Consider the following 57,019-nt stretch of genomic DNA (forward strand, 5'->3'; position numbering starts at 1 on the left):
GCGCCACCTGCCCTTCCCAGTCCACCTGGCGCACGCTGAGGGAATCTGTGGCACGAGCCGTTGCCGCGTCAATGACCGCTGTAACCCCTTCAAAGGCAGGGGGCAACGTCTCCGGTTCGCACAAATCTCCCAGCACCAGCTCTGCGCCCCATTCCCTGAGAAACGAAGCCCTACGGAAGCTTCGCACCAGACAGCGCACCGGATAGCCTTCATCCAGTGCGCGACGAACCACTTGTCTGCCCAGGGTGCCCGTCGCACCGACCACGAGTAACGTCATTATAGATTTCGTCCGAAATCGTTAACTTTTTATAAGATACACCTTTCATTCTCTAATATTTCGGCCTGCTAGAGAATCCGTTTTTTTGCGAGACGCGCTGAATAGCAAGCAAATTGCTAGGCTAGAGAGAGATTCACCTGTGCTGTGCAGGCTGTAAAGCGGCTTGCAGTTTGTCAAATCTTTATCAAAGCCCAGACCTCAGACCTATGCCCAAAGCAGTGTCCCAGAGGAATTCCTCTCCGCTTCGAGCGGCTGTCAGCGCGTCTATTCCTGAGAATAGCCCCAGTTGTGCGACGGAACATCCTGTTGATCTGGAGCATGTGCGGCAGGCGCAGCGGGGGCTGCTGAGTGTCGAAAAGGCGCAGCGGATGGCAGAATTTTTTGCGCTGCTGGGAGATGCCAATCGTCTGCGGATCGTGTCGGCGCTGGCTCAGCAGGAGCTCTGCGTCTGCGATCTGGCAGCAGTGGTGAAGATGAGCGAGTCGGCGGTGTCTCATCAGTTGCGATCGCTCCGATCGCTCCGACTGGTCAGCTATCGCAAGCAGGGGCGCAACGTGTTCTATTACCTGAAAGATAGCCACGTCCTCAATCTATACCGTGAAGTGGCAGAGCATCTGGACGAGCCAGAGGATAGCTGAGGCGTTGGATTTCGGATTTGCGATTTTAGATTTGCGATTTGGGGTTTGGGAATGCGCTTGGGGAGGGCTGCCTGGTTTTTCGTGCGCTTTGTCGTGTGACCGATCGACGGGGACGCAGCACAGTCTTACAGAAAACCAGGCCAGCTAACCTCAAAAATTACTCTTCGCCGCCTTGGAGCTTCAGCAGCGCAAAGCCCAGCGCTAGCCCCACCAAGATTAGAGTAAATGACAAGAAAGTTGCGTTCAGCATTTCACCGCTCATGTGTTCGATATCTCCTTAGTTTGTTTGCTTGAATTGATTGAGTGGGATGACGTGGGTTTGCGAGCTTGGGAACTGGCGATCGCCCTCAATGCCGCCTTGAGAATGCCGCCATTAGGAAAGCGCTGCCGAGAAAGCGCTGCGGCATAAACCTAGCGTTGACCGGGGTCGAGGTTGCCAGAGCTTGCACCATGCACTTGCACCATGCATTTTAAGGCAGTTTGCAGCCCGTTTGGTGGATTGGCTAAAGGTTCCGCTGATTTGATGAATTGTGCTTGGGGGCTTGGGGCAGGCATTGTCCGGTGTTTTGCGAGGCTCAACAGGTATTTAGCGAGGAGGAAGCAATGGTGCAGCCAAGAGTGGCGATCGCTCTGGGAGATCCGGCGGGGATTGGGGCGGAGGTGGTGCTGAAGGCGCTGGCGGCGCTGGCGGATGACTCCCCAGAAGACCCACCAGAACCGCCCAGCAAAATCACGCTGGTCGGCAACCGCGCTTTGCTGGAACAGACGTGCGATCGCCTCGTGCAGGCAGGGTTCTCCTATCTCCCTGACTTCTCTACGCTCGACCTGCTGGAGGTGCCGCTCGACTCGGCGCTGGTGTCCCAAATTACGCCAGGAGCGGAAAGCGCTGCTAGCGGCGAGGCCAGTTTTCGGTTTTTGCAGACGGCGATCGCCCACACGCTAGCAGGCAAGTTTGACGGCATTGTCACTGCGCCCATCGCCAAGTCTGCCTGGAAAGCGGCGGGTCATGTCTATCCGGGGCAAACGGAATTGCTGGCAGAACAGGCTGGAACGACGCGGTTTGGCATGATGTTTGTCGGGCGATCGCCCCATACAGGCTGGACGCTGCGGGCGCTGCTAGCAACGACGCATATTCCCCTGCGGCAGGTGCCCGATGCCCTCTCGCCCGATCTGATGACGCGCAAACTGGGGCTATTGCTGGACAGCCTGCGGGACGATTTTAGAATTTTGCAGCCGCGAGTGGCGATCGCCGGACTCAACCCCCACAGCGGCGAACGGGGCCAGCTTGGGCACGAAGAATTGGAGTGGCTGACCCCCTGGATTCACCAAATGCGGCAGCAGCATCCCTACCTGACGCTAGACGGCCCCATTCCGCCAGATACGCTCTGGGTGCGGCCGGGCCAGGCTTGGTTTGGCACGTCGCGCCCGGTGCAGACCCACGATGCCTACCTAGCGCTGTATCACGATCAGGGGCTAATTCCCGTAAAGCTGATGGCGTTCGATTGCGCCGTCAATACCACAATCGGGCTGCCGTTTGTGCGGACTTCGCCCGATCACGGTACAGCCTTCGACATCGCGGGTCGGGGCATTGCCGATGCCAGCAGCATGAAAGCGGCAATTCGGCTAGCGATCAGCCTATCCGCACAACGGCTGATCCTTCAAAATCAGTCTTGATTTTAGTAAGTTCGTATCACCAAAATGTTATGGTTTCGTGACTTTTTAACATTTTTTAATCTCACTACCGGGGAACTGGCGTGAGAATAGATATGGTTCAGTATACTGAAATACAAAAGGTAACACTGATTGTAAATAAACGCTAACTTTTGATACAGAGTGTTTCGTTGAGTGTTCCTACGTAGGTCAGTCATGCTTGAAGCACTCACGACGTTTCGATAGTTCTAGCGCAGAGGTCGAAATCATGCTCCAAACCGTTCAATACTCTATGGATCTCCTTCAAGACGAAGCCCGTCAACTGGTTCAAAAAGGGATTGTCAGCCGTCAGCAGCCCATCTACGTCCTCTGCAAGTACATTCCTGCCCGCGAGTGGGCCTGCGTTGAGTGCGAACTTGAAAAATGTGACTTTTTGTTGCGCGATCGCATCGGCGATCTGCTTGGTCATGAAGAGTGGGACAATGACTAGGCAAGCTTAGCTCCAGAACCGTCTGGAGTGACTCTAGCGACACAACCGTACAACTACGGAATCCAAAAAAGTCAACCGGGGATCTCTACGCATAATGGCGGAGTGCCCCGGTTTTTTTGTTCAGTACGAAACGGAATCACGTTCGGTCAGCGCAGACTAGGCAGGCGTGGCGACACGCCGCTTGAGGGACTCGGTGCGCCGTTTGGCAGTGCCGTTTTTCGGGTCAATGGCCAGCGCTTGCTCGTAGGCTTCGATTGCCTGGGTAACCAACTGCTTTTTCTCGTAGGCAAAGCCTAGATTATTCAAGGCAGTAACGTACTTGGGCTGCTTTTCCAGCGCTTCTTTGTATTGGCGAATGGCCAGGTCATATTGCTCCTGAGCGGCATAGGCATAGCCCAGTGCGTTGTAGACCAGAGCCGCGTTCTCGGCTTCTTTCAGGTCTTTGGACTTGAGCGCTTTTTGGAACTGGGCGATCGCCTGCGAATAGAGCTTCTTGTCCAGATAAATGCTGCCTAGTTCATAGTATTCCTGCGCCGTGCCGGGGCCCTTGGTGAGCTTGTTTTGCAGGCGCGTCAGGGCGGTTTCGACCTTGCGGGTTCTAAGCACTTGGCGAAACAGGAAGATACCCGCGATCGCCAGCAGCGCCACCAGCACACTGAGATAGACAACGGGCAGCAAGCTATCGTCCATAACCTTTAACTTCTAACTTCAGCTAAAAGAAAACTAGAAAACTATAAGAAACCCAAGAGAAATCAGACTCAACTCGATCGAGCGCGGCCATTATCCGGCGGCCAGTATCCGATTGAAACGCGGATCCAAAACCTCTTTACGAAACCTCTTTACGAAACCTCTTAGAGACACTCAGACCGCTTTCTTCAGCCTACACCATCGCGCCGATGCATCGAGGGGCGATCGCCGCTAATCCCTGAGATTTGGACAAGTAAGGGCTTTTGGGGTTCAGCGCTGCCGAGCGACTGTCCATCGATGCTGCGTCAAGCCAAACATCAACAGACCACTGCTCGAAAATCGTATGCTATGAGAGGTGATTTTAGGCTGTGTGCTTGCAGCGGTAGGCGGGTTTATGCTTCCCTTTTTGCGCTCCGATTTGGCTCAGTTGGTGTCCTACACGCCCCATCCCGGTGGTGCAGATGCGGCGGCTCACGGCTCTCCGACGCAGCCTGCCCAGGTCGATCGGCTGGATACCAACGAAAGCCCCTACGATTTGCCAGAGGACCTGAAGCAAAAACTGGCCTGGGCCTATCAGCATGAACTGGAGGCAAACCGCTATCCCGATGGAGGACATGCGGCGCTGAAAGGGGCGATCGCCCAATATGCCAACCAGTCCGCTTACCAGTCCGCTCAATCCTCTGCTCAATCCTCCGTAAGCTGGGTTACATCGGCGCATATTTCCGTCAGCAACGGGTCTGACGAACTCATCCGGTCGCTGCTGATTGCCACCTGCCTGCGGGCGGAAGGTTCGGTGCTGGTGGCCGACCCCACATTTTCCATGTATGGCATCACGGCCAATACGCTGGGCGTTCCGGTGGTGCGAGTCGGTCGCAACGCGCAAACCTTTGAAACGGACCTCGCCGCTGCCAGCCATGCGATCGCCACGCCTGCCGCCGGACAGCCCGCCATCCGCATCGTGTTCACAGTCCATCCCAACTCGCCCACGGGCAATGCACTCACAGACGCAGAGCTAGACTGGCTGCGGAGCCTGCCGCCCCACATCCTGGTGGTGATTGACGAAGCCTATTTTGAATTCAGTCAGCAAACCGTGCTGGCAGAACTGCCCCAGCATCCCAACTGGGTGATTCTGCGAACCTTTTCCAAGGCGTTTCGGCTAGCGTCGCATCGGGTTGGCTATGCGATCGCCCATCCCGAACTGGCCGCCACGCTGGAAAAAATTCGCCTGCCCTACAACCTGCCCAGCCTGTCGCAACGTGCCGCCGAGCTAGCCCTGGCGCATCAGGATGCGCTGCTGGCTGCTATCCCCATGCTGCTGTCCGAGCGCGATCGCCTCTTCCAAGCCCTTGCCGAGCTGCCGGGAATCACCGTCTGGCCCAGCGCCGCCAATTTTCTGTTCCTGCGGCTCCAGAACGATCCAGCCGAGGAACAGCTAGAAACCCTATTTCAAAGCCTGAAATCCGCCGGAACCCTCGTCCGCAAAACCTGCGGCGGGCTGCGAATTACCATCGGAACGCCAGCGGAAAACCAGCGCACCCTTAATCGCCTCCGCGACCGACTTTAGCCCGCCTCCAACCCTGCGGCATCTAGACAGAACCCTGCAAACGATTCATAATAAAAGCGAGTTTACAAATCTTAAGAAATAGTTAAGAATTCTCCTTTCGATAAATCCGGTTAGGTCGCTACGACCATTCACGACGATTCACCTTCTGAACGCCCCATAGCAAGCTTTAGAAGGCTTCCCATCGCTTGAGGACGATCGATGCCCGGATTGACCCTACCCCTTGCCCCCGCGCCACCAAGCGCAGCCTTGCTGTCTCAGGCCGCCACCCAGTTTGGAGCGCCGCTTTACCTATATGACCTGGCGCTGATTGAGGCCCGATTTGCGGCTCTCAACCACAGCCTCCCCCAGAACTTTCGCCTGCACTACGCCCTCAAGGCGAACAGCAACCTTACCCTTTCGCACCTGCTGGCGCGACGGGGCGCAGCCGCAGAGGTTAGCTCTCTGGGTGAATTCATTGCCGCGCTGAAGTCGGGCTATCCTGCTGAGGAAACGGTTTTCACGGGCCCTGGAAAAACCAATCATGAACTGGCTGAGGCTCTCAATTACCGCATCGGACTGATTGTCGTAGAGTCGGTCAATGAAGCACGACGGCTGAATCAGATAGCGGCGGAGCAGGGGAAACAGCAGCCCATCCTGCTGCGAATTAACCCCCAGTTTCGCACGCTGAATAGCTGTGATTCTGGCTGCGCGATTGACGCGAAGACGAATAGCGTTGTACACGCTGCCGAGAATCCCAACGCAGCCTCCGAAACCATCGAAACAATCTCTGAGTCAAATGGCGGTCATAATGGCGACACGCTAAGACCCATTGCCATGAATGGGCAGGGTGCGAGCAAGTTTGGCGTAGATGAGGCGCAGGCAGCAGCCGAACTGTTGCAGGTTCAGTCGCTTAGCCATGTGCGGCTTCAGGGAATTCATGTGTTCACCGAAAGCAACGTGCTGGATTATCGGCAACTGATTGATGCGTGGCAAAACACTGTGGCAATCGCCCATCGACTGCGGGCCCAGGGGTTTTGCATCGAGGTCATCGACTTTGGCGGCGGTATTGGCGTTCCCTACAACTCCGTAGATGCCGCGTTTGATGTGCCTGCGTTTGGGGCGGCCCTGCAAGCCCTCTTTAGCCACGAGCCGTTTCATTTCATTTTGGAAATGGGGCGCTATCTCGTTTGTGAGGCAGGCATGTATTTGACAGAGGTGCTGGATATCAAAGAATCTCAGGGCAAGCGGTTTGCGATTCTCAACGGCGGCGTTCACCATCTCTACCGCACCCCCGCCATGCAAAATGCCAGCAAGTTTCTGCGGGTATTGGGTAAAGAGTCATCCGACACGATGCCCACTACGATTGCGGGCCAGTTGCCAACGCCTATCGATGTGGTGGTGCGCGATGCGCTGCTGCCCGTGGATTTGGAAATTGGCGATCGCTTGGTCATCCGCAACTGCGGCGCTTACGGCTTCAATCACTCGCTGACAAACTTTGCGCTGCACCCCGCCCCCGCAGAGGTTGCCATCTGGGGCGATCGCCTAGAGCTAATCCGCGCCCGCAGCCACTACGAGGACTTCTTCCAGCATCAGCGATTAATCCAGTTTGACTAACCCAGTTTTAAGTCTTTGGGGGTTGAAACCGCCGAGTTAATTCTTAGCTCGACTCTGCCGAACGCTTCGCAGGTCTGATTCTGCACTTGGCTGTGCAAAATGCTGTGTAATGAATTGATTCAAAAGGTGTCATGACTAATCTAAGCTACGTGACAATTGGCATTCGTCGAGAGAACGAAGCACGCAAGTTTGAAGCCAGAGTGCCGCTGGTTCCATCCGATGTGCAGCGATTGAAGAAACAGTTGGGCGATCGCGTTCGGTTTATCGTGCAGCCAGCACAACTGCGGACGTTCTCTGATGCTGAATTTGCAGCAGCAGGAGCCGTGATTCAGGAAGACCTATCCGAGGCAGAGATCATCTGTTGCGTCAAAGAGCTTTACCCAGAGCAACTGCTGGATGGCAAAACGTACCTGGTGTTTGCCCATGTAATCAAGGGGCAGCCCGAAAATATGCCCCTGCTGCGACAACTGCTCGATCGCCGCATGACGCTGATCGACTACGAATGCATCACCGATGAAGAAGGCCGGCGGACAGTATTTTTTGGGCGATCGGCCGGGCAGACAGGCATGTTTGAAACGCTGAGGGCCTTTGGGCAGCGCTGCGTAGCGTTGGGCAAGTCCTGTGTGTTTGCAGAACTGAAGCCTGTGTATGAGTATGCAAATTTGGCCGAGGCAACGGCGCATTTGCGGACACTGGGCGATCGCCTCCAGCAAGATCCGGCGCTGCTGGGCGTGACGGACTATCCGCTGGTGGTGGCGATCGCCGGATTGGGCAACGTTGGCCAGGGCGCGATGGAAATATTGCAACTGCTGTCGCCGCAAATCGTTTCTGCAGAGGCGTTGCCCGCGCTGTTTGCCTCTGGTCGCACAGGGCTGTTTCAGTGTCCCCTGCGAAAGCCCGACACGCTCCGCAATGGGGACGGTCTTTTCCACAGTGCCGAGTATGCAACCTTCCCTCAGCGCTACAGCAGCCGCATCCCCGACTTATTACCTTACTTATCCATCTTGCTAAATTGTGTCTTCTGGGCCCCGCAATATCCGCGCATTCTGCCCCACGATGCATTTCAAGCTGCATGGCGACGTGGCAATCATCGTCTGCAAGTTGTTGGAGATCTGAGCTGCGATCCACCTGCGGGCAGCGTCGCCTGTACGGTGCAATCGGGCGATTTGTACAACCCGGTGTTTGGCTATGACCCGATCTCGCGGGCAGTGCTAGAGCCATTTCCTGAACAGGGGATCACCGTGATGGCAGTGGACAATCTATCGGCTGGCTTGCCCCACGATGCCTCCGTTGCCTTTAGCGAAATGCTACGCGACTGGATTCCACCGCTGGTTGCGGCCAAGCTGCGCGGAGACAACTGGGTAGCGACACTTCCCCCGGCCCTGCTGCAGGCCACCGTGACGCATCAAGGCCGCTTGATGAAGGGTTTCCAGCGGTTACAGTCTGATCTAGAACGATATGGTTCTATGGTGCAGCCCGTGTAGCGTCTGGAAATCTTAACCCGCGATCGCCCGTGAAGACTTCTTGACTTCTAGCGTGCGATCGCTGCTCATTTCTGATTGCGCTTGCCTATCCTGATCACCTCCTCTAGCTTGATAAATATGCTGATTTGTCAGGCTTTTTTTGCGTGAAAAATTGATTCTTCTCGATGTACCATCCTGGTGTTCTAAAACTTTCCTAGAAAACACCTGCGGAATGTTTTCTAGACATCATCGGAAGTGCTTTGGCTAACTCTAAAATTAAGGTTAATTTTCATTAAGCATTCTCTATTACATTCATCGTTGATACGACTCAGCTTTTCAATACTGGATTCCCTTTGAATCTTCTCGTCCGACGGAGTACGTATCGTGACCCTATCTGTTTCTACTGCAAGCTTTCTGAAAAAGCTGGCGATTTATGGAGCGATCGCCGCTGTCACTATCCCATGCATCCTCCTGTTCCCATTTCCATTCAGGCTGCCGTTCCAATTTGTGATGGGCGTGATGTTTGCCCACGGGGTCGAGCTTTCTCACGAAATGATTCACCAGAAGCACTTTGGGCGACGCTGGGGCGGGGCGATCGGCTTCCTGCTTGGGCTACCGATGGGTGTGGAGTTTACCCGCTACAGCCTCACCCACAGCTACCACCACCGGGCCGTAGGTACGCCCGAAGACGAAGAATCCTTTTCCTATGACTTTGGCAAGCTGAGCGCACCGCTGAGCTTTTTGCTGCACTTGTCTATGCTGAGTCACTACTGCACAGTGGCTCGCAGTTTGCTGAGTTCCCTATTGGGTCATGAAGCTGCGATTCGGATTAGTATGGGTTCGGCAGGCACAACAGCACCCCGCTGGGCGATCGCCAACGTGATGCGCGGCTACAAAGTCATGGCACTGCTGCTGTTTGGCATGGGGCTGATAACAGCCGTTCTGCAAACGCCTGTGTTCGTTCATCTCTGGCTCGTGCCGCTGCTGTTTGCGGGCCCCGTTCATGCACTGATCGAGCTGCCGGAACACTGGGGCTGTCAGCGAGATACCACAGACATAATGGTCAACACGCGCACGATCTTACCGAGCCGCTTTGCCGACTGGCTGACCAATGGCAACTGCTGGCACGTCGAACACCACTACAAGCCTGCCCTGCCAATGGCCGACCTCCCCAGACTACATGAGGCGATCGCCCCCCAGATCAAGTATCTGAACTTGGGCTACGGCGAGTTTTATCGCGAGTTTTTCACCGAACTATGGAGATCGCCAGTTGCCCCCACTGACTGAAGCCTATCGCAATCTTGGTCGCCGGACATTTCGCCAAGCAGTGAGGGACTGGGTTGAACGACAGATGGAACAAGAGTCAGCACAGGATTAGACCGGGTAATCCAATTTTTTAGAGCCTTTTGCGTTATTTTTTGTGCATGGCAGCGGTGCAGGCTTAGGATATCTTTGGAAACGCAAGAGCGTATGCAAAGACGAATTGCTATTACAGGCGTTGGGCAGGGGCTAGGGCGATCGCTCGCGCATCGGTTCATCACGCTGGGGCATACGGTCTGTGGCTGTGATCTGAATGGAGGGGCGATTGCCCAGTTGCAGCAGCAATACGCCGCCCTGCATCAGTTTCAGAGCGACCCGTTTCAAAGCCGCCCGTTTCAGAGCCACCTGTTTCAGAGCGTGGACGTAACCCGACCGGATCAGGTAAATGCCTGGGCGGAATCGATCCTAGAGCAGGGCGCACCAGATTTGCTGATCAATAATGCGGGCTATACGCCGCCGATGTCTGCCTTTTGGGACTTGCCTGCTGTCGAGTTTGACCGGACGCTGGCGGTCAACGTGCAGGGAGTCGCCAATGTGCTGCGGGCGTTTCTTCCGGCAATGGTGGCGCAGCAGCAGGGCATTATCGTGAATTTGAGCGCCCGCTGGGGACGACAGGGAGCCGCCAACGCTGCTGCCTACTGCGCCAGCAAGTGGGCCATCGAGGGGCTAACCCAGGCGATCGCCCTGGAACTGCCTGCTGGCATGGCGGCGGTCACCTTTTCGCCCGGAGCCGTCCACACCCACGCGCTAGAAGTGGTTTATGGTGCAGAAAAGGCTGCGACCTATCCCAGTCCCGATGAATGGGCAGAGCAGGCGGCTGAAACCCTGCTGGCGATCGCCCCAGAGCAAAACGGTCAAGCCCTGCCCTAGGCGCAAAATTCTGTCGCCAACTCAAAGATTTTCAAAGATTTAAAGATTCAGGACTTACGCACTTGTGATAAGTTTTCTGGGTTTTGGACAATTTCTCGCGAGCGCAGCCCGCGAGAAATCGTCTAGCTGCATAAGTCCTAAGATTTTCTGGAAAACACCGTGATTTCCGAAGTGTGGCAATCCGAACTGATCGGGTTGCGAAGTGTTGCGAAATGGGAATCCTGTCGTTGGAATCTACCCATGTACCAATTCTTGGATTGTCACAGCTATGACTGCTCCTTCACCCCAGGGTCAATCGCTACAAGTCCCGGTTACTCGTTTGATGGAACTGCTGCGCCAAGAGCCAGCGCTGCGATCCCACTTCGATACGACTCAGGTCGAAGCGTCGCTGGCAAAGGCGATCGCCCCTACGTTTGAAATCGTCTTTGCAGGAGCCTTCAGCGCCGGAAAATCCATGCTGATCAACGCCCTGCTGGAGCGCGAATTGCTCTATAGCGCCGAAGGCCACGCTACCGGCACGGAATGCCGGATTGCCTACGCCGAAGCGGGCCAGGAGCGCGTCGTGCTGACCTTTATGAGCGAGGCAGAAATCCGCGAACAGGCGGCGGCGCTGTGCCAGCGGCTAGGGGTGACGGCTCCGGCAGACATTCGCCAGCCCGACGTGGTCAGCCTGCTGCAAGGGCTGTGCCGCGACGTGATTGCCACCGAGGGCGGCGAGAGCAAGTCGGAACGGGCTAAGCAGGCCAGTGCGCTGAATTACCTGCTGGAAGGGTTTGTCGCCAATGGCGATCGCATCCACCCGACGCAAAACCAGACCTATTCGATGGAGCAGTTCCAGTTTGCCACGCTCCAGGAAGCCGCCGCCTACGCCCGCCGGGGAGCTAACAGCGCCGTCCTCAAGCGGATTGAATACTACTGCCATCATCCGCTGCTGCAAGACGGAAACGTGCTGGTAGACACGCCGGGAATCGATGCGCCCGTAAAGCGCGATGCGGAACTGACCTACCGCAAGATCGAAAATCCCGATACGTCCGCCGTGGTGTGCGTGCTGAAGCCTGCTGCTGCGGGCGACATGACCAGCGAAGAAACGGAACTGCTGGAGACGACTCGCAGTAATCCTGGCGTGCGCGATCGCGTCTTTTATGTGTTCAACCGGATTGACGAAACCTGGTACAACACGCAGCTTCGCCAGCGGCTCGATCGCCTCGTGCAGGAGCAGTTTCAGGACACCAACCGGATCTATCGCACCAGCGCCCTTTTGGGGTTCTATGGCAGCCAGATTCGCCACACCAGCGTGGGCGATCGCTACGGGTTAGATTCTCTCTTTGCCGACAGCATTCGCATCAGTGGGGAAATTGAAGACACGCCGCAATTCGTGAATGAATTCAATCGCTACTGCGCCAACTCTGGCAAACTGCCTGCCGATCGCTTTCGCATTGACGTGCGGAGCTATGAATCGCCCAATGAAAACTACGTGCGAATCTTGAACGAACAGGGGCGATCGCTGATTGAGCAGTTGATTCACGATAGCGGCATTGAAACCTTTCGCAACGCTATTACTCGCTATCTGACCGAAGAGAAGCGTCCCCAACTCCTCGCTACACTGGCAGACGACTTGCAGCCCCTCTGCATCGCCCTCCGCAAAGCCTATCTGGACGCATGGCAGCATATCGGCAGCCAGCCCCGCGACCTAGAGGGCATCAAGGCGATGGAATTGCGCCAGCTCAGCCACGACCTAAAGCGCGTTGGCGAAGCCTTTCAGCAGGATATCGAAGCTTCGGTGAATGAAGCCGTTGCCAGCAGCCTCAACACTGCCTTTGAAGACGATTTCAAACGCCTCAAAGCCCGCATGGTCAGTCGCTTGGATGAACTGCTGCAAACCTTTTCCGTCAGCGAGGTGCATCGTCAGGCACAAGCCAGCCATAAGCGCAATTCCGTCGTGCCCCTGTCGGGCATTCTGGCAGAGGCATTCTACTACCTGGCAAACGGGCTAGAAGAAGTGCTGGTAGAATCGTCGCAAGACCTGATGGGGCGCTTCTTTCAGCGGCTGATCGACCGGGTGCGCCAGCAGGACTATTACCGCGATTTGTATCGACTGCTGGGCAACGACGGCGGCATCGAGCAAGCCCTGCGCCGACTGCGCGACCGGGCGACTCTGGCGCTAGAAAACGAGGCCAAGACAGAGTGCGATCGCTACGTGCGGGAACGTCCAGAGTTCTATACCGAGGGCACTTGCTCCATCTGGCAACTGCGGCAAACGCTGCAACAAGCCTGTCGCGGCTACGACTACCAAACGATGATCGAGGCGGAACCCGCAATTCGCCAACTGCTCAAGCTCGACTTTGAGCAAAAGGTGAAGGACACCATCACCCGCACCTTCCGCCAGACGATTAACCAAACGCTGAATACGCACCTGCTGCCTAGCGCCCAGCAGCAGGCAGACCACATCCTCCAGCAATACGACGCGGCCCGCGCCTATCTGGCCCGCGTGCTGGAAAAGGAAGCCGAGGAAAAAATTCGCCAGCTCGATCGCCAAAAGGCAGACCTAGAGCAGCACATCGCCGCCTACAACGAGGCGATCGCCACGTTCAATCAGCATCTAGAAACCATGCAGCTTGATCGCAAGGCGTTGCCCAGTATCAGCGAGACAGATCTGGTCATTTTGCCCGCCGAGGAACCCGCCGAGACGCTGGAAACACCGGAAATCGCGACAGTAGAAGAAGGGGCGATCGCCTAATTTCAGCACCTTGGGAAACCCGGTCGTTCTCAACGGGCGATCGGGTTCCCTGCCTGCTTGTGGGATAGGGCGATCGCCCTTTCGGGAAAACTAGGTACGGCTAGATGGGGTGTATCCCAATTTTATAACCCTCACCCTAAATCCCTCTCCCAAAGCGGGAGAGGGACTTCCAATCCGGCTCCCCTTCTCCCGTTTTGGGAGAAGGGGCTGGGGGATAAGGGCAAACTTGCAGAACTGGGATGCGCCCGCCAGACGTGGGTTTACAGGAAAGTTAATCAGGCTAAAAATATGAGTGACTACCCCTATCAAATCTCTTCAGAACTCGCGGAAAGCACAGACGGAGTTATTCAGGTTTTCGTAAATCAATCCTCCGGAGATAACTACAATCGATCTACGGTCAGAGTTAGAACGGGTATTGAAACTATTGGACGTTTGAATTCGATTGAAAGTGTCGGTTGAATTTGTGCCAGATGAAGCAAACACTCCGCAGAATGAGCCGATTGGAGAACATTTGGATACGACGCTTGAGGAAATCCGGCAGATGATGCAGCATCAGGAGCAGTAAGAATTTCGCATGGACAAAACGCCACGGATACGGATTCCGTCGGAGGTGCGGCGGTATGTGATGGAGCGCGATCGCCATCAATGCAACCACTGCGGCGCGGGGCCACACCAAGCAGAACTGACGGTTGATCACATCATTCCGCTGACGCAAGGTGGGGCAAACGACCTGAGCAACTTGCAAGTGCTGTGTCGGCGCTGCAACTCATCTAAGCGGTATGGATTTGATACGAAGCGCGATCGCCGGATGGTTTGATCCAGAGCAATGCCTATAGGCAGCAGGTAATCGAGGATAGCCTCACACAGGTATCTCACACAGATATCTCACACAGGTATCTCATACGGATATCTCACGCAGGTATCTCATACGGATATCTCACGCAGGTATCTCATACGGATATCTCACACAGGTATCTCACACGGATATCTCACACAGATATTTAGAGAGACAGGAAATTTCTGTTAATAAAGCGTCAGAGCGGTTTTCGTTTGCGCTTTGGGATGGGTTGTAGTGATGACACAGAGCGATCGCCCTTGTCAGTTGTCCTGTGCCAGCCTCCCCATGTCTTCTCCTTCCACAACACAGCACACCGCATCCCCAGGTTCCCCAGTCTCAGGTCAGGAAGGGCGATAGGCCGTCACTTCGATTTCTATTCGCATATTCAAATCGGCTAATCCCGCCACGATCATCGTCGAAGCGGGGCGGATCTCTCCGAAGTATTTTCGCAGCACGGGCCAGCAGGGTTCAAAGTCTTCTCGGTTGGGCACGATATAGCGAACACGCACCACATCCGCCAGGGAAAACCCGGCTTCGTCTAGGGCGGCGCTGATATTTTTCAGGGTTTGCTCTGCCTGCTCTACTACGTCGTCCGCAATCGTCATGGTGCGATAGTCGTAGCCCGTGGTGCCCGACACAAACGCCCAATCGCCCTCCACCACAACGCGAGAATAGGCGACTTCACGTTCAAAAAAGGAACCGGAGGAAATCAGGCGGCGACTCATGATGAAGAGAAATCAGGTTTTAAGTAGGCGGACATTAATAAATATAAAACCCAAAGACCCTGCGCCGCCCGCTGCGCGGGCGGCGCAGGGTTCAGGATCTGTTTTTTAATCTGGTCTATCTACTTAGGTTGCAGAAATCTGGACAGAGCCATGCCCTCATCATGAACGAGGCGCTTATATTCAAGTCTTGCAAACGGCGCTCCAAATGAAATCACAAGAAGCCTTGCAGCCTCCTAGACTCGCCATCTAAAATCGCCAATCTAAAATTGCCAATCTAAAATCCAAAATCAACCTCAGCCCAACTGCCGGGCCTGTAAGTAGGAGCGCAACAGCAGCAGGCTGGAAATCGACTTGGAATCCACCGCTTCCCCGTCTAGGATTGCTTGCTCTAGATCCTGCGGGGTCAACAAGAGGGTTTCCAGATCCTCATCTTCATCCAATCCTGGCGGCGTGTCTAGCTTCTCCAACTCCGTCGCCAAGTAGGTATAGATAATCTCGTCGGAATAGCCCGGAGCCAGGAAAAACTGCCCCAGTTTGTGCCATTGGCTAGCTTTGTAGCCTGTCTCTTCCTGGATTTCGCGCTGGGCAGTGGTCAGTGGGTCTTCGTCTTTCTCAATCGTGCCTGCGGGAAACTCCAGCAGTCGCCGCGATGCCGCAAAGCGATATTGCCGCACCAGCACCAGCTTGCCTTCTGCCGTCATGGGCACGGCCACTGCCCCGCCCGGATGCCGCACACACTCCCAATCGCCCTCGGCTCCGTTTGGCAGGCGCAGGCGGCTCACCTCAAAGTTGAACTTGCGTCCCTGAAAGAGGAGCTTTTGCTTGAGGCGCTGGGGAGGTTCGTGGGCCATGGTCTGGAAAGGGTAGGTAACGAGATTTTGGGGTGAGGGGGTGAGGGGAGACGGTTGCTGGACGATGCCATCATGCTCGCATCAGCAGCGCCACTGCGTAGGCCGCGATCCCTTCTTCTCGTCCGACGGGGCCCAGCTTTTCGTTGGTGGTGGCTTTGATGCCAATTTGATCCGGGGCGAGTTGGAGGGTGGTGGCGAGGCGATCGCGCATCGTTTTAATATGCGGCTTCAGTTTGGGGCGTTCTGCCACGATGACAGAATCGATATTTCCGATCTGCCAACCTTGTGACTGAATTAGCGCGTGGACTTGTTCCAGCAGTTTCAGGCTGTCGGCTCCGGCCCACTGCGGGTCGGTGGGTGGAAAATAGTGCCCAATATCGCCCAAGCTGAGCGCTCCCAGCATCGCGTCCATGATGGCGTGGGTCAGCACGTCGGCATCGCTGTGGCCCAGCAGCCCCAGTTCATGGTCTATCTTAACGCCGCCCAAGATGAGGGGGCGATCGCCCACCAGTCGATGAATGTCGTAGCCGTTCCCAATCCGAATCGCCATAGAGTTTCAGAATTTCGTGGAAAGTGTGTTGCAGAGAGTGTGTTGCAGAGAGTGTGTTGTAGAAAGTGTGTTGTGAAAAAGATGCTCTCTCACGCTAAGCCCTGCGCGAAAGCGGGCGATCGCCCAGCGCTCGGTTGCAGGCTAATTACCGCCCCTTTGCCGCAGTCGATCTGCCTGTTGCAGTGCAGCGTTGCTGTTTTCCCGGTAAAGCACGACGCGGTTTTGGGCAGTGGTGTAGCGGCTGTCGGTGGCGGGCACTTGGGCCATGAGATCGGAGGCTCGCTGCCATCGACTGGCCAGGTCTAGCCAGTCGGCCGAGGTTTGCGCCGTTTGCCCATCGCGCACGGCCGCCTCTGCCAGCCGCACCGCTTGGACAAAGGGATCGGGCGTGGGGGCAGGCGCGGGAGACGGGGACGACTCCACTGGCGAGGCCGGCGCGACGACCTGCTCCATTGGTTTGGGAAGAGAAATGCCTAGCCAGTCGGCCAGGGCCCAGCCCACCAGCAGCGCCAGCACCCCCAGGCTCAGCCCGCCAATCAGAATGCCCCGCCAAAACTGTTTCTTAGCGCGTGCCTCGGTGGGGGATTGGGCCGCAGGTTTGGCTATGTCGAGCATTCGGTTATAGCGCCAGTCTTCGACCATGCGCTGGAGCGGGTTGGGCTGGGGCAGGGTAATTTCTTGCGACCAGAGGAGTTGTTTTTTGGGGTCGCGCTGGATATCCTCAAGCCAGAGAAGCTGCTGCTCTCGCACAATACGGCTGTTGATATTGACACGACGAATGCCATTGGGACTGAGCCGCTCCAAGATGTAGCGGACATCTTCAACGAGCGACTGCTGTTCCAACTGTTCCAGCGTCTCCGCCTCGCACAAAAGCTGAAGCACGCCGTGATCCAGCACCGCCCGAGTCCGCACGCCAGCATCCGCCAGCCGTTCGTTTAGCACCTGAATAATTGCCGACACGCTTCCTTGGCGTGCCTGGCGCTCGATATCGTCGATGGGATCTACCATAATCGCTTGGCAGCAGTCTGATGGCGTTTCCAGTGATTTTAGTGATTTTTAAGGCTAGCGTAAGATTAGCGCATCCTGAGAAATTTATCGCAAAGGATAAACAGCCCCCAATTTTGACCTGTTTTAGGCAGCCTGCTGGGTTTGCTGGGCAGCTAGAACTCTTGCAAATGGCTGGTGTCGTTAAATCGACGAATATGCCAGAGGTCGCTGTTCCAGCGGTTGGGATTGTTGGAGGGGAGTGTCCAGCGCGATCGCTCTAGCCAAAACTCAAACACAGCCGTATTTTTTGTAGAGCAATGCCAGGTGCGATCGCTCCCCAGCATCGCCGCAATGAGATGCTGCAAAATCCAGCTATGGGTGACGATCCATAGCGTTTCGCCGTTGCGATGCGTTGCCAAAACCCGCTGGATAAACCGCTCAGCGCGATCGCGCCCATCTTGTAGGGTTTCGGCTCCTGGTGCGGGAATCCAGTCGGGCGAAGCTTCCAGATCAGCACAGAGTTCGGGATATTGCTCCCGCGCCTCGTCCCAGGTCAGCCCTTTGAAAATGCCGTTTTGAAATTCCAGCAGTTCCTCGGCGTATTCAATCGTCGGTTCAATCGTAGGAATAGAAATTGGATGCAGAACTGGTTCGCTCGTTCTCTGAGCCAGCAAGATTTCTGCCGTTTGCGCTGCCCGCTTGAGGGGGCTGCTGTAGACCTTCGAGGGCGGCTGTCCCTTTGCCCACAGGCGTTCTGCCAGTTGCCGTGCCTGCTGTCGGCCGCGTGCTGTTAGCTCATAGTCGGCATGGCCCTGCATCCGCCGCTCCACATTGCCCACTGACTCGGCATGGCGAATGAAGAGGAGCTTAAGTCGATCTCGGCTGAAATCCTCGCCCTGCTCCATAGCGAACGGTTTTGAATTCGACGATGTTGCTGTATGGATTGTAGAGCGTATAGGTGGCCCGACCCGGAATACGGCCGACATTGCCCACGCCAATTATTTGCCGGGGACGGACGGTTGCTGTTTGGCGCTCTACAGGTCGATCTAGGGTGGCTATAGTAGAGACAATTCCACCCTCCTGCAAGGTGTATTGAAACGTTAGCCCCGATCGCCCGCAAAACAGAGAGTTGGCATCCATCCGCAGGAGACGATCGAGCATTTGCACAGGTGGAGTGTCGGGCGTGAGTTCTTCGCTGACGCTGACGCTGCTGCCGTGAATCAGCAAGCAATCTAGCTCAAAAAAGCCAAAATCGAGCGATCGCACCCATGCGACGACCGAGCGCGGTATGGATTCCCATAGCGCTTTGGCTGTGCTTGTGCCGTGGCGCTCCAGCAATTCGGTGGGTTCTGGCGTGCGTCCTAGCCCGTGCAAGCATAGCAATTGCTCTTCCCACCAGCCCTGGCAAACTTGCGGCTGGGGATTGGGATGTTGGGGCGATCGCAGCCATTCTACCAGCGCGATGCTCTCCGGCGTTGGGGCAATCACATCGCCTAATACGTAGAGGGCTTCGATGGGCTGTCGCTGTCGCCGCAGGTCAGCGAGTACGGCTTCATAGGCGGATAAGTTTCCCTCAATGCCGCTTAAAATTGCCCAGAGCATGAATGTTCACCAAATTTTTGATTTTGGGTTTTGGATTTTAGGTTTGGGCGATGGGTATGGGGCGATCGCCCGTTGCGTTTGCCCGCCTTAAGGATTCTGAAGGGATTCTGATACAATGCCGAACTGACCCAGTCCCTAGCGTTCGCAAACGTGGGTGGGATCATCGGCCCGCTCTGCAAATTCCAGACCGTGGGCCAAGCGCCAGGCAAAAATGGGTGACAGTCCCTTAGCGACAATATCGGCGCAGGTCTTGTGATAGTCGTATTCCACCTCGCGCAGTGTCACTTGCTCAGTATCGGTGTCATAGAGAACGTACGTGGCGTTGGGGCGACCGTGGCGCGGTTCGCCAACGGAGCCAGCGTTGACAATTCGCTTCAGCGGCGCATCAAATTTAGTGGTTCTAGAGGACTCCTTGGCAGACTCTTGGGCAGACTCCCTAGCAGACTCTTGTCCTGGAGAGTAGACGCGAACTTGTAGCTGGCCTGACTCAAGTTGCCGGATGTAAGGCACATGGGTGTGCCCGCAAAACAGCACATTGGCACCAGTGGATAGCACTCGCTCCAACGCCACAAAGGCATTTATATTCGGCAGCAGATATTCGTGCTAGCTATGGGGACTGCCATGCACAAAGCAAAGATCGCCATGCCGCAAACTCAAGGGAAGCTGAGCCAGATACTCGCGCACCTCTGGATGGATGGTCTGCTGCGTCCACTCGTGGGCGAGGCGACCGCGCTTTTCGGCCAGCACGGAGGGATAGCTACACTCACAAGCATTCAGCCCTTCCACAATGTCTTCGTCCCAGCAGCCTTGGCAAGTGGGAATATCCAGCGAGCGAATCATTTCTACGACGGCGTTGGGGTGGGGCCCATAGCCGACCAGATCGCCCAAGCAGTAAATTTTGTCGGCGTTCTGGTGGTCAATATCAGACAGCACGGCATTTAGGGCTTCGTAATTGCCGTGGATACAGGAGAGGACTGCCAGTTTCATAGGGGTGCTTGTGTTCTTGAAAGAAGAAGGGCGGAAAGGGTCTTGAATTGGAGGTTGCTTCGGCTGGAAGTCGAGAGTTGGGAGATGGAATGGTAAGGGGGGGTGGGTTGCTAGCCTAGGCTGGCTTTGAGCTGCTGCTGATAGTAGGCGATCGCCTCGTCATCTAGGCAACAATCTTTTAGAGTTTGGGCGATCGCTCTCTGATCTAGCCCTATGCCCAGCACCTCGACACCACTTAGGCGAGTGGGTCGGCCCTCTAGCCAGCGCGGCAGGTCAAGTTCGGTGTAGTCGGTGGTAGGTGGCGCTGCGGACAAGTCAGTTGCAGACAAATCAGAGGACAGCGATGGCGAAGGTGATGAGGTTGCAGTAGGCGCAGCCGTGGCGTTCACAAAGGCGTTCACAAAATTGAAATAAAACGCTCGCCCGTCGGCTACGTCAAAAAGGCCCTTCGCCCGCAGAACTTTGCCATACGCGCCGTGGGTTAGCTCAAACCAAACGGTGTCTAGACTAGCGGGGTCAAACACTTGCCCTGTAAGGGGCGATCGCCACAAATCCAACACCTGCGCCTCGCTAGATACCATCGCTAGCAGAGAAACCCCCATGCCCCCAACCACCACCTCCTCTGCCCAATCATGCCACTCGGTTTGTGTCGCAGCAGGCGGCAACACTGCCACTCGCCGACAAGCCGCCACTCTAGGTAACGACAGCGTAGAGGGATCAATCTGAAACCCTAGCTCCACAAACAGCGGACAGGATCGCTCGTCAATCTCCCAGTCCAATAAATCCGCCTCTTCCCATAGAAACAGGTTTGGCAGTTCTGCTGCCAGGTAGGTTCCATCCAGCGGCACAGCGCCCGCCCCCAAGTTGAGATAACCAGCAGGCTGACCTGCCGCTGCGATTTGCTGTCTAATCCAGGTCGTTTTGCCAATGCCAGGGGGGCCGGCCACAAGCGTGAGGAGGGGCGATCGCATCTCGAAGTTCTACTCGAAGTTCTATCTATATCTCAGCAGTCTTTATCTCAGCAGTCTTTGAGTTTGGGAGTTTGATTGAGAATCTGACTGCGAATCGAGACAAAATCTCGGTATTCCGGTGAATCTAGAAAATCGAGGCGAAATGCTGCCAGATTGTGGCAATTTTGAAACGCTAGCTTGACCTTGAAATGACGCTCCACTGCTCCTCGAATTGCATCACCCCCTACCAGGCGAAGCAGTTGCCCCCGTGCTTGCTCGCTCGGCGGCACAACGGCGTAGTGATCCCAGGCTTTCCCGCCCCGATGAATTTGGTGGGCCAGCTTTTCTACGATCTGCCAGGCATAGGGCAACGACTCGCGGATCGTTTGCACAAACGCAGCTTCATCGATGTCGCCAGTCTGGGCTTGCTGAATGAGGTCGGGTGAAACGGTCAAAGACATGGGCTTTGCTCCCTCGATAGCGAGATAAATCGCGAAACACAGGCAATTGGTTTCAGCATACCGAAAAAATGATAATGATTATCATTCTAATTGGATTCATTTAAGAATTGCGCTGGGCGGGCTGAGGTCAGGTTATCAGCGCTTTGTGTGGATTTCGTGACGTTTTTGAGTTTCTGCTATGGATTCGGTTGTGCGATCGCTCCCACAGGCTATTGACTTAGCGGTGATTGGGGCTGGGCCCCACGCGCTGACGCTAGTGACGCATCTGCTGCAAAAGAACAAGCGAATGCGAGGGCGAGTTTGGGTGTTTGACCCCAGCGGCACCTGGATGCACCAATGGAATCATCAGTTTTTGGCTTTGGACATCCCTCACCTGCGATCGCCCGCGGTGCATCATCCTGATCCCGACCCCTACGCGCTGCGCCGCTTTGCTGAGTCTCGCTGGGATGAGTTGTTTCCACCCTATGATTTGCCCGGAACACTGCTATTTCAGGAGTTTTGTCAAAATGTGGTGCAGCGGTGGAATTTGTCTGATTGGGTCTACCCCGCACAGGTGGTGCAGGTGCAGCCGGAGGGCGATGCTCGCAGGGATCGCTTCGCGAGTCGCCGTCGAAGCCGTTTCTTGCTAACCCTTTCGACTGGAGAAACACTCCACGCCCGACGGGTCGTGCTAGCGACGGGCAGCGGTCGTCCCCACTGGCCCGATTGGGTGCAACAGATTCCGCCAGGCTATCCGGGCGATCGCCTGTTGCACTCTAGCCAAATCGATTTACGAACCCTGCCACTCCGGGGCGAGCGGGTGCTGATTATTGGCAGTGGGCTGACCAGCGGCCACCTGGCCATCGGTGCTATTCAACGGGGTGCAAAGGTCATCCTGCTGGCGCGGCGAAAGGTTTACGAAAAGCTGTTCGATGCCGATCCGGGCTGGCTGGGGCCAAAGTATCTCAAAGACTTTTGGGCAGAGCCAGATTGGTTCGCTCGCTGGCAGATGATCCAGCAAGCCCGCAATGGCGGCTCGATGACACCGGCCATTCTGACCCAACTGCGGCGGCTGATGCGGGACGGACATCTGGAACTGTTTGAGCAGTGTGAAGTCGCGGCCGCCCGCTGGGTTCTAGAGGAACCGCCTGATGCATCAGAGCAGGCGGCACAACATCGCTCAGGCTATTGGCGCATTTGCTGCAAGAACCCAGCCCTGCACGACTGCATCCACACGCAGCGAATTGACCGCCTTTGGCTGGCTACTGGCAGCCAGCTCGATGGGTCGCAGCATCCCCTACTGCAAGACATCGCAGCCCAGTACCCGGTGGAATGGGTCAAGGGGCTGCCTGTGCTGGAGGAAACTCTGACGTGGCCGGGTATTGGGCTACACGTCATGGGTGGACTGGCAGCGCTGCACGTCGGCCCTACAGCCCGCAACCTCTCTGGGGCCCGGTCGGCGAGCGATCGCATCGTTAGAGCGCTGTTGACCTGAGGGCGATCGCCCCACCGCCGATCTGTTTCATCAATCCCCAGCTAGCCAATCGGCCGCATCGGCTGGGTTGGGTAAATCCGTTCGGGTGTGGGCTGCGGTCGAGGCGTTTGAACCCCGCCCGTATTCACCACGAGCCACAGCAGCACTCCCAGCAAAATCGCCAGAATGAAGCCGCCGTCAGGGCCGCCTGCTGGGTCTTGGCGTTCGATGCGATAGCGATCGCCCGTGTTGGGGTCAAAGGCTTCCCGGTCGGAAAGCTTGACTAGGCGGCGATAGTCGCTGCGGAAATCGTCGTTGTGGTCGTCTGGCAAAATCAGCATGATTTTCAGTTTCCCCCGAAAAATTTGGCAGAAAATTGCAGAAAATTTTGGCAATCGAGTGATTGAGCGATTCAGCAATCGGTCTAGCGATCTCTAGTGATTTCTAGCGATCGGTCTAGCGATCGGTTAGTTGCCTGCCAGTCTGCTGCTCCCGAAGCCGATTGGTGGAAACTATAAACAGTTTAGCCTAAAAAAATACAGGGTGAAAATATTAGGCTTATAATCTTACACAAGATTTAATACACAATTTGAATTGCCTAAAACTGTGTTAGGCTGAGCCTCTAGAACCATCAGATTGGGAGGACTGAATGCACACCCCAGAACCCCGCTCTCGCATTGCGGAACTTCGCAAAGCGGCTGGCCTCACTCAGCTTCAGCTTTCGCAGCGAGTCGGCGTAACAGAAACCACCATTGCCAACTGGGAACGCGGTCGCGGCGGTCTAGATTGGATTGTCAAGCTGATCCGGCTGTGCGATGCGCTGAACTGCAATCTCAAAGACCTGATCGAAGACCCGGCGACGACTGCTGCGCCGCTGCTGTCGCTGGAGGAGGCGCAAGCCCTGATGCGACCACCTGCGCCGACCCATCCGCCCGCCGCAGAAACCGAGGCGATCGCCCCCCCACCCCCTGCCCCAGTCGCAGAACCCAATGCGCTATCCCTCAGCGAGGCACAGCGACTCATGGGCAGTCCGGCTCCTGAGCCTGCTCCAGAGGCGACGCAGCAACAGCCCCGCTCCATCGGCTAGCGGCCGTGCCCCAGCCAGATTCTCAGCCCGTCCAAAAAGTTCATTTAGTTCAGCTAGTTCAGCAAATAATTCAACAGCTCTGTCAACTGCCCCCGAATACAAGCAAATAATGCTATCATCAACCCATTCGAGTCAAAGATATCGTTTTTCGATATCAACTCCGCCATCAATCCCGCCATCAATCCCGCCATCAATTGAGCTTTGTCGGGGGAGTCCACACGGCTAAACGGGCGATCGCACTGCCCGCGTCCTGGTTCTGACGGTTTAGCGCAACGGCCGCCTTGTGGATGATGACCGACCCTCGCGCCCGGTTTGCTCTGTCTTCAGGAGGAGTTTTGGGGCTGGGGCCAACGCCAAATCATAAAGCTGAGTCATCAGGCTGAGTCTTTTAGATAAGCCCCCTCACCAAACCCCTTGAGGAGTCTGCACCGCTACTCACGTCACGCTCAGGAGAGAGTTTCATGGTTTCTAATCGCTCCCCCCAATCGCTCTGTACCCGGTGCTACATGCTAGACGCAGATTTGTTGGTGGATCTGATTTTGAGCCGTCCGAGCATCAGCGCCGACTATGCCAGCTTTCTGTGGCAATGCTTGCAGCAGCGGCAGATCCACGGCTGCATCACCGAACTGGGCTATCAGCGGCTCTGCATCATTATGAACCAGCGCGACGCTCGCCACGCGCTGACTCTTGCGGAGGTGCTGATGCGGATGCTGACGGTGTGCCGGAGCGATGCCAATATCTGGCTGCGGGCTAATAGCCAGCCCTTTGAATACGACTCGGCAGAGGAAATCGCCTGTGCCTTGCACTATCGCATGGACGGGCTGATCACCCATCGCCCAGAACAGTTTGAGGGCGCGGGCATTCCCGTGCTGTCGCCGCGCGATGTGCTGGAATCTCACCTGCGGCGATCGCTCCAGCCCCCGTCTCACCATTCTTTCCCTCTCCCTGCCCGCTCGATCACGCATCTGGCGAACTGGCGCAATGGACAGTTCGATACGTCCTGGCTGCCGCTGGCAGACATTTGGGATCAGGGACATCTGGGCACGATTTGCCGCGACGCATCGCCCTATGCCGCCCCTTCATCCGCTGGCGGCACGCGGCCCGTCGCCCGTGGCAAATTCGTCGAGGTGCGCCATTTTGACCGACGGCTGGAGCGGGTAGCGCTGATTGTGCAGATCTGCCCGATGCAGCAGCCCGACGTGTTTGATTTGTCGGTCATCTGCGCGGCCCGTGATGGCGGCGACCTGCCCGCAGGCTTGCAACTGTGGGTGGTCGATCAACAGGGCCAGGAGTCGATGGTGGCCCAGCCCAGCCGCAGCGGTCGAGCCACGCTCCAGTTTGAGGGCCAGGCGGGTGAGGCGTTTGATGTGGTGATTAGTCTGGGGGGCGATCGCCACGTCGAAACCTTCCTGATTTGAGCCTTTCCGAACTCCCCTTAGCCCCCAATCCCCAACCCCTACGCCTACCCCGGAGGCATAGCCATGACGAAACTCGTTCTGCTGAGACTAGACGGCGATCTGGCATCGGGCGTGCAGGTGGGTCTAGAAGTGGGCGAAGACGGCAAGCAGCCTGAGCTAGAGTCGTCCGGTCGACTGCCGCCCCAGCCCCACCTGCTGGAATACTTCAACTACTGGCGGTATTGCTATCGCCAGTTGCCCGTGCCGACGCGCCTGCGCCCCAAACAGGTGTCTTATACCAGTTCGGTCTGGTCGTGCATCCAAGCCTGCCACACGGCGGCCAACTATCTCCAGCGGGCAATGTCGAACTGGCTGGCCGCAAGGGAATTTCGCCCCATCAAAGAGGATTTGCTCTGCGAACTCAAGCGCAACGACACTGTGCGTGTGCTGGTTCACACCCGCGACCCGCTGCTGGCGCAGTTGCCGTGGCACTTGTGGGACTTTTTTGAGCGCTACCCCAATACTGAACTGGCCTTTAGCTCGCCTGCTGCTCAGCGCACTCGTCCGGTGCTGGCTGTGCCGCCCAGCGGTCGGGTGCGAATTTTGGCAATTTTGGGCAACAGCGCCGGAATCGATATCGCCACCGATCGCGCTTTGCTGGAGCGCCTGCCCCAGGCGGAGGTGAGGTTTCTGGTAGAACCGTCGCGCCAAGAGATCAGCGATCGCCTGTTTGAGCAAACCTGGGACATTCTCTTTTTTGCTGGACATAGCGAAAGCGTTGAGGGTGCAGGCGCGGAGGGGGGCGATCGCGGGCGGATTTTTATCAATCAGACCGACAGTTTGGCGATCGCCGACTTTCGGGCCAGCCTCGACAAAGCCGTGCATCGCGGCCTAAAGCTGGCAATTTTGAACTCCTGCAACGGGCTGGGCCTGGCGCAAGATCTGCGACAGCTTCATATTCCCCAGCTCATCGTCATGCGCGAACCCGTGCCAGATCGCATCGCCCAAGAATTTCTGAAATACTTCCTCAGCGCCTTCTCTCGCGGCACTCCGCTGTATCTGTCAGTGCGGGAGGCCCGCCAGCGTCTAGCAGAACTGGAGCGCGATTTTCCCTGCGCCAGTTGGCTGCCCGTGATTTTTCAAAACCGGGCCGAGATGCCGCCGAGTTGGGCAGAGTTGCTAGGCGAGCCAGGGATAGTGCTGCAAGCCTCCTGGTCGGGGCAGCGGTTTGGGAACCCTGCCAAATCCGCGCTGCCCAGCCCGTCCCCCCAGCATAATCTGGCGCAAGAGGGGCGATATAGAGAACAGAAAGAACAGGAGCATCCCTTCCGAGAACCCGTACAAGCGGCTCCTGGGGGGCGATCGCCCCTCGCCGTGGCCCCGCCCAAAACCCATCTCCTCCCCCTAGCCGAGGCTTTCTCCCATCCTCGACAGATTTCCCCAGAGGAAACTTTATGGGATGCTTCTATTCCGGGTTCCACTCCTGGGAATTCTGAATGGAGAACTCCGAGTTCTACCCATCTGGATGCTCTACCGCCATCAACCACCGCCATGCAAAACCTGAGCCAACCCGCAGCCCAGCCCGACCAACCCACGCCGCCTGCTGTTCCATTCCCTGCGCCCACGCCCCAGCCAGCGGCAGTTCCTACACCTGCTGCTGTGCCGACTGCGACCGCGCCGACTGTACCACCTATGCCGACTGCGCCGACCGCGCCGACCGCGCCAGAGCGCACCAGTCCCGAATATAGCGCCCCCACCACTGACCCCAATTCCGCCGAAGCCAAGCTTGCTCCTGGTATTGAGGCAACGCCTGCCCCGCTTACCTGGCTGCCAGAAGAGGTTTTGCCTATCACTGACGCACTGGGCGTGGGCCCCGTCAGCGACCAGGGCGTTGTAAAAGAAGCCATTTATCCCGGCTATACGGGCTGGGTCATGCACGAAGGGATTCGCTGGAAAGCGTGCCTAGATTTGCCCTGGCGACAGCTACACCTGCCTGTGGATACGCCCGTGCGCGTGATGGGGCGGCTGGACGGCACAAATATTCTGGTGGTTCAGCCCATTAGAGTAGCGGAATGAGCGGCATGAAACGCAAAGGGATGATGCGATCCAGAGATCAGGCACGTCAAGATCCTATCCTCTTCTTCCGTCATCCCATCCCATTGATTCCGACAGCACGCTTGAGGCTTGCTACAACCAAGAGCTACCAACGAAATTGCGAGAAGCCCCGCAGGTTCTTGACTGCCATTCAATCGCCAATCCAAAATCCAAAATCGCCAATCCAAAATCGATATCACTCCCAATGCCTCGCACCCTCAAACGCGGCCCCGGCTGGCAAATCGGCTGGGACGAAGACGCGCCCGAATTTGTTGGACTCGTTGGCGGCGACGACTGGGCGCTGGAGCTAACCGCAGCGGAACTGGAGGATTTTTGTCGGCTGGCGGGGCAACTGGCGGAAACCATGAGCCAGATGACGGCAGAATTGATGGAAGAGGAGCGGATTGCCTGTGAACTGGAGAGCGATCGCCTCTGGCTGGAGGTCGAAGGGTTTCCCCAGTCCTACAGTCTGCGGATGATCCTGCTGACGGGCCGCCGTGCCGAGATGGGATGGAACGCAGCAGCCGTACCAGGACTAATTCAGGCGGCGCAGTCGCTCAGGGTTTTCTAGTCCCCTTTCTGTCCCCTTGCTTAGACTCCCTACTGCTGTTTGAGCGAGGCCGCAGGCTGCCCAGTCAGATATCCCTGCTGCTTCAGGAAATTCAGCACCTTGGCGGCGCTCTCTTCTAGGGTTTCTTGATCGGTGCGGCATTCCACTTCCGGATTCAGCGGCGCTTCGTAGGGGTCGTCGATGCCTGTGAACTGCTTGATTTCGCCCGCCCGTGCTTTTTTGTAGAGGCCCTTCACGTCGCGCTCTTCGCACACGCTGAGCGGCGCGTTGACATACACTTCCACGAAATCTCCGATGCGATCGCGCATTTCGTTGCGCACATCCCGATAGGGCGAAATCGCCGACACCAGCACAATCACGCCATTGCGGCTGAGCAGGTGCGCCACAAACCCAATGCGGCGGATGTTTTCGTCCCGGTCTTCCTTGCTAAAGCCTAGCCCCTTGGTGAGATGCTGGCGCACGATGTCGCCGTCCAGCACCTCTACCGCCAAGCCGCGATCGCGCAGTTCCTTTTCCACCGCCATGCGAATCGTCGTCTTGCCTGCGCCGCTCAGCCCGGTAAACCAAACTGTGACCCCTCGCTGCTGCATTGCTTTTTGCTCCTCACGATAGAACTAGCACAAGAACCAGCACGCTCTTGGGGGCACCGACGGGCGCAAACCAAGAACGCTCTGGAAAACCAGAAATAAAACTGCCCCCTAGTCTACTTGATCACGTTCTCCACTTGGGTTGGATTTGTATCACTCTCTCCCGGAAAAAACGCTGGCTTTGCAGGCAGCCGCGTCCCACAGTTTTTGCAAAACAAGGCATCCGAGTCATGCACCGACAGGTCGCAATTTGAGCATTGCACAGCGACACGAGTGCCCGTTTTAACCAACTGCTTGATCAAATCGCCCAACTGCCAGGGAATAAACAAAATTCCGGTCAATAGCATCAAAATGGTGAGCGATCGCCCACCATCGGTAATTGGCACCACATCCCCCAAGCCTGCCGTTGAAATGGTCGAAATCGAGAAATAAATCGCGTCAAAAAACGTGCTGAATTGCTCCGGGTTGACCGGATGTTCGACCTGATAGATCAGCCCAGAATAGACAAACACGATAGAAAACAGCGTGAACAAAATGCGGGCAACAATGGCGCTGTCTTCCGTCGTGACATAGCCAAACACCGTCCGCCCTTCAAAAAATCGCGCCAGCCGCAAAATCCGAAACCAGCGGAAAATGCGGATAAACCGAATATCCACTGCGCCCAAGAAAAATGGCAAAATCGCCATCAAATCAATCAGCCCAAAGAGGCTGAACACAAACTTGAGTCGATCTTCCGCACACCACAGCCGCAGCAAATATTCCAGCGAAAACAGCAGCAGCAGCACCAAATCCAGCGCCCCCAAAACCGTCCGCCACTCCTCCGACAGCGGATAGGTCTGCGCGACAAAAATCGCCACCGACAGCAGCACCAGCCCGGTAATCAGCAGGTTGAGCGCCTTTCCGGTAGGCGTGTCGATATCTTCGAGGTAAAAGGCGATGCGCTTGCGAAAAGACATTGGGAAAACGCAATTGAAAACGCATTGAAAAAAACGCAATTGAAAACGCAATCCGGGGAAGGACGCGATTCCGCGATCCTCTTATTATCCCCTCATTCCCAATCTGGGACACATCCCAATCCCCCTCTCCCCCATTCCACGACTCCCCGCCTGGGGTAAGATGGCTAGGCACATGTGAACAGCCGCAGGGTGGGAAAGTCCGGTGAGAGTCCGGCGCTGTGCCGCAACTGTGATGGGAGCTGGAGCATGTTTCGTTGGGTAAACATCAAATCATCCAAATCATCCAAAGCTCCCCAGCCAGAACGCCAGCCTGCTGCTTTTTCACTCTAGCTCTCGCGTCGCACGGGAACGGAGTTTTGATTTTTATGACCCTTTCTATTGACCCTGTTTCTTCAAAGTCCAATTTCCCCATTGCTGCAAACTCTGAGTCGCTAGCGCAGCCGCTGATGTATCCTCTGGAGTCAGAGCAGGGGGCGATCGCCCTCGGAAATTCGCCCCAGATCGATCTTCCCCCGCTACCGATGCAGCGTCCGGTGCTGCTGGTGGGCCACGGCAGCCGCGATGCCGATGGTCGCCAGGGCTTGCTAGATTTTGCAGCGGCGTATCAGGCGTTGGATCTCTCGCGTCCGGTCGTGCCCTGCTTTTTGGAACTGACGGAGCCATCGATTCAGCAGGGCGTAGACGAGTGCGTTGCCAAGGGCTATACCGACCTTTCGGTGCTGCCTGTGCTGCTGTTTGCGGCGCGACACAACAAGTTCGACGTGACCAATGAACTGGATCGCGCCAGCCAGCGCCATCCCCAAGTCACGTTTCACTATGGGCGGCATTTTGGCATTACGCCAGGAATTCTGGATCTATGGCGATCGCGCCTCGCAGATCTCGACCAGCCGCAGTGGAACCCCCAGGGCATTGCGCGGGAAGACACAGTGCTGCTGTTTGTGGGGCGCGGAGCTAGCGATCCCGATGCCAACGGCGACGTATACAAAATGGCGCGAATTCTCTGGGAAGGCAGCGGCTATCACACCGTCGAAACCTGCTTTATCGGCATTACCCACCCCCGGCTAGAAGAGGGTTTCCGCCGCGCCCGTCTGTATCAGCCCAGGCGGATTATCGTGCTGCCCTACTTTTTGTTTACGGGCGTGCTGGTCAAGAAAATTGCCACAATTACTGCTCAACAGCAGGCCCAGTTTCCCGATGTTTCGATGGTCTGCCTGCCAGAAATGGGGCTGCACAGGACGCTGTTTTCTGTATTGCGCGATCGCGAAATCGAAACGCAGCTTGGGCAGGTGCAGATGAATTGCGAAATGTGCAAGTTTCGTCTGGCGGCTGTCGGCAATGGCGCAGCCCACGGGCATGACCACGCGCACGCACACAGGCACAATCATAGGGATTCACACGCACACGGGCACAATCATGGGCACGATCATGGACACGATCACGGACACGATCACGAACATGCCCAAAATCATGCTCAAGATCATGCACATAGACCCAGCCATCCGCAGGATCACACGCATGACCACACGCATGACCCTACGCATGACCATGAACCCAGCCACGCCCACGGGCATCCCCACGGCCATACGCATGGGCATCATCATCATGGCGAAATGATCGATCCCTATGCGGAACCGAGCCAGTATCATGAAAAAATCTGGCAAGTTCCCTGAACGAGGGTGAAGCAATGGCAGAACTAGATGGAACAGAGGAGAAGGTGTTTCAGGTGGGCGATCGGGTGCGGGCGATCGCCCTGCCAACCTACCTCAAAACCGCAGAACCCATGCCCATGCTGCGTCCACCCGACCTGATTAAGGTTGGAGAAGAAGGTATTGTGCTAGATCGCCGTCCCGGTGGCTATTGGGGCGTGCGGTTTGGGCGCGGCGCGTTTTTGCTAGAAAGTCAGTATCTCGAAAAGGTTGTGGAATCAGGAAGTCTGTAACGATACCTGTGGCTTTCCAAAATAAGCAGACCTTACGCACTTGCGATAAGTTTTCTGGATTTTGAACGATTTCTCGCGAGCGCCGCCCACGAGAAATCGTCTAACTGCGTAAGTCTTAACAAAAGCATAAGATTAAATAAGTTTGGTAAACCTTATTTATGCTTTGGTGACTTTTTATGATGGGCGGGAACTCTAAGCTGAGTTCTGCCAATCTAGCATAGTCCCCAAAATGCCATGAAACGACGCAATTTCCTGTGGTATTCCAGTCTCTTTATTGCTGGCTGTAGTGCAACCTCCACGGCTTCGCGGGTATCCACTGTCAAATTACCTGAGAAAATTAGATTCGCAATTACGGATGTTCAGGGAATTGATGAATTAAAGGAAAAGTACGATCCGTTTCGGGCGGCTTTGGAAGACGTTTTAGAAACTTCCGTTGAGTTTTTTCCTATGGATGATTTGCTCACGGCCGCCTCTGCATTGCAAACCAATCAACTGGATTTGGTTTGGGCCGGCCCATCTGAATATGTCACCATCCACGCCCGCACTCAAGCCACACCACTGGTCAGCTTGATTCGCTCCAACTATAGCCCTACGCAGTCACGTTAGGGCATTCTCTAAAAGCAGCATCAACACAATCGCGAAAGTTATCAAACTCATCCCAGCGTTGCCGCATCCAATTCTTCAGCACAAACCACCAATGCTCAATCTCGTTCAAGTCTGGGGAATAAGGGGGTAAATACCAAATCTCACACCCTGCTTGAGCCACGATCTCTTCAATGGTTTGAGAATGATGGAAACTGGCATTGTCAATCACAATCACATCTCCCGCTCGCAGTTGGGGGACTAAGCACTCCTCCAACCCCCTCTCCACTAAGTCCCGGTTGCACGAGCCAGCAAAGGTCATTGGCGCAAAGAGGCTGTTCTCTCGTAAGGCCGCAATCCAACTGACTCGTTCGGTGCGTTTTCCTGATTTAAGCCCATAGAAGCGGTCTCCAACCTCGCAGTAGCCGTAGGGATACACGTCTCGATGATCAATGCCTGCTTCATCGACATAGACAACCTGATGCGGCAGCTTACTCCTCAAGCGCTCTTGAAACTCTTGTCGCTTCAGGTCGTCTCGTTCCCGATAGCCATAGGTCTTTTTTTTCGACTAAACCCAATCTTTCGCAAGGCTCGACTGATGTCCTGCTGTGTCACATTATCCCCCCACAGGGTTGCCAGTCTCGCTTGGGTCTGATCCCCATGCTGCTTGACAAACTCACGAAAGCGCGACCAGTCGGTAATCTTATGCCGATTTCCTCGCTGAAACCCAGTCATCGCTCGGCAATCTCCCGTTTCTTTTTCCCGTTTCAACCACAGGTCTAAGGTATTGCGACTGATGTTGAACATTCGACAGACATCAACTTTGCGGTGACCTTGTTTCACGGCTTCAATCGCTTTGCAACGCAAGTCGTAGCTGTAGGGGGCGGGCATAGGTGTTCCTAAACTCTCCTGATGGCTCTATGATAACGTCCTAACCCAAATACGTAGTGCTATAATAAATATAAAGCCCAAAGACCCTGCGCCGCCCGCGCAGCGGGCGGCGCAGGGTTCAGGATCTGTTTTTTAATCTGGTCTATCTACTTATTAGGCTGAGGAGAAGCTTTTGGGAGATAACGATTGCGCCGTATTTGCGGCAGCCAGTCCCCGCGACAACACTCAAAAGGAGCGCAGGCACACCCACACTCCTTTTGATTCCTTTAATTCCTGACTCCTAGATGGGTTAGCCAGCCCAGCGCAGAAGGCAGCCAGTGCTGTTGTGCGTCCTATCTACGTCCTGGCATTCTAACCAGTATGCTAAGACACATTCACTAGCGGCTGCTCCAGCGGCTCGGCGGGCAGTGAACTGAGGGCGGCTGCGGTGGTTGGAGCCATCGGAACCGACAGCAGATCGCCTGTGAGCGATTGTGCCAGCAGCCTGCGATAGAGGTCGCTGAGGCGAGCGGCCACTGCGCTCCAGCTAAAGTTTTGCTGGACTCGTAGGGAAGCCTGACGACGCAGACGGTGGGCCCAGAGGTCGTCGCTGAGAATGCGGGCGATCGCCCCCGCAAAGCCGTCTACATCCTGAGGAGCTACTAGCAGCCCCGTTTCCTCCGGCACGACGGCAAACTTCAGCCCGCCAACATCCGACGCGACCACGGGCGTACCGCAGGCCATCGCCTCCAGCGCCACTAGCCCAAAGGGTTCAAACTGGCTGGGCACAACGCACACATCTGCAGCGGTGTAATACAGCGGCAGACGATCGTGTCCGACCTGACCGACAAACTCCGTGACGGCGTTTAGCCCCAGTTCGGCTACAAGCGATTGGATGCGATCGCGCTCGGCCAGGCTCTCGGCATCGTCGGCCGCGCCCACCAGCAGCAGCCGCAGCGGTTCCCCTGCTAGGGTATCCATTTGCTTGATTTGGGCACAGGCTCGCACCAGCGTCTCAATTCCCTTGCGCGGGTCAAACCGTCCTACATGCAGCACCACGTTTTCCGAGGGCGACAGGCCCAACTGGGCGCGGGCATCGCTGCGCGACATCTGGTGGAACACATCCAAGTCAGTGCCACCGGGAATCACCTGCACGTTGCCGGGAGTGGCCACCAATTCCCGCAGGGTTTCTTGCTCTTGGGGGCTGGTTGCCACGATGCAGTTCGCGCCGACGAGCGTATGCCGCTCTACGGCCATGCGGTGGTCGGCAACCAGCGGCTTTTGAGCCATGCCTGCGTATTTAACCGCCGCCAGAGAGTGGTAAGTATGAACCAGTTGAATATTGCTCTCCTGCTTCAGTTGCAGCCCCACCCAGCCTGCGAGCCAGTAGTGGGTATGCACCAGCGGATAGTGAAATCCGTCCTTGGTCTGAAACTTACGGAAAGCTTCGACAAAGGCGGGCATATGCTCCAACAGGCGATCGCGCGGGATAAACTCCTGCGGGCCAGCGACCAGACGAATCGTGCGGTGGTGGGGCGAATGCTGCACGATCGTTGGATCGTCGGGATTCGTCTTGCGGGTAAACACATCCACCTGCCAGCCAAGCTTGGCCAGCGCCTCGCTGATTTGATTCACGTATACCCGGCTGCCGCTGGCTTCTTCGCGCTGAAATTCCAGCGCCGGATCATTATGAACCAGGATAAGGGCGATCGCCTGCCGCTGGGGCCCAGCAGAAAACGTTGCCCTAGGATGACGCGATTGGGATACGGGAGGGGTCTGGGACATTGCTAACCTCGTAGACTTGGATATCGTACCGGACACCGCAGCCAAGCCAACCCTCTAGCTAGGATAGGATCTTCCTGTCCGGTTGGTCTGACCTCGCCAGTGAACCATCGGCGAACCGCTAACAATCCTGAAATAAGCCGTGATGTTCGTTAGGGTTCCTTTACACTGCCATATTGTGCCGTGTGGAGCGATTAAACGCTGTATCGAGCGTGCTGCTTTTTAAGTTTTTCTCCAGGGGCATTGTATAGAGCAGAGGTACGCCAACAATGTGCTAGGTCACGACATGAGCGATGTCTCGGAAGGGGTGAACGAAAAAATCAGGAACACGCGAGGGACGAACCGCCTGTAGTCGGCGTATCACCTTGCAATACATCTGCAAGGCAAAATGTCTGTAGCGCGAAGGGAAACACGTCAAAGCGTCATCAGTCAAAGCGCCATCACAGTCAAAGCGCCATCATCAGGGGAACTTAGACTACTTCAAGCGCGGGAATTGCGTTCCCGGACTAAAGTGCAAAGAAAGCACGACGCTTTACAAAACCAACTCTGCAATTTACAAACCCTGCAATTTGCAAACCCTGCAATTTACAAAACCAGAACCCGATGCAGGCGGCTCGCACCCTGTGCTGATTCTGTGCTGACCCTGGGCTAACATGGGCTGAACTCAAACTGGGACCTGACTTGACCAGGGTCAACCTTATCTTGTGGTTTGGAAGCCAACTCTGCGGCAACCCGGATAGACTGCCATCCCTGCGGCACTACAGAAGCGCTATAAGCGGCGCTACAGATATAAGAGTTGCAACTCAACTTCAAAGCATTGCACGTTTGAAGGGTTGAGGCTTCGATCTTAGGGCAGAGTTCGCTCCTCAACCCTTGCTATAACCCCTGCTATTGGTCAAGGGTTACCCGGCCAGCTTTGGCTGCGGCAGGCTGAAAATTGCCGGACTGGTCAACGTGCGATCGCCCACCAGTTGGCGATAGACCTGCTCATAGCCATCGGTCATGCGCTGCACACTGAAGTTCGCCTGGACATGATCTCGACAGGCCCGACGATCGAGCTGCGGCACCTGGGCGATCGCCGCAACACACTCCTCCACCGAATGGCAGAGAAAGCCCGTCTTGCCGTGAGCAATCACTTCGGACGTGGACCCCAGTTCCATCGCCACGACAGGCGTACCCGCCGCCATTGACTCCACCATCACCAGCCCAAACGGTTCGCGCCAAGTGATGGGGAACAGCGTGGCGATCGCCCCGCCCATCAGCACATTTTTCTGCTGATGATTGGCCTCGCCGAGATACTGAATCTGTTCGCCATCGATGTGGGGCTTAATCTGCTGCTCATAGTATTCCCGATCCACCACGTCGATCTTGCCTGCCATCTTCAGCGGATAGCCCGTTTTCTTGGCAATTTCGATGGCGTGATGGGTTCCCTTTTCGGGCGACAGCCGCCCCAAAAATGCCAGATAGGGGGGATCATTCGGCACAGGATGAAACTTGTGGCTCTCTACATCAATCCCGTTGTATACGGTGGCAACATAGTTTAGTCCCAGGCACGGCTCCCGCTGCGTGTTGGAAATGCTCACGTAGGGCTGCCGTTGGGCATAGGTGAACATCTTTTCGTTGTCTGGCGTAAAAATGCCGTGCAGCGTGTGGACGGTTGGCGTTTTGACCAGATTTACATAGGGCAGCGCGGCACAGCCCACATGGGAATGAATTATGTCGAATTCGTCAGCCCGTTCGTAAACCTGAGCCAGTTCCAGCATTTCGTAAATGCCGTATTCTTTCACCGTGCTATCGAGCCGCAGCGCACGAGGATGAACCGATTCCAGATTCGCCAGCGTAATCGAATCTCCTGAAGCAAATAAGGTCACTTCATGCCCCCGTCGGACTAACTCATCCGTGAGCAAGCTCACCACCAGCTCTGTTCCACCGTAGGTGGTAGGAGGAACTCGTTCCCAGAGCGGAGCAATTTGTGCAATACGCATAATTTGTCTCTCCTTTCACGAACATGGCTAGCCGTTTTGATTGGGCTATTCGGTCTAGGAAATTCGCAGGAATTTAGCAAGAATTCTCAGGAATTTGTATCTGAAATGCGCGATGGAAGCAAGCGAGTCGGCAGCATCGGCCGCCAGCGTGACACCAGCTAGAAAACCATTTTCCGCGAAAGTTGATAGACATGAGTAGAGGCAGGGAACCCTGAATCTTGAGCTTCAGCGAAATCAACAATTCTGCTCTTTATCTGCTCTTTATCGGATGTCCACAACTGCGGATGGTCTTCTTTTAACGGTCAACATAATGTCTCATCTTGTGTCGCAACTTTATCAGATGTATACAGCAGATCCACGCCCCCCAAGGAGGATTAAGAAGTTCCTAGAGGCGTAGAACAGAATTTAAGAAATATTCATGTTTGAGGCAAGGCGGATATCTCTACCGTGGCAAATACGGATATCCGAATCGAGCGATCGCTCTCCATTTTGTTCTAATAGAAACCAAATCCCTGAAAGCTGCTTGCAAAGAGGCTTTTGGGCGATCGCACTGGACTGAAACCGGCTGACTTGGCGCATTCTAACGGTGATCATGACAAATACGAATGAGGCGATTAATCGTGTCATTTGCTACCGTTTTGCGCTGTTCCATTCCTCGATTTTTTCTCTTTTCGCCCTGCGTTATGGCGCTTTTCGTCGTTTGCCCTTGGGTGTGTGAACTTCGATGGGTTGCGTCGTCTCAAGGCAAAGCTCAGCCAGACCTAGATAGCGGATACCCGCAGGCGAAATCTCGAATCGACAGGGCAGCACTTCTAACCCCTGGGCGATCGCCCCCCGCAGCAGTTGCCCATAGACCGGATCAGCGCGATCGCCCGGCGAAAACCGGGTGCAGTCGCCTCGATTAATGAAATACAGCATCACCGGTCGCGCCTGGGGCAGCAGCGCCGTCAACTCTCGCAGATGCTTTTGCCCCCGTTCTGTCACGGTGTCGGGAAACAGCGCCAGGTCGCCCAGCGCCCAGGTGGTGTTTTTGACCTCGATATAAACGGGTCGCCCATCGGCGGCTCCCGTCAATAAAAAATCGACCCGGCTTTTCTGATCCTGTCCGTAGGGCACTTCGCCCCGAATCTGCTGATAGCTGCCCAGTTCTGGAAACAGCCGTGCTTCCAGCGCCGAGCGGACGATGCGGTTGGGCAGCGCCGTATTCACCCCCACCCACGTTGGCCCGTTGTCGTTCACCTCGATCAGTTCCCAGGTATAGGCGAGCGATCGCTTCGGGTTATTGCTAGGCGACACCATCACGCGACTGCCAGGGCAATTGACCCCCGTCATCGGCCCGGTATTGGGGCAGTGCGCTGTAACGATCTCGCCACTCTCTAGCTCAATGTCCGCGAAAAATCGCTTGTAGCGCCTAACCAACACGCCAGACAAAAGAGGCGGATAGGGATAAATCCAGTCCGTTTGCACCACTACCCGCCTTTAGCGATTTGCAGTTCCATTCAAAATGAAAAATCGGGATGACAGGATTTGAACCTGCGGCATCCTGCTCCCAAAGCAGGCGCGCTACCAAGCTGCGCTACATCCCGAAGCGAGTTGTCGCCTTCCCTAGTATAGCGGACTGGATAGCTGAGTCAGAAGTTGGGGTCATAGATATTCCCACACACCAGATCACAAGGATCAAACAGACCCAGGGCATACGCACTTGCGATAGGCTTTCTGGATTTTGGGCAATTTCTTGCGGACACAGCCCGCGAGAAATTGCCCAACTGCGTAAGTTCTAAGATCAACGTAAGTTCTAAGATCAAAAGGCACAAAATTTGTGACAAGGCCCATCAGCCAAATGCTATACTAGTATTCGCCTGTAGAGGGCACTGTACGGCGAGCGTAGCCAAGTGGTTAAGGCAGCGGATTGTGGTTCCGCCATTCGTGGGTTCGAGTCCCATCGTTCGCCCTTGTTTCACATCCTTATCCAACGCCAAGCTGAAACTCATCGAACTTGACCACAGGCGCATCCGGGGTGCGCGTGTCAAAGCGGTAGCTACTGATGGTGCCCGTGCCTGTGTCGAAAATGGTGAAGGCGGTGATGTCGTTGCTGGAGAGAAACGGCAGCGGCTGTCCATCATCTCCCGTCACGGGCGCAAGGGTCGGCGTAATCGGTTCCAGCCCCCCCGGATCGCCCGCCGTCACGTAGTTTTCCAGGTTGTAGAATTGCGGGTTCAGATCGGGCAGCTTCCGGGGCTGCGGTTTCCAATAGGCTCCGTAGGTATTGCCCACGTTGGAGGTTTCCAGCAGGTGCAGGCCCGCAGGCGAGCGGAAGCGGTTCCAGACGTGAGAATGCCCGTACAGCACCAGTTGCGCCTGCGCCGCCTCCAGCAGCGGCATCACATCCTTCAGCAAATAGTCGTCCGACTTTGGATAATCGTAGCGAATCACCGCAGGGCTGCCCTCGGCGTTGCGCTCCACTACGCGAATGGGGTCGGTATAAGGCGGCACGACGTTATCCCCCAGGGTATGGGTTGGGTGGTGCAGCATCACGATCTTATAGCGGGCCTGCCGGAACTCCGGGCTGCTCAGTTCCTGCTTTAGCCAGTTGTATTGCGGGCTGCCCTTGCGGATTGGCTCAAAGATAATTTGCCCATAACCCCAGTCTTCGCGGCTATTGAGCTTGGCTTCGGGTTCGCGGAAGCGCCCCTTGGCAGAGGGGTCTAGGCTGGGCACGCGCCACAGGTTGGTGGCAAACAGCGATACCAATCGCACATCGCCAATGGTGGTAGCGTAGTAGGTTTCGCCGCCCTCTGGACTTTGGGGCAGGCTGAAGATTTCTTCGTAGGTGTCGGTGCTGAAGGCGGTGTTGTTTAGTCCGTTGGGGCCGTAGAGCCGCAGCGCTACATCACGGGGAATCGCGTCTTCAAATTCGCCGTTCAAGCTATCTAGGCGGCCGTAGCGCCCCATGATTTCGTGGTTGCCGATTGCCACGTACATCGGCGCGTGCTGAATGATTTCGCCGCCAGTGTAAACCCGCGTAGTGCCGTTGCGCTCTAGGGAATAGCTGGCGCGACCCTGGAGGCAGGGGAAGAATGCACCGCCGCGATTGTCATCAAACCATTCCGAGGCGCGGTCGGGGATGTTCACCGTGTCGCCTGCCAAAAAGACCGCATCCACCTGTCCCACTGTCTCCACGACCTTTTGCAGGTTGGTGGCGGTCATGGGCATACTCTGGTGGTCGGAGGTGAGCAAGATTTTGAGCGGCGTACCGGGCGGTGGCAGGGGAGCCAGGGTAAAGGGGCGGCTGGCGATCGCCCGTGTGAATAGCCCATTGGCCCGCAGGCTGGCGACGCGATAGGGAATGCGCTGCCCCGGTGTCAGGCCCGTCACTTCGGCTTCGTGCCGCCAGATGTCGCGGGGCGTGGGCTGCTGATAGACCTGGCCGGGTTCGGTCTGCTGGCCGACGCGCGATCGCTGGTCTTCGCGCACGCGGGATAGCTTTGTGGTGGTGGCGATCGCCCGCTGCTGGAACCCGTCGCCATATTCCACCCGATGCTCGCCGCCCTCAAACTCGGTAAACCAGACAACGCGCACGCTGGTCGGCGTGGGCAGTTGCAAAAACGGGTCAGTGAGCAGCGTGGCAGCGGGGCGATTGGCGACGACACAGCCATAGGTCAGCGTCAGGACGAGCAGGATGAGAAGGGGCGATCGCCACTGCCCAGTCGATCTCCATCCGGCTTTCCATTGAATACTCCGGCAAGTATTTCTCAAGGAATTCCAAAAAATGCTCCGAAAAGCGCTCCGAAAAGCGTTCTGAAAAGCGTTCTGAACAGTGTTCCGAAAAGTGTTCCGAAAATCATTCCACAGGAAGTTCCAAGGTTGCCATTGAGGGTACATGATGGGCATCGGGAAAGAGGACACAAATCAACTTTACAGAGTTAAAACCCGTTCACCCTGCCTCTTCACCCCAATTTTGCCAAATTCATCGCCAAGTTATTGCCTTTAGGACTTACGCAGTTGGACAATTTCTCGCGGGCTGCGCCCGCGAGAAATTGTCCAAAATCCAGAGAGCTTATCGCAAGTGCGTAAGTCCTGGCTTTCTTGGATCAAGTAATTCAAAACTTTTAGCGATTCAAAACATCGTTGCGATGGGCAACAGATCCCACAATTTCCACCACCTCGTCAATTAGGGCTTGGGGAACCTCTAGCTCGACCAGCGTGGCGACCAGATCTTCGGCGATCGCATCAAAATGGTGATCCGTTAACCCCATCTCCGCAACCAAGCTGCTGTGGGCATCTCTCATCGGCCGACCGTTCCAGTGATTAGCCCCCCCAAAGGCGTAGGTCATAAACGCTTTTTGATGGCGCTTTTGCTGTGCCATGTCTGTATGAGCAAAGAAGTGTTGAACCCGCTCGTCTGCCAAAACCTTCTCGTAAAACTTCTCGACTGCTAAATCCACCGCCGCCGCGCCACCCAGTTTTTCATACAGCGTGTTCATGGAAATGTCTCCTCTGGCAGGTTGTTTTTAATGTCCCATAAAGTATTTTGGAAAAGCCGAAATATTCAACAATGTTGACCTAATATCCAGAGCTTTCTGAATAGTCTGTATAGTCTGTGATAACTGTCCCTGTGCTAAGAACCACAAAAGGGTAGCTCGAATGGCCGCGCACTTTACGCTCCACTGCGAGGCATACCCCTCTTTCCTCTAGCAAGTCAGTGACTTAGGTACAGGCAGTCCGAGTTGGCTAGGGCGTGTTTTAAAACCCTCTGATCCCCCCTAGCCCCCCTTAACAAGGGGGGAACCGAGCCGGGCCACTCCGGAAGTCCCTCTTTTTAAGGAGGGGGATCGACTCAGGGCAATCAATGACCTAGAGAGCTTTAAAGAGAGTTTTAAAACAGTGCCTAGGTTCTGTTTGATCCCCCCAGCCCCCCTTAACAAGGGGGGAACCGAGCCGGGCCACTCCGGAAGTCCCCCTTTTTAAGGAGGGGGATCGACTCAGGGCAATCAATGACCTAGAGAGTTTTAAAACAGTGCCTAGGTTCTGTCTTAGAAGCTGGCTTTCCAGGCGCGTCGCGCTCAAAGCATCAAGCCCTCTCTTTGTGAGATACAAGCGAGATACACCTGGCGAGATACACCTAGCGATTCATATCCTCTACTAGGGAGGCAATCGCCTGCTCAACTGCCCGACTCATTAACTCATCTTCACGGTTTCTATCAGAGCCGCCGCCAATGCCGACGATGGAAACACTGGAAGAGCGATCGCCCGCCGAGCCTCTCCCACGCATTGTGTCCACGATAGCGCCATCTGCTGTGCTGATCATGCGAGCCGTTAACGCGACATTGGCAGTGGTTTCCCGCTGTCCTACGCCGATTCCTAAAAATCCACCCCCTGACCTTTCGGTAGATATATTAAACTCCGTGACCGAACCCATAATCACATAGTCAACGCCGAGTTCGCGGCCGATGGCAACGGCTGTTGATACGTCAGTAACATAGGCCCTGAGGGAGACGGAGTCAACAGTCAACCGTGAAAAGGTACTGAGTAAATTGATGCACAGACTCTAAACGCAGCAAACCATAAGCCAGCCCGAGGTTGGCTACATTGCATTAAATGTTTCATTCCTAAATACGTTCCATTTGTTGAACTGTCATGTGTCTTTTAGCGTAACTTGAACCCTAGAATTACTGCACTCACCTCCTGCACTCGTCGTCACTTCAGCAGCGCTTTGAACTAGCATTACCGCCAGTGGTGACCTCTTGCGCTGGAGCGCCGCCAGATAGCGGTCTTCGTCATAGGGCACTCGGTCTTGCCAGCAGCGCCAGAGAATCCGTCCCCACTTATACGCCAGAGCGCGAATCGCTTTGGGATGACTTTTGCCCGATCGCCGCTGCTGCTGATAGAACGCATTGGCCCACGATGAGTGCCGCCGCGACTGGTCAGCCCACTCTACAAAGGACTGCCGCAAGAACTTTGGACAACTCCAGCGCCAATGCGTCCAGCGTTTCTTGCCACTCTCCTCTTTGACCGGTGCAATGCCGATATAGCTCATAAACGCCTGGGCGCTGCCGAAGCGACTGCGGTCATCGCCAAACGCAATCAGTAGCCGGGGCGCAAGATGGGGTCCTGCTCCGGGTAAAGCATCGAAAAACGCCGCATCTGGCAAAGACTGAAACAATTGCTCAATCGTTTGATTTAACTCATCGAGTCGATGCAACAGCGCCTTGAGCTGAATCACCAGCGTTTGCACCAGCCATTGCATCGGTTCAACAATCCCTGGGTCTTCTGTCAGGGGGATGCCAGCGGTTTGGATTTGGTGAATGCGCCGCTCAATGGCGCTCCGGCGGATGACTCGATGAGACTGGAAGAACAGAGTCAATTCCTCAGCCGAAACCGCTTGGGCAGAGTGGAGGTCAGGGTATTGAGTGATAAAGTCACAAAACACTTGGGTGTCTTTATCCTCAAACCACTCCAGCACTTGAGGATAAAAGTTCTTCAAAGCAGCGGTGATGCGATTGGTCAGTCGTACCTTCTCTCCCACCAGCATGCGGCGGGATTCACTCCACTGCCGCAACGCTCGCAGTTCACAAGATGCGGCTTGCCACGGGGGGATCTTGTCTGGGTGCTTGAGCAGCAGCTCAATCAAAATCTGGGCATCTACGGGGTCTGATTTTGCTCGTGAGGGCTGAAAGGCTCGTCGATAGTTAGAAACCGTGCGCGGATTGATGGGAAACAGCACTAGGTTGTCGTACTGGCACAGCGCGTAAATCAGGTCCTCGCTTTTGCTCCAGGCAGATGGCAATTGGGCTGTTGCCGTATCGCTGTTGCAAGGTCGCAACCCAGTTGGCAATCTCTTGCGGTTGAGCGCCAATCACGCTGTATTCTCGCTGTGCGCTCTCGGGGTCGTACAGACAGATGTCGTGTTTGCGATCTGACCAGTCAATGCCGATGTAGGCGACAAAGGTTCTTTCCATCAGCTAAGTTGGGGATAGTTTGTTGTCTGGAACTGGGCTGCCTGCTTCTGAGCGAAGAGATTATGGAAGGTGTCTGTCACCACTCCCTGAGAATTCGTTGAAGGAAGCTGGTCAAGGTTGAGGCGATGCAATATGTTAGTAGACATCGAGATGTCTGACGTTGGATGGTCGTCCTCAATCCCTAGCCCAGTTCCTTTTCCTATTACCATTTCTCTGGCTCTTAGTGAGCTGTATGAGAGGAGCGAAGCGATATGTTAGTAGACATCTGACTGTCGCTCAATGCATGGTCGTCTCCTCTCTGTTGCGGTTCTGTCTCCCCATAAAAGCCCTGCCGTCTTCCGCCAACTATGCTGTTGTCTAGAACGATGTAGTCTCCTCAATCCACTAGGGCATCGACAATCAAATCGCTAATGCCCGATGCATTTCCCCGTCTCCAGTAAGACCAATAATAGTTAGTGTCGCTGGTTGCAGAATAGTCAAAATCCAGAACCACGACCCGCTGGCGCTCTCGTTTGGTTGCTTCGACTTGCATCGGAGCAGCAGTTGCGGGGGATGCAAGCATCAGCAAATCCATTCCCCCGATACACAAAGTTCCAGCAAACAGAATCGCAAGGCTAGATTGTAAGTGACTCATCGCTCTTTTGGGCATAGAAATTACAGAGTGAATACGGATATCGTGCGCGACGATCATGAGGGCAGGGCGATCGCCCTGCTTATTGCTGGCAAAGGGTTAACCCCGACTGTTGAGGATTTAGTATTCAACAGGTCAGGGTTTATATAGCAATTTCTAGCCTAGTGAGGCGTATTTTGATTAATCTATTCAGTGAATTTACTTTACCCTTAACTCAAATGCGACCCTACTCACTAGATCTTAGACAAAAAATTATTGATGTCTACATTGAAGGGAATACGTCGCAACGTCAAATCGCTCAACAATTTCGAGTTGCTTACAGTTTCGTGCGAAAGCTGATCAAACAATATCGGGAAACAGGTGAGATTGCCCCCAAACGCCGCACTGAGCAAACGCCAACCAAATTAAGTAATGAGCAACTAGAGATCCTAAAAACGATTGCTGAATCAAATCATGACGCGACATTGGCAGAGTTGTGTGACTTGCTGGAACAAAGGGTCGGTGGGGAGCATCCCACTTTCGCGAAAACAGTGCGAAGGGTGAGAATGGGAGGGTAGCCCCAGGGATGACTCACCATGACACCTGAAGACCAAAAGCGATTGGAAACTTGTACAGCAGAGATCGCCGAGATTTTGTATCGCAATAGCAACCGAGAGGGGCTCGATAGTCTAGAAGGCATCGAGCAGACTGTACGACGGCAAATGCTAGAGGAGGTGAGCCCTCGAGTTGCCCTTTTTTTGTCAACCAGAAAGCCTACCCCGCCCGAGGCCGGGTTCGCCGATTGAAGAGTTTGGTAGGGGTCCTTGAGATTCGTCAAAGTCAGGCAGAACGGTTAGGCGTAAAGGCTTACAGCCGTCTCAGTGGTGGCCTAGAGAAAGCCAACCTACGCTTAAGTGCCAACGAATCGTTTCAAGATGCAGAGGATGACATCGTAGCCCTGACCGGGATGCGGGTCGGGCACTCGACCCAGCAACGTCTGGTGGGGCGTCAGTCGTTCGAGTCTGCCGAGGCTAAACAAGGCGTCAGTGAGGTCAGCATTGATGGCGGCAAAGTCCGTCTGCGTGACCTGCTAGAGTCCGATAGCCCGTGGCGAGACTACAAAGCGGTGCGGGTGGAGGGGATTTATTACAACGCCTTCTTCCAAGACAATGACAGCTTGATTGATTATCTCAGCGCTCAACGCTTGCTCTCCCCACTGGTCTGTCTGGGCGATGGTCACGCTGGGGTGTGGAATCTGTTTGCTCAACTCACCACCGTTGAGACCCGTTGGGAAATCCTCGATTGGTACCATCTCAAAGAAAACCTCTACAAAGTCGGTGGGTCGCTCAAGCGCTTAGCAGCGGCGGAAATGCTGTTATGGCAAGGTCAAGTGGAAGCCGCCAGGGCCCTCTTTGCCGACTGTCGGCGCAAGCAAGCCCGCAATTTTGAAGCCTATCTGAGCACCCATCGCTCTCGCATCGTGAATTATGGGTTCTACCAGGCTGAGCAACTCTGTTCTATTGGATCAGGAGCCGTAGAATCGGCTGTCAAACAGATTGGGCGACGCCTCCAAATTTCGGGTGCTCGCTGGAATACGGCCTCCGTTAATGCCATGTTGAGTCTGCGCTGTGCCTACCTCAATGGACAGCTCGCCAGTTGACTGTTTCATCGAAAGTGGGATGCTCCTGGGTCGGTGTTCGGATTGGCGTTTCGACGATGTTTCGTATGTTAGAGAAACTGAACTTAACCCTTAAAAAAAACGCTGTATCCCGACAAAAAGGAAACTGAACGGGTGCAAATCGAACGAGTCAAATTTTGGCAACTGGTTCGAGGATTCCTGGCTCAAGACTTAATCTTTATTGACGAATCAGGAGTGAACCTGGCTTTGACTCGACTCCGGGCACGTGCCCCGAAAGGAAAACGAGCCCATGGTAAGCGTCCCAGCAAACGAGGGAAACGGGTCTCGATTCTTGGTGCAATTAGCCTTAAAAAGGTAATTACCTATTCCAATCTCATCGGTTCAGTCGATGGACTTACCTTTGAAGCCTTCATTTCCCAGAGACTCGTTCCTAAGTTGTGGAAAGGGGCATGTGTCATCATGGATAACTGCTCGATTCATCTTGGTGAAGAAGTTAGGAGGTTGATTGAGGATGCAGGTGCTAAACTGATGTTTCTACCGCCGTACTCGCCGGACTTTTCACCCATCGAGAATTGCTTTTCAAAGATTAAGAGTATTCTGCGCTCCCTTGGGGCACGGAGCTATCTTGATCTAGACAAAGCCATTGAGGAGTCCTTCTCCCAAGTGTCATTGAATGACCTACAGAATTGGTTCTCCCATTGCTGTTACTATGCCTCGCCAGAATGAAAAACGCTATAGCTCGCCAGATTTATCATTCCCGGATTGGACTGCTACTTCACAGAAGTTCTGCGTCGAGGAGACGCACTGGCAAACCTGCTGCCAATCTCTTCCCCCCGTGGCAGAGGAACCTCTGTTAGACCAAAACATTGCTTTTGCCGGAGGACAACCCGTGCATTTCGTACTTCAATAGGGTGGGAACTGAATGCGGGGCGGTAAGGCGTAAGGCAGGTATGGTCAATCCTTCCAGAACATCTTTTAAGGCAACTTTTAGAGCAAAAAGTCCGTCGCGGCCGCTGGTGCGCTGGCTGGATCGTGCAATGGCGCTGGTGGTGCTGCTGAACTTGCTGCTGGTGTTGGTAGATACGAGTTACATCCCGCTGCGCGACTACTACCTGCGATTTTTTCCGCAATTCACAGCCTGGTATGGCGAAACTTATAAAGGTATTGAGCCGCATCGCGTCACCGAGGGCTATTTGGAGCAGGCGGCCAAGCTATGGGACGCAGACTTGGGTTCGCCGGAGTCGGAGGCGCTGCTGAGAAATTTGCGCGATCGCAGCGATGAGCTAATCGACGAAAACCCCTTCAACCTGGCGGGCAAAACGGGGCAACTGGAGCGCCTCAAGCACCGGATGCGGCGGTTTGTGGGCACGGACTCGTCGCGGCAGGCGTTTCGCACCTTTTGGAGTCGTGCCTATCTGGAGCAGATTGGCGAAGACCGAGCGATCGCCTTTTTTGACCGCGAAATCGAGCCACTGCTCCAGCGCAACTACTATCGCGGTGTTGACGAAAACGGACGACCCATCGATCGCTTTTGGCGCATTGACCTCTGGTTTATGGGACTATTTGCGGTGGATCTGGGCCTCCGGCTGTGGCATCTCTACCATCGCTATCGCCGCACCAACTGGTTTGATGTGATCCTGTGGCGCTGGTATGACCTGCTGCTGTTTCTGCCGATTTGGCGATGGCTGCGCGTGATTCCGACGGTGGTTCGGCTGGATCAGTCGGGGCTGCTGCCGATACGATCGCTCCAAAGTCGGGTCAGTCTGGCGATCGCCAGCTACTTTGCCGTGCAACTGACCGAGGTTGTCGTGCTGCGGGTAATCGAACAGGCCCAAGACTTTTTGCGGCAGGGTGGGCTGACCAAGCTGCTGCTCAATCCCGACACGCGGATGCGATACGTAGACGTGACGGGCGTTAACGAAGTCGAAGAAATCGCCCGCCAAATCGCCCATCTCACTGTGCATCAGGTCTTGCCTGCCCTGCGCCCAGACATCGAAGCGCTGCTGCACTACACGCTGACCAGCGTCTTGGAGCAATCACCGGTCTATCGGGGGCTTAGCCGGATGCCGGGGGTCAACGCGCTGCCCCACCAGATGAGCGAGCGGCTGGTGTCTAATGCGACCCAAACGGCCTACGGCAGCCTAGTGACGGCGCTCGACGACCCCAAGGGCGTAGAGCTAACTCGAAATTTAGTTGATCGGGCGGGTAAAACCCTGCGGCAACAACTGCGCGAAGGCGACACATCTCGCGAGCTAGAAAACCTGCTGGCCGACCTACTAGAAGAAATCAAGATTAGCTACGTTCGCCAGATTTCGGAACAGGATATCGAAGCGCTGCGCGACAACAATCGCCACCTGTATGAAATTGCTCAGGCTGGCTTCTTGTCGCCCGATTTGGAACATTCCTCGGAATATTCCGATGCGTAAGTGTTTGCCGAATAATTTGCCAAATAATTTGTGGTCATGAATCGCGTGGGCAGTGATACCGGGCATTAATTCTGTCTAAACATGACAGGATTCAAAGCAATCGCTAAGAATATCCACACATCTTGACAATAGCCAGCACCCCTCACCAAGCGTACTAAAATGTTAGATCGACTTTGTGTCGTGACTGAATCCATAGAATAGACCGCGAAAAGACCCCGAAAACAGCCGTTGGGCAGCGCCAGTTAGCCCCTGCAAAGGCACGTAGATTCACTTGGATTCTAGATCCAGATATCCAGCTTTGTAGAGGCTGGTTGGGCGATCGCCCCTGCGACTGATTCCGATTGTTGCCAGGGCTTTGCCACAAGTCATGGCAAGCATAATCTACGCCAGCTAATCTCCGCCAGCTCATCTCTCCTTTAACCCCCAATCCTTAGTCCTTAACCCCTGACCTACCATGAACTCTGCCATTCGGTTTTTGATGTGCCCGCCCGACCACTACGACGTGGATTATGTGATTAATCCTTGGATGGAGGGCAATATCCACAAATCCTCGCGCGATCGCGCCGTTGAGCAGTGGCACGGGCTGTATCACCTAATCAAAGACCGGGCAGCGGTGGATCTAGTAAAGCCCCAGGTCGGGGTTCCCGACATGGTATTCACCGCCAACGCGGGGCTGGTGCTAGAAGATAAGGTCGTCCTCAGCCGCTTCTATCACAAAGAGCGCCAAGGTGAGGAGCCGTTTTTCAAGGCCTGGTTTGAAGAACAGGGCTACACGGTTTATGAACTACCCAAGGATTTGCCTTTTGAGGGGGCGGGCGATGCCCTACTGGATCGGGAAGGACGCTGGCTGTGGGCGGGCTATGGCTTCCGCTCGGAGCTAGATTCTCACCCGTTTTTGGCGAAATGGCTGGATATCGAAGTGCTGTCGCTGCGGCTGATGGACGAGCGCTTCTATCACCTCGACACCTGCTTTTGCCCGCTGACGGACGGCTACTTGCTGTATTACCCGCCCGCGTTTGATGCCTATTCTAACCGCCTGATCGAGATGCGCGTGCCCGCCCACAAGCGCATCGCTATTGAAGAGGCCGATGCGGTGAACTTTGCCTGCAACGCGGTCAATATCGACCGGGTGGTCATTATGAACAAGGCCAGCGACGGTCTGCGCCAGCGGATGCAGGATCTGGGCTTTGTGCTGTTGGAAACGCCGCTGACGGAGTTTATGAAGGCAGGCGGTGCGGCCAAGTGTCTGACGCTGCGGGTGACGGAGCCGCTGGAGCCGCTGCACCAGGCGATCGCCGCTGTGGAGAGCCGCGTGATTCAGCTAGAGGGACACTTGCTCGATTCGGGTCTGATCAACAATGCGCTGGATTTAATTGTGGAAAGCGGCGGCAGCTTCCAGGTGCTGAACTTCCGTCTGGGCGAACAGCGCCAGAGTACGTCGGCGGCGGAGGTGAAGGTGTCGGCTCCCTCCCACGACGTGATGGAGAGCATTATGTCGGGCTTGATCGACATGGGTGCAGTGCCTCAACCCCAGGAAGTGTGCGACAACCCGCTGGAAACCGTGACGCAGGACGGCGTTGCGCCCGACGATTTCTACGTCACCACGATTTACCCGACGGAGGTGCGGGTGAACTGTGAGTGGGTGCGCGTGCAGAACCAGCGCATGGACGGGGCGATCGTGGTGTCGCAAACACCGGAGGGCCCCAGGGCAGAGTGCAAGCTGCTGAGGGATCTGCGGGTGGGCGATCGCGTTGTGGTGGGGGTCGAGGGCATCCGCACCGTCCGCAAGCCCGATGCCCGCGACAGTCGAAACGGCAGCGGCTCTGGCGACAAGGAATTCAGCTTTATGGGGTCGGGCGTGTCGAGTGAGCGCCGCGTCGAGCTGGTGGTCGAGCAAATCGCCTGGGATCTGCGCCGGATTCGCGACCAAGGCGGCAAGGTGGTGGTGGTCGCTGGCCCCGTGGTGATTCACACAGGCGGCGGCGAACACTTGGCGCGATTAATCCGCGAGGGCTATGTACAGGCGCTGCTGGGCGGAAATGCGATCGCCGTTCACGATATTGAACAGGCGATGATGGGCACGTCGCTGGGTATGGACATGAAGCGGGGCGTGTCGGTGCGCGGCGGCCATCGCCACCACCTGAAGGCGATCAACACCATCCGTCGCTGCGGCAGTATTGCCAATGCAGTAGAACAGGGCGTGCTGACCAGCGGAATCTTCTACGAGTGCATCAAGCACCAGGTTCCTTTCTCGCTGGCGGGGTCGATTCGCGATGACGGCCCCCTGCCCGACACACAGATGGACTTGCTCAAAGCCCAGGCAGAATATGCCGAGCTAATTCGCGGCGCAGACCTGATTCTGATGCTGTCCTCCATGCTGCATTCCATCGGCGCGGGCAACATGACCCCGGCGGGCGTGAAGATGGTCTGCGTAGACATCAACCCGGCCGTGGTGACAAAGCTGAGCGATCGCGGCTCGGTAGAATCCGTTGGCGTGGTGACGGATGTGGGCTTGTTCCTCAGCCTGCTAAACCAGCAGTTGAGCAAGCTCACCAGCCCCTACCGTATTGCTCAGATGGTCTAGGAATCGGAGGGCGATTCCCGTCGGGATTGCTTCGCGAATCGCGCTCTCTGTTCTACCAGCCAGGAATCCTGCTGCTCCCAATGCCCATGTCCACGCCCCATCCGCTTACCATTCATACCCACGGCAGCGGCTACCCGGTGCTTTGTCTGCACGGACATCCCGGCGCAGGCAGCAGCATGGGCGTGTTTACCCAGCATTTGGGGCGGCGGTTTTGGGCGATCGCCCCTGATCTGCGCGGCTATGGCCAGAGCCGGGTGGCGCAGCCGTTTGTGATGGCGGATCATCTCACAGATCTGGAGGCGCTGCTGGATCGGCTCCAGATTCAGCGCTGTCTGGTGTTGGGCTGGTCGCTGGGGGGCATTTTGGCAATGGAACTGGCCCTGCGGCTGCCCGAACGGATTAGCGGGCTAATCCTGGTGGCGACGGCGGCCCATCCCCGCAGCAGCCACCCGACCATTTCCTGGCAGGACAATCTGTTGACGGGCGTGGCGGCGCTGATTAATTCGTGGCAGCCGGGAAACCGCTGGAATATTGAGCTATTTGCCAAGCGATCGCTGTTTCGCCACCTGATCCAACAGCACACGCGCACGGCCTACGAGTACATTGCCGCCGATGCCGTGTCTGCCTACCTAAACACGTCGCAGGCGGCGACTCGCGCCCTCAACCAGGCCATTCGCGCAGGCTATAACCGCGTGCCAGATTTGCCCAACATTCGGGTTCCGGCGCTGATGCTGGCGGCAGAGGGCGATCGCCACATCACGGCGCTTTCCAGCGAAGAAACCGCCCGCAAACTGCCCAACTGCGACTGGCAATGCTACGCCCGGGCCGCCCACCTGTTCCCCTGGGAAATCCCCCAGCAAATGCTGCAAGACATTGACGCTTGGCTAGCGCGGCATCCGGAGGTGGTTAGCCCCTCTGCACCGTTGGCAAACCCGCAAAGCTCCTGAAATCAGGAGTCATAATTCATCCTTCCGCCAGCGCCACGAAGAACGAACACTGCCGCAAGCCCCGTCCACACCTGGCTGGCAATCCAAACAGGACTTACGCACTTGTAAGTTTTCTGGGTTTTGGACGATTTCTCGCGGGCGCAGCCCGCGAGAAATCGTCCGACTGCGTGAGTCCTACCAAAATCCAAAACCCAAAACCCCAAATCCCTAACTTTGTCCCTCTGCCTGCTCAACAAAGGGAGGCTTTGATGCTGAAATAGAAGCATGGGGCTGACACGGCGCGAATTTTTGCAGCGGAGCAGTGGGGCGATCGCCATCGGTGGGGCGCTCGGCAGCGGCCTGTGGGCTTGGGGCGATCGCGCTGGGCAAGTGCTGGCCGCGCCAACCTCGCGCAAGCTAGCCCTGCTAATCGGCATCAGCCAGTATCCCGAAGCCGTGAGCGATATTCCCCCTGTGAAAGGCGGGCTGCTGCCAGGAGCGCTGACGGACGTGGAAATGCAGCGACAGGTGTTGCAGCACCGCTTTGGGTTTCAGCCTGCGGATATGGTAACGCTGACGGATGAGCAAGCCACCTGGGCAGGCATTACGGAGGCATTTCAAGCCCATTTGCTGGAGCAGGCGAAACCCGGCGATGTGGTGGTGGTTCACATCAGCGGGCTGGGCAGCCGAGTGCGCTCGGCGACCGATCCGGAGCAGCTCTGGGACAGCATCGTGCCCATCGATGGCGGCCTGCCCACGAGCGATCGCCCCCTGATTGCCGACCTCACCCGCGCAACGCTGGAGCAGTTGGTGCGATCGCTCCCCACCTCACAAGTGGTGACGCTGCTGGATTTGGGCTTCTCGAACCTGGGCACCTCGCTCCAGGGCAACCTCCGGATTCGGGCCCGCCCCAATGCGCCCACGGGCGACCTGCATCCCCAAGACCTCGCGCTGCAAGAGTCGCTGGGCGATCGCCTCCGGGCTGCCAAGGCAACTCTTTCGGGCCCGCTGCCGGGGCTATTCCTCACCGCTGCGGCCTCCGGCCAGGCGGCGCTAGAAGGTCGCTGGAGTGGCTTTAGTGCAGGTCTACTCACCTACGCCCTGACGCAATATCTCTGGGATGCCACCGTAGGCACGGCCCTCTCGACAGTGCTGACTCAAACCAGCAGCAGCATCAAGCGGCTGTCGGGCGCAAACCAGGAGCCACAGGCAAACGGTACGCTTAGCCGCGACGGAACCAGCGCCTATCCGCTTGTGCCTGCGGAAGCCGGAGCCGACGGGGTGATCCTGGTTGCGCCGGACTCTGCCCGGACGCTGCGCCTGTGGGCGGGCGGACTGCCACCGTCTGCCCTCAGCGCCTATAGCCCCGGTTCACTTTGGGAAACCCTCGGCAGTGCGCCGCAACTGCTGCGGGTGCAGGGCCGAGACGGGCTGACGCTGAAGGTTTTGCCCGTGATCGAGGGCGCGTCCGTAGAGCCAGGACAGCCCGTGCAAGAGCGGGTGCGCCTGCTGCCCCGCAGCGTGGGGCTGACCATCGCCCTCGACAGCAGCCTGGATCGGATCGAGCGGGTGGATGCCACTAGTGCATTTACGGCAGCGAAGGTGTCGCTGGTCAACGCGGGCGAACAGTCGGCCGACTATCTCTTTGGCAAGCGCCGGGCGGTGGAAACGACGGTAGCAGCGGTGTCGCTGTCAGAGTTGCCCAATCCAGCCGTGCAGACGGACGTGCCCCCGTCCCAGCCTGTGTTGGAGATGCCCAGTTCACCTGCAAGCCTGGATGGAAAGTATGGTCTGTTTTATCCGGGGTGTGTGCCGCTGGGCATTGAGCTATCCACAGCAGATGAAGCGGTGAAAACAGCGGTCAATCGCCTCACACCCCAACTGCGATCGCTCTTTGCCATGAAGCTGCTGCGGCTGACGGTGAATGCGTCGTCCTCGCGCCTCAGCGTGCGGGCGATTTTGGAACAGATGGGGCCAGGTTCCACCACCGCTCGCCCCCTGCCCATCGTGCAGCAAGAAACCGTTAGCATTCCCAACCGCCTCAGCAGCAAGCGCCTGGGGGCAGCGGTCGAATCCGGCGCATCCGTCCCCGCAGGCAGCACCCTCCGCTATCGGCTGCAAAACGCAGGCGACCAGCCGCTCTACGGCATGTTGATGGGGCTGGATAACACGGGCCAGGCGATCGCCCTGCCCCTGTCTACCAGCACCGAGCAGCCGCCGCTGTTGCCCGGATCGAGCCTAGCGCTGCCCGCCGAACCCTTTCCGGGCTGGGTCGTGCCCAATGTGCCCGGCCTGGCGGAAATCTTCCTCATTTTCAGCGTGGCTCCCTTTAGCCAGACGCTGGCCGGGCTGCCCATCGCCCCCGGAGCGACCCCCCGACAGGCGATCGCCCTCCCCAACCCCCTCGATGTGGCCCAGTCCATCCTGCAAGACCTGCACGATGCCAATTCTCACGATGCCACTTCTACAGACAGCCCTTCCTTAGGAAATTTTCCGAGCAATTTCCCAGGCGACTCCTACGCCTTGGACGTAACACGCTGGGCGACGCTGCACCTCATGTACCGGGTTGAAGCAACGGCTTAGCGGAAAGCCAGCGGACGAGACTGAACGAGATTGAACGAGGTTGAGTTCCAGGAAAATTGCTGGCTAATAGTTGGGTTGAGGCCCTAGTTCACCCAGACGATCGACTGGCCAGAAGCGCACCACCGCCCGTCCGATAATATTCTGGCGAGGCACATAGCCCCAGAAGTGGCTATCGTAGCTGTTGTTGCGGTTGTCGCCCAGCACTAGGAACGAATCTGCGGGTACAACCTCTGGGCCCCACTGATAATCAGGCGGTGACTGAATATAGTTTTCTTCGATGGGCTGGCCGTTGATCAACACGCGCCCGCCCGTCACCTGCACTGTTTCACCAGGCAGCCCAATCACCCGCTTGATGAAGGCCTCGTTGAGGCTAGGGTTTTGCTGCTTGAGCGCCTCAGTGGGGTGAAACACGATAATGTCGCCGCGTCGGGGCGGGTTGAAGTGATAGCTGATTTTTTCCACAATCAGGCGATCATTCACCTCCAGCGTCGGCAGCATGGACTCGGAAGGGATATATCGCGCTTCTGCCACAAAGGTGCGAATGCCCAGCGCCAGCACTATGCTCAGGCCAATCGTTTTGATCCCTTCCATGAGGGGGCTGTCGGCCTTGGGCTTTGGGGCAGCCTGCTCAGCAGGAGGCGTTTGAGGAGTGGGGGAATCAGATTGACTGGACATCTGCGAGTCTATGTAGTTAGTGGTTGATGTACTTGATGAGGTAAACGATGAGGTGAACTCAGAATCGGGTGAGCCTAGAAATCTGGAGACGGTCTAAGAGGGTGTTTGAAAAGATATCACCTGTAATGTTAAGCACTCAGAGATTCCCCCTAGCCCCCCTTAACAAGGGGGGAAACCGCCTTAAAGTCCCCCTTTTAAGGGGGATTTAGGGGGATCTTTCACGCTTTGCTACAAACAGTAGGACTTTTCAAACATCCTCTAAGACTAGGGATGTAACCCAAGTCAGCCGTAATTTCAGATGTATAGCCGTTAAGTACAGCCGTTACGGTTTATGTGGGTTAATGCACAATCATCACGATAGACCACTTTCCAGCAGACGACACCTTTTCTTTAATCCCAGTTTATCTGAGGAGCAGATGTACCTTTTAGCTCTGGCAGAGGCTAACACAGGTGTTCTGTTTGAAAAGTCAACACTAAAGTCAACTTTTCAGACAGCCGCTCACAAAATTGGGGCCGCGCCGATACAATCATTTCACGGTTTGGAAGGGGACACGAGGGATAGCAGGTAGCATATGGCAAGTTTAACAACTGCTCCACTGGTCATCCGCCAGGCGCAGGTCTTGCTGCCGGATGGAGCGATGGCGCTGCGAGATGTGCGTGTCGAGAATGGGGCGATCGCCCAAATTTCTCCAGACCTTCCCCCAACGCCGGACGACATCCTCATCGACGCAGCAGGGCTGACATTGTTGCCAGGGGCGATCGATCCGCAGGTGCATTTCCGCGAACCAGGGCTGGAGTACAAGGAAGACCTGTTCACCGCCAGTTGCGCTTGTGCCCAGGGCGGCATTACCTCGTTCCTGGAAATGCCCAACACGCGCCCGCTGACGATTACCCAGGACGCATTGGACGACAAGCTGCGCCGCGCTTCGGAGAAGTGCCTGGTCAACTACGGCTTTTTTATCGGTGCAACGCCGGAAAATCTGCCCGATCTGCGGACAGCCCATCCCGTCTGCGGCATCAAGGTCTTTATGGGGTCGATGCACGGGCCGCTGCTGGTAAATGACGACGATGCGCTGGAGCGAATTTTCTACCGCGACCTGAGCGACCCGAATTACGAAAATCGGCTGATTGCCGTCCATGCCGAAGACATGGCGAGAATCCTTCAGCGGCGCGAAAAGTATGCCGGGGTGAGCGATCCGGCGATTCATTCCGTGATTCAAGACAACGAGGCGGCGCTGATCGCCACGAAGCGGGCGCTGGTGCTGTCCAAAAAATATCAGCGGCGGCTCCACATTCTGCACCTGTCTACGGGTGAGGAGGCGGAACTGCTGCGGCAAGACAAGCCAGCCTGGGTGACGGCCGAAGTCACGCCCCAGCACTTGCTGCTGAATACCTACGCCTACGAAACCATCGGCACGCTGGCGCAGATGAACCCGCCGCTGCGATCGCCCCAGGACAATGCCATCCTCTGGCAAGCGCTGATAGACGGCGTGCTGGACTTCATCGCCACCGACCACGCCCCCCACACACTGGAGGAAAAAGCCCAGACCTATCCCAACACCCCCTCTGGGATGCCCGGTGTGGAAACCTCGCTGCCGCTGATGCTGACCCAAGCCGCCAAAGGACGCTGCACCGTCGCCCAGGTGATGAACTGGATGTCTACCGCCGTTGCCAAAGCCTACAAAATTCCCAACAAAGGGGCGATCGCCCCCGGCTACGATGCCGACCTAGTGCTGGTAGACCTTAGCACCTATCGCCCGGTGCAGCGAGAAACGCTGAAAACCAAATGCGGCTGGAGTCCCTTTGAGGGCTGGGATCTGACGGGCTGGCCGGTGGTCACAATTGTCGGCGGCCAAGTGGTTTTTGATCACGGCACGCTGAATACGGCAGTGCGAGGGCAGGCGCTGCGATTTGAGTGAGGAAGGAAAAAACGAAGAACGAAAAACGAAAAACGAAAAACAGAACCTCTTCGTTCTTCCCTCTTCGTTCTTCGTTCTTCCCTCTTCGTTCTTCGTTCTTCCCTCTTCGTTCTTCGTTCTTCCCTCTTCGTTCTTCCCTCTTCGTTCTTCGTTCT

The 57,019-nt window shown here is 56.1% G+C and carries 52 protein-coding genes, 2 tRNA genes, 1 pseudogene and 1 riboswitch (1 of these 56 only partly in view); of the genes and pseudogenes, 28 read left to right on the top strand and 27 right to left on the bottom strand.

Going from position 1 to position 57,019, the window contains the following annotated elements:
- Positions 1-277: the start of an SDR family oxidoreductase gene (locus JTM80_RS20260; protein WP_205370183.1), read on the bottom strand. It extends 731 nt beyond the left edge of the window; 277 of the gene's 1,008 nt are visible here — the first part of the coding sequence; its start codon is at positions 275-277; its stop codon lies off the left edge, out of view.
- 206 nt (positions 278-483) lie between these two features.
- On the opposite strand from JTM80_RS20260, the gene JTM80_RS20265 reads away from it, so the two are divergent.
- Complete coding sequence (locus JTM80_RS20265; protein WP_172356580.1) at positions 484-915, top strand: helix-turn-helix transcriptional regulator; 432 nt, start codon at positions 484-486, stop codon at positions 913-915.
- A 157-nt stretch (positions 916-1,072) separates the two neighbouring features.
- Here JTM80_RS20265 and JTM80_RS20270 read toward each other — a convergent pair whose 3' ends face one another.
- Complete coding sequence (locus tag JTM80_RS20270) at positions 1,073-1,165, bottom strand: PetM family cytochrome b6-f complex subunit 7 (RefSeq protein ID WP_306467093.1); 93 nt, start codon at positions 1,163-1,165, stop codon at positions 1,073-1,075.
- Between the two features lie 353 nt (positions 1,166-1,518).
- Between JTM80_RS20270 and pdxA the strand changes: the two genes are divergently transcribed.
- Both pdxA and JTM80_RS20280 read left to right on the top strand, forming a co-directional pair.
- Positions 1,519-2,589, top strand: coding sequence for a 4-hydroxythreonine-4-phosphate dehydrogenase PdxA (gene pdxA / locus JTM80_RS20275; RefSeq protein ID WP_172356578.1), 1,071 nt, complete (start codon positions 1,519-1,521; stop codon positions 2,587-2,589).
- Positions 2,590-2,833: 244 nt separating this feature from the next.
- Positions 2,834-3,055: a DUF4327 family protein gene (locus JTM80_RS20280; RefSeq protein ID WP_084781909.1), complete on the top strand. Its 222-nt coding sequence runs from the start codon at positions 2,834-2,836 to the stop codon at positions 3,053-3,055.
- 156 nt (positions 3,056-3,211) lie between these two features.
- Here JTM80_RS20280 and JTM80_RS20285 read toward each other — a convergent pair whose 3' ends face one another.
- Complete coding sequence (locus tag JTM80_RS20285; RefSeq protein WP_172356576.1) at positions 3,212-3,745, bottom strand: tetratricopeptide repeat protein; 534 nt, start codon at positions 3,743-3,745, stop codon at positions 3,212-3,214.
- A 391-nt stretch (positions 3,746-4,136) separates the two neighbouring features.
- Between JTM80_RS20285 and JTM80_RS20290 the strand changes: the two genes are divergently transcribed.
- From JTM80_RS20290 to JTM80_RS20320, 8 genes are all read left to right on the top strand, one after another.
- The gene (locus JTM80_RS20290; protein WP_172356574.1) at positions 4,137-5,306 is read left to right on the top strand and encodes a histidinol-phosphate transaminase; all 1,170 of its coding nucleotides are present in this window, start codon (positions 4,137-4,139) and stop codon (positions 5,304-5,306) included.
- A gap of 198 nt (positions 5,307-5,504) precedes the next feature.
- On the top strand, positions 5,505-6,899 hold the full coding sequence (locus tag JTM80_RS20295) for a hypothetical protein (RefSeq protein WP_172356572.1): 1,395 nt from the start codon (positions 5,505-5,507) through the stop codon (positions 6,897-6,899).
- A gap of 131 nt (positions 6,900-7,030) precedes the next feature.
- Positions 7,031-8,383, top strand: a complete 1,353-nt coding sequence (locus JTM80_RS20300; RefSeq protein ID WP_172356570.1) for a hypothetical protein — start codon at positions 7,031-7,033, stop codon at positions 8,381-8,383.
- Positions 8,384-8,746: 363 nt separating this feature from the next.
- A complete protein-coding gene (locus JTM80_RS20305; RefSeq protein WP_205370184.1) occupies positions 8,747-9,649 on the top strand; it encodes a fatty acid desaturase in 903 nt (300 codons plus the stop codon).
- A gap of 183 nt (positions 9,650-9,832) precedes the next feature.
- Positions 9,833-10,552: an SDR family oxidoreductase gene (locus tag JTM80_RS20310; protein WP_172356566.1), complete on the top strand. Its 720-nt coding sequence runs from the start codon at positions 9,833-9,835 to the stop codon at positions 10,550-10,552.
- 268 nt (positions 10,553-10,820) lie between these two features.
- Positions 10,821-13,289 carry a dynamin-like GTPase family protein gene (locus JTM80_RS20315; RefSeq protein WP_205370185.1) on the top strand — a complete coding sequence of 823 codons (2,469 nt, stop codon included), beginning with the start codon at positions 10,821-10,823 and terminating at the stop codon, positions 13,287-13,289.
- Positions 13,290-13,752: 463 nt separating this feature from the next.
- Positions 13,753-13,854 carry a hypothetical protein gene (locus JTM80_RS23630; RefSeq protein ID WP_399367971.1) on the top strand — a complete coding sequence of 34 codons (102 nt, stop codon included), beginning with the start codon at positions 13,753-13,755 and terminating at the stop codon, positions 13,852-13,854.
- 9 nt (positions 13,855-13,863) lie between these two features.
- Positions 13,864-14,106 (top strand): HNH endonuclease, encoded by a 243-nt coding sequence (locus JTM80_RS20320; protein ID WP_205370186.1) that lies wholly within the window; start codon positions 13,864-13,866, stop codon positions 14,104-14,106.
- Between the two features lie 362 nt (positions 14,107-14,468).
- Here JTM80_RS20320 and JTM80_RS20325 read toward each other — a convergent pair whose 3' ends face one another.
- The 9 genes and pseudogenes from JTM80_RS20325 to JTM80_RS20365 form a co-directional block, all read right to left on the bottom strand.
- The gene (locus JTM80_RS20325; protein ID WP_172356560.1) at positions 14,469-14,852 is read right to left on the bottom strand and encodes a RidA family protein; all 384 of its coding nucleotides are present in this window, start codon (positions 14,850-14,852) and stop codon (positions 14,469-14,471) included.
- 293 nt (positions 14,853-15,145) lie between these two features.
- Complete coding sequence (locus tag JTM80_RS20330) at positions 15,146-15,703, bottom strand: NUDIX hydrolase (protein WP_172356558.1); 558 nt, start codon at positions 15,701-15,703, stop codon at positions 15,146-15,148.
- Between the two features lie 70 nt (positions 15,704-15,773).
- A complete protein-coding gene (ispF, locus tag JTM80_RS20335) occupies positions 15,774-16,253 on the bottom strand; it encodes a 2-C-methyl-D-erythritol 2,4-cyclodiphosphate synthase (RefSeq protein ID WP_172356556.1) in 480 nt (159 codons plus the stop codon).
- Positions 16,254-16,394: 141 nt separating this feature from the next.
- Positions 16,395-17,261, bottom strand: coding sequence for a hypothetical protein (locus tag JTM80_RS20340; RefSeq protein ID WP_172356554.1), 867 nt, complete (start codon positions 17,259-17,261; stop codon positions 16,395-16,397).
- 152 nt (positions 17,262-17,413) lie between these two features.
- Positions 17,414-18,145 (bottom strand): histidine phosphatase family protein, encoded by a 732-nt coding sequence (locus JTM80_RS20345; protein WP_205370187.1) that lies wholly within the window; start codon positions 18,143-18,145, stop codon positions 17,414-17,416.
- Positions 18,108-18,842 (bottom strand): metallophosphatase, encoded by a 735-nt coding sequence (locus JTM80_RS20350; protein ID WP_172356550.1) that lies wholly within the window; start codon positions 18,840-18,842, stop codon positions 18,108-18,110. The genes JTM80_RS20345 and JTM80_RS20350 overlap by 38 nt, the downstream gene beginning before the upstream one ends.
- 135 nt (positions 18,843-18,977) lie before the next feature.
- Positions 18,978-19,829, bottom strand: a pseudogene (locus tag JTM80_RS20355) (metallophosphoesterase family protein).
- Positions 19,830-19,939: 110 nt separating this feature from the next.
- Positions 19,940-20,800 (bottom strand): GTP-binding protein, encoded by an 861-nt coding sequence (locus tag JTM80_RS20360; RefSeq protein WP_205370188.1) that lies wholly within the window; start codon positions 20,798-20,800, stop codon positions 19,940-19,942.
- Positions 20,801-20,847: 47 nt separating this feature from the next.
- A complete protein-coding gene (locus tag JTM80_RS20365; protein WP_172356544.1) occupies positions 20,848-21,240 on the bottom strand; it encodes an SCO5389 family protein in 393 nt (130 codons plus the stop codon).
- A gap of 178 nt (positions 21,241-21,418) precedes the next feature.
- Here JTM80_RS20365 and JTM80_RS20370 point away from each other — a divergent pair, with 178 nt between their 5' ends.
- Entirely contained in the window at positions 21,419-22,714 is a 1,296-nt protein-coding gene (locus tag JTM80_RS20370; RefSeq protein WP_172356542.1) for an FAD/NAD(P)-binding protein, read from the top strand.
- Positions 22,715-22,755: 41 nt separating this feature from the next.
- On the opposite strand, the gene JTM80_RS20375 is transcribed toward JTM80_RS20370, so the two are convergent.
- Positions 22,756-23,034 carry a hypothetical protein gene (locus JTM80_RS20375; protein ID WP_172356540.1) on the bottom strand — a complete coding sequence of 93 codons (279 nt, stop codon included), beginning with the start codon at positions 23,032-23,034 and terminating at the stop codon, positions 22,756-22,758.
- Positions 23,035-23,342: 308 nt separating this feature from the next.
- Here JTM80_RS20375 and JTM80_RS23250 point away from each other — a divergent pair, with 308 nt between their 5' ends.
- From JTM80_RS23250 to JTM80_RS20395, 4 genes are all read left to right on the top strand, one after another.
- The gene (locus JTM80_RS23250) at positions 23,343-23,780 is read left to right on the top strand and encodes a helix-turn-helix domain-containing protein (protein ID WP_172356538.1); all 438 of its coding nucleotides are present in this window, start codon (positions 23,343-23,345) and stop codon (positions 23,778-23,780) included.
- A 461-nt stretch (positions 23,781-24,241) separates the two neighbouring features.
- Positions 24,242-25,198, top strand: coding sequence for a PIN domain-containing protein (locus JTM80_RS20385; RefSeq protein WP_172356536.1), 957 nt, complete (start codon positions 24,242-24,244; stop codon positions 25,196-25,198).
- A gap of 63 nt (positions 25,199-25,261) precedes the next feature.
- Positions 25,262-27,253 (top strand): CHAT domain-containing protein, encoded by a 1,992-nt coding sequence (locus JTM80_RS20390; RefSeq protein ID WP_205370189.1) that lies wholly within the window; start codon positions 25,262-25,264, stop codon positions 27,251-27,253.
- A 223-nt stretch (positions 27,254-27,476) separates the two neighbouring features.
- On the top strand, positions 27,477-27,842 hold the full coding sequence (locus JTM80_RS20395; protein WP_172356532.1) for a DUF1818 family protein: 366 nt from the start codon (positions 27,477-27,479) through the stop codon (positions 27,840-27,842).
- 29 nt (positions 27,843-27,871) lie between these two features.
- On the opposite strand, the gene cysC is transcribed toward JTM80_RS20395, so the two are convergent.
- Positions 27,872-28,432 (bottom strand): adenylyl-sulfate kinase, encoded by a 561-nt coding sequence (cysC, locus tag JTM80_RS20400; protein WP_172356530.1) that lies wholly within the window; start codon positions 28,430-28,432, stop codon positions 27,872-27,874.
- Positions 28,433-28,545: 113 nt separating this feature from the next.
- The gene (locus JTM80_RS20405) at positions 28,546-29,385 is read right to left on the bottom strand and encodes an ion transporter (protein WP_172356528.1); all 840 of its coding nucleotides are present in this window, start codon (positions 29,383-29,385) and stop codon (positions 28,546-28,548) included.
- A gap of 149 nt (positions 29,386-29,534) precedes the next feature.
- Positions 29,535-29,714, top strand: a riboswitch (cobalamin riboswitch).
- A 117-nt stretch (positions 29,715-29,831) separates the two neighbouring features.
- Between JTM80_RS20405 and JTM80_RS20410 the strand changes: the two genes are divergently transcribed.
- From JTM80_RS20410 to JTM80_RS20420, 3 genes are all read left to right on the top strand, one after another.
- Entirely contained in the window at positions 29,832-31,055 is a 1,224-nt protein-coding gene (locus JTM80_RS20410) for a sirohydrochlorin chelatase (RefSeq protein WP_205371486.1), read from the top strand.
- Positions 31,056-31,069: 14 nt separating this feature from the next.
- A complete protein-coding gene (sipA, locus tag JTM80_RS20415) occupies positions 31,070-31,324 on the top strand; it encodes a regulatory protein SipA (RefSeq protein WP_172356526.1) in 255 nt (84 codons plus the stop codon).
- A 234-nt stretch (positions 31,325-31,558) separates the two neighbouring features.
- Positions 31,559-31,930 carry a PhnD/SsuA/transferrin family substrate-binding protein gene (locus tag JTM80_RS20420; protein WP_172356524.1) on the top strand — a complete coding sequence of 124 codons (372 nt, stop codon included), beginning with the start codon at positions 31,559-31,561 and terminating at the stop codon, positions 31,928-31,930.
- Here JTM80_RS20420 and JTM80_RS20425 read toward each other — a convergent pair.
- The 6 genes from JTM80_RS20425 to JTM80_RS20450 form a co-directional block, all read right to left on the bottom strand.
- A protein-coding gene (locus JTM80_RS20425; RefSeq protein WP_205370190.1) for an IS630 family transposase occupies positions 31,914-32,797 on the bottom strand; the annotation gives its coding sequence in 2 pieces (ribosomal slippage) (positions 31,914-32,468 and positions 32,471-32,797; 882 coding nt in all). The two genes, JTM80_RS20420 and JTM80_RS20425, sit on opposite strands and share 17 nt — an antisense overlap.
- Before the next feature lie 363 nt (positions 32,798-33,160).
- The gene (locus JTM80_RS20430; RefSeq protein WP_172356522.1) at positions 33,161-34,561 is read right to left on the bottom strand and encodes a glycosyltransferase; all 1,401 of its coding nucleotides are present in this window, start codon (positions 34,559-34,561) and stop codon (positions 33,161-33,163) included.
- Positions 34,562-35,460: 899 nt separating this feature from the next.
- Positions 35,461-36,543 (bottom strand): glycosyltransferase family 4 protein, encoded by a 1,083-nt coding sequence (locus JTM80_RS20435; protein ID WP_172356520.1) that lies wholly within the window; start codon positions 36,541-36,543, stop codon positions 35,461-35,463.
- A 405-nt stretch (positions 36,544-36,948) separates the two neighbouring features.
- Positions 36,949-37,170, bottom strand: coding sequence for a hypothetical protein (locus tag JTM80_RS20440; protein WP_172356518.1), 222 nt, complete (start codon positions 37,168-37,170; stop codon positions 36,949-36,951).
- 54 nt (positions 37,171-37,224) lie between these two features.
- A complete protein-coding gene (gene sfsA / locus JTM80_RS20445; RefSeq protein WP_390819223.1) occupies positions 37,225-38,013 on the bottom strand; it encodes a DNA/RNA nuclease SfsA in 789 nt (262 codons plus the stop codon).
- 42 nt (positions 38,014-38,055) lie between these two features.
- Positions 38,056-38,129 (bottom strand) — tRNA-Pro (locus JTM80_RS20450).
- A gap of 292 nt (positions 38,130-38,421) precedes the next feature.
- On the opposite strand from JTM80_RS20450, the gene JTM80_RS20455 reads away from it, so the two are divergent.
- Positions 38,422-38,494, top strand: a tRNA-His gene (locus JTM80_RS20455).
- Between the two features lie 14 nt (positions 38,495-38,508).
- Here JTM80_RS20455 and JTM80_RS20460 read toward each other — a convergent pair.
- The 5 genes from JTM80_RS20460 to JTM80_RS20480 all read right to left on the bottom strand — a co-directional run bounded on the left by JTM80_RS20460 (position 38,509) and on the right by JTM80_RS20480 (position 44,064).
- Positions 38,509-40,224 carry a metallophosphoesterase family protein gene (locus tag JTM80_RS20460; RefSeq protein ID WP_225906891.1) on the bottom strand — a complete coding sequence of 572 codons (1,716 nt, stop codon included), beginning with the start codon at positions 40,222-40,224 and terminating at the stop codon, positions 38,509-38,511.
- Positions 40,225-40,652: 428 nt separating this feature from the next.
- Entirely contained in the window at positions 40,653-41,027 is a 375-nt protein-coding gene (locus JTM80_RS20465) for a group 1 truncated hemoglobin (RefSeq protein ID WP_172356514.1), read from the bottom strand.
- Between the two features lie 638 nt (positions 41,028-41,665).
- Positions 41,666-41,962: a CsgG/HfaB family protein gene (locus JTM80_RS20470; RefSeq protein ID WP_255548825.1), complete on the bottom strand. Its 297-nt coding sequence runs from the start codon at positions 41,960-41,962 to the stop codon at positions 41,666-41,668.
- Positions 41,963-42,178: 216 nt separating this feature from the next.
- Positions 42,179-43,330 carry an IS110 family transposase gene (locus JTM80_RS20475; RefSeq protein ID WP_225906694.1) on the bottom strand — a complete coding sequence of 384 codons (1,152 nt, stop codon included), beginning with the start codon at positions 43,328-43,330 and terminating at the stop codon, positions 42,179-42,181.
- A 548-nt stretch (positions 43,331-43,878) separates the two neighbouring features.
- On the bottom strand, positions 43,879-44,064 hold the full coding sequence (locus tag JTM80_RS20480) for a hypothetical protein (protein WP_172356510.1): 186 nt from the start codon (positions 44,062-44,064) through the stop codon (positions 43,879-43,881).
- A gap of 245 nt (positions 44,065-44,309) precedes the next feature.
- Between JTM80_RS20480 and JTM80_RS20485 the strand changes: the two genes are divergently transcribed.
- From JTM80_RS20485 to JTM80_RS20515, 7 genes are all read left to right on the top strand, one after another.
- Entirely contained in the window at positions 44,310-44,690 is a 381-nt protein-coding gene (locus tag JTM80_RS20485; protein ID WP_205370192.1) for a helix-turn-helix domain-containing protein, read from the top strand.
- Positions 44,691-44,708: 18 nt separating this feature from the next.
- Positions 44,709-45,772 (top strand): ISKra4 family transposase gene (locus JTM80_RS20490; RefSeq protein ID WP_172355863.1). Its coding sequence is split into 2 segments (ribosomal slippage): positions 44,709-44,865 and positions 44,865-45,772, totalling 1,065 coding nucleotides; the frame shifts between segments, so codons are not numbered across the junction.
- 132 nt (positions 45,773-45,904) lie between these two features.
- Positions 45,905-46,477, top strand: coding sequence for an IS630 family transposase (locus JTM80_RS20495; protein WP_205370193.1), 573 nt, complete (start codon positions 45,905-45,907; stop codon positions 46,475-46,477).
- A gap of 224 nt (positions 46,478-46,701) precedes the next feature.
- Positions 46,702-48,177 carry a hypothetical protein gene (locus JTM80_RS20500; protein WP_205370194.1) on the top strand — a complete coding sequence of 492 codons (1,476 nt, stop codon included), beginning with the start codon at positions 46,702-46,704 and terminating at the stop codon, positions 48,175-48,177.
- A gap of 454 nt (positions 48,178-48,631) precedes the next feature.
- On the top strand, positions 48,632-50,761 hold the full coding sequence (locus JTM80_RS20505) for a TIGR00300 family protein (protein WP_172356506.1): 2,130 nt from the start codon (positions 48,632-48,634) through the stop codon (positions 50,759-50,761).
- 86 nt (positions 50,762-50,847) lie between these two features.
- A complete protein-coding gene (locus tag JTM80_RS20510; protein WP_205370195.1) occupies positions 50,848-51,708 on the top strand; it encodes an alpha/beta fold hydrolase in 861 nt (286 codons plus the stop codon).
- A 264-nt stretch (positions 51,709-51,972) separates the two neighbouring features.
- The gene (locus JTM80_RS20515; protein WP_205370196.1) at positions 51,973-54,270 is read left to right on the top strand and encodes a caspase family protein; all 2,298 of its coding nucleotides are present in this window, start codon (positions 51,973-51,975) and stop codon (positions 54,268-54,270) included.
- 63 nt (positions 54,271-54,333) lie between these two features.
- On the opposite strand, the gene lepB is transcribed toward JTM80_RS20515, so the two are convergent.
- Positions 54,334-54,945, bottom strand: a complete 612-nt coding sequence (lepB, locus tag JTM80_RS20520) for a signal peptidase I (protein WP_172356500.1) — start codon at positions 54,943-54,945, stop codon at positions 54,334-54,336.
- Positions 54,946-55,517: 572 nt separating this feature from the next.
- On the opposite strand from lepB, the gene JTM80_RS20525 reads away from it, so the two are divergent.
- Positions 55,518-56,864 carry a dihydroorotase gene (locus JTM80_RS20525; protein WP_172356498.1) on the top strand — a complete coding sequence of 449 codons (1,347 nt, stop codon included), beginning with the start codon at positions 55,518-55,520 and terminating at the stop codon, positions 56,862-56,864.
- Positions 56,865-57,019 lie beyond the last annotated feature (155 nt).

It is taken from the genome of Thermoleptolyngbya sp. PKUAC-SCTB121 (assembly GCF_016919485.1).
Lineage (GTDB): Bacteria > Cyanobacteriota > Cyanobacteriia > Elainellales > Elainellaceae > Thermoleptolyngbya > Thermoleptolyngbya sichuanensis.

What these genes read in the sequence shown, in the direction of transcription:
- JTM80_RS20265 (WP_172356580.1), top strand. Translation starts at nt 484, where the DNA reads ATGCCCAAAGCAGTGTCCCAGAGGAATTCCTCTCCGCTTCGAGCGGCT.
- JTM80_RS20270 (WP_306467093.1), bottom strand. Translation starts at nt 1,165, where the DNA reads ATGCTGAACGCAACTTTCTTGTCATTTACTCTAATCTTGGTGGGGCTA.
- pdxA (WP_172356578.1), top strand. Translation starts at nt 1,519, where the DNA reads ATGGTGCAGCCAAGAGTGGCGATCGCTCTGGGAGATCCGGCGGGGATT.
- JTM80_RS20280 (WP_084781909.1), top strand. Translation starts at nt 2,834, where the DNA reads ATGCTCCAAACCGTTCAATACTCTATGGATCTCCTTCAAGACGAAGCC.
- JTM80_RS20285 (WP_172356576.1), bottom strand. Translation starts at nt 3,745, where the DNA reads ATGGACGATAGCTTGCTGCCCGTTGTCTATCTCAGTGTGCTGGTGGCG.
- JTM80_RS20290 (WP_172356574.1), top strand. Translation starts at nt 4,137, where the DNA reads ATGCTTCCCTTTTTGCGCTCCGATTTGGCTCAGTTGGTGTCCTACACG.
- JTM80_RS20295 (WP_172356572.1), top strand. Translation starts at nt 5,505, where the DNA reads ATGCCCGGATTGACCCTACCCCTTGCCCCCGCGCCACCAAGCGCAGCC.
- JTM80_RS20300 (WP_172356570.1), top strand. Translation starts at nt 7,031, where the DNA reads ATGACTAATCTAAGCTACGTGACAATTGGCATTCGTCGAGAGAACGAA.
- JTM80_RS20310 (WP_172356566.1), top strand. Translation starts at nt 9,833, where the DNA reads ATGCAAAGACGAATTGCTATTACAGGCGTTGGGCAGGGGCTAGGGCGA.
- JTM80_RS20315 (WP_205370185.1), top strand. Translation starts at nt 10,821, where the DNA reads ATGACTGCTCCTTCACCCCAGGGTCAATCGCTACAAGTCCCGGTTACT.
- JTM80_RS20320 (WP_205370186.1), top strand. Translation starts at nt 13,864, where the DNA reads ATGGACAAAACGCCACGGATACGGATTCCGTCGGAGGTGCGGCGGTAT.
- JTM80_RS20325 (WP_172356560.1), bottom strand. Translation starts at nt 14,852, where the DNA reads ATGAGTCGCCGCCTGATTTCCTCCGGTTCCTTTTTTGAACGTGAAGTC.
- JTM80_RS20330 (WP_172356558.1), bottom strand. Translation starts at nt 15,703, where the DNA reads ATGGCCCACGAACCTCCCCAGCGCCTCAAGCAAAAGCTCCTCTTTCAG.
- ispF (WP_172356556.1), bottom strand. Translation starts at nt 16,253, where the DNA reads ATGGCGATTCGGATTGGGAACGGCTACGACATTCATCGACTGGTGGGC.
- JTM80_RS20340 (WP_172356554.1), bottom strand. Translation starts at nt 17,261, where the DNA reads ATGGTAGATCCCATCGACGATATCGAGCGCCAGGCACGCCAAGGAAGC.
- JTM80_RS20345 (WP_205370187.1), bottom strand. Translation starts at nt 18,145, where the DNA reads ATGGAGCAGGGCGAGGATTTCAGCCGAGATCGACTTAAGCTCCTCTTC.
- JTM80_RS20350 (WP_172356550.1), bottom strand. Translation starts at nt 18,842, where the DNA reads ATGCTCTGGGCAATTTTAAGCGGCATTGAGGGAAACTTATCCGCCTAT.
- JTM80_RS20360 (WP_205370188.1), bottom strand. Translation starts at nt 20,800, where the DNA reads ATGCGATCGCCCCTCCTCACGCTTGTGGCCGGCCCCCCTGGCATTGGC.
- JTM80_RS20365 (WP_172356544.1), bottom strand. Translation starts at nt 21,240, where the DNA reads ATGTCTTTGACCGTTTCACCCGACCTCATTCAGCAAGCCCAGACTGGC.
- JTM80_RS20370 (WP_172356542.1), top strand. Translation starts at nt 21,419, where the DNA reads ATGGATTCGGTTGTGCGATCGCTCCCACAGGCTATTGACTTAGCGGTG.
- JTM80_RS20375 (WP_172356540.1), bottom strand. Translation starts at nt 23,034, where the DNA reads ATGCTGATTTTGCCAGACGACCACAACGACGATTTCCGCAGCGACTAT.
- JTM80_RS23250 (WP_172356538.1), top strand. Translation starts at nt 23,343, where the DNA reads ATGCACACCCCAGAACCCCGCTCTCGCATTGCGGAACTTCGCAAAGCG.
- JTM80_RS20385 (WP_172356536.1), top strand. Translation starts at nt 24,242, where the DNA reads ATGGTTTCTAATCGCTCCCCCCAATCGCTCTGTACCCGGTGCTACATG.
- JTM80_RS20390 (WP_205370189.1), top strand. Translation starts at nt 25,262, where the DNA reads ATGACGAAACTCGTTCTGCTGAGACTAGACGGCGATCTGGCATCGGGC.
- JTM80_RS20395 (WP_172356532.1), top strand. Translation starts at nt 27,477, where the DNA reads ATGCCTCGCACCCTCAAACGCGGCCCCGGCTGGCAAATCGGCTGGGAC.
- cysC (WP_172356530.1), bottom strand. Translation starts at nt 28,432, where the DNA reads ATGCAGCAGCGAGGGGTCACAGTTTGGTTTACCGGGCTGAGCGGCGCA.
- JTM80_RS20405 (WP_172356528.1), bottom strand. Translation starts at nt 29,385, where the DNA reads ATGTCTTTTCGCAAGCGCATCGCCTTTTACCTCGAAGATATCGACACG.
- JTM80_RS20410 (WP_205371486.1), top strand. Translation starts at nt 29,832, where the DNA reads ATGTATCCTCTGGAGTCAGAGCAGGGGGCGATCGCCCTCGGAAATTCG.
- sipA (WP_172356526.1), top strand. Translation starts at nt 31,070, where the DNA reads ATGGCAGAACTAGATGGAACAGAGGAGAAGGTGTTTCAGGTGGGCGAT.
- JTM80_RS20420 (WP_172356524.1), top strand. Translation starts at nt 31,559, where the DNA reads ATGAAACGACGCAATTTCCTGTGGTATTCCAGTCTCTTTATTGCTGGC.
- JTM80_RS20430 (WP_172356522.1), bottom strand. Translation starts at nt 34,561, where the DNA reads ATGTCCCAGACCCCTCCCGTATCCCAATCGCGTCATCCTAGGGCAACG.
- JTM80_RS20435 (WP_172356520.1), bottom strand. Translation starts at nt 36,543, where the DNA reads ATGCGTATTGCACAAATTGCTCCGCTCTGGGAACGAGTTCCTCCTACC.
- JTM80_RS20440 (WP_172356518.1), bottom strand. Translation starts at nt 37,170, where the DNA reads ATGACACGATTAATCGCCTCATTCGTATTTGTCATGATCACCGTTAGA.
- JTM80_RS20465 (WP_172356514.1), bottom strand. Translation starts at nt 41,027, where the DNA reads ATGAACACGCTGTATGAAAAACTGGGTGGCGCGGCGGCGGTGGATTTA.
- JTM80_RS20470 (WP_255548825.1), bottom strand. Translation starts at nt 41,962, where the DNA reads ATGGGTTCGGTCACGGAGTTTAATATATCTACCGAAAGGTCAGGGGGT.
- JTM80_RS20480 (WP_172356510.1), bottom strand. Translation starts at nt 44,064, where the DNA reads ATGCTTGCATCCCCCGCAACTGCTGCTCCGATGCAAGTCGAAGCAACC.
- JTM80_RS20500 (WP_205370194.1), top strand. Translation starts at nt 46,702, where the DNA reads ATGGTCAATCCTTCCAGAACATCTTTTAAGGCAACTTTTAGAGCAAAA.
- JTM80_RS20505 (WP_172356506.1), top strand. Translation starts at nt 48,632, where the DNA reads ATGAACTCTGCCATTCGGTTTTTGATGTGCCCGCCCGACCACTACGAC.
- JTM80_RS20510 (WP_205370195.1), top strand. Translation starts at nt 50,848, where the DNA reads ATGTCCACGCCCCATCCGCTTACCATTCATACCCACGGCAGCGGCTAC.
- JTM80_RS20515 (WP_205370196.1), top strand. Translation starts at nt 51,973, where the DNA reads ATGGGGCTGACACGGCGCGAATTTTTGCAGCGGAGCAGTGGGGCGATC.
- lepB (WP_172356500.1), bottom strand. Translation starts at nt 54,945, where the DNA reads ATGTCCAGTCAATCTGATTCCCCCACTCCTCAAACGCCTCCTGCTGAG.
- JTM80_RS20525 (WP_172356498.1), top strand. Translation starts at nt 55,518, where the DNA reads ATGGCAAGTTTAACAACTGCTCCACTGGTCATCCGCCAGGCGCAGGTC.